Below are 57,671 nucleotides of genomic sequence, written 5' to 3'. Positions count from 1 at the left end.
AAGTGGCGGTGACGGGACGCGCCATTTCCGACGCCAGCGGCCGGTTCGAGTTTCAGGGGGTCGTCCCTGGACGCTACCGGGTCGTGGCGTTCGAGACCACGGGGGATGTTCCGCGCTCCTGGTCGTTTTCATTCCAGGTCGAGGGGAACGGACCGCGCGTCCTCGACCCGAGCGCCGACCGGTCGCCCGTCCCCGCCGACTGGGGCCTGCGCTAGGGGGCCGCGCCTCGACGGTGTTCTAGAGTCGCAGGGTGACGATCGTGACGCCGACGCCCCCCTGGTCTGAAGGCGCGCTCGTGAATCCGTCGACGTGCGGATGACGCTCCAGGAGACTCGCGATCGCCTTTTTCAGGCGACCGGAACCCACGCCGTGCACGATGCGGACGGGACTCGTCCCCGCCAGGTAGACGTCGTCCAGATACTTGTCCACGAGCTCCAGCGCTTCTTCGACCGTCCGGCCGAGGAGGTGGATCTCGTCCGCCGCGGCGGCACCCGGCTTGCGCGACAGCGTCACTCCCTCGGGCAGCGTGGACTCGACGACCCCGGGCGCGCCGGGCTTCGATTCGGCACGCAGCTCGCGAAGGGCGATCGTCATTCTCTTGCCGCGTACGAGAACGACCACGCGGTCGCCGCGGACGGATTCCACCGAACCGTGAACGCCGAGACTGTCCACCACGACCCGCGTACCCGGTCCAAGGCCCTTCCATTCTTGATTCGGGGCCGCGGGCTCCGGCCCCGCTGTCTTCAGCAGTGAGCGCGCCCGGGCCCGCAGCGCCGCCGCCGCTTTCGTCTCCTGGCGTCGCATGGCGACCAGGAGCGTCCTGTCCTTGACGGTCTCGAGGTAACGCTCTCCCTCCTCGCGCATCGCCTTGAGGGCGTGCTCGATCTCGGCCACCACCGCCCGCTGTCGTCGCGCCTCGCGCTCCTGAAACTCCGCCTCGAGGGCGGCGCGCCGGTCCGCGAGCCCCTGTCGATCAGCGTGGATGTCGCGGAGCCGGGCGTCCATGTCGGCGGTCATCGCCTGAAGGCGGGCCAGGTAGGACGCGACTCTCTGGCCGGACTGCCCGCGCCCCGCGCGGGCCGCTTCGAGGATCGCGACGGGCAGACCGAGACGCTCGGCGATCTCCAGCCCACCACTCCTCCCGGGGATCCCCGCGATCAGCTTGAAGACCGGACTGAATGTCTCTTCCTCGAACTGCATGGCGGAATTGGCGCACCCCTCGGTCGTGGCCGCATAGGCCTTCAGCGCCTCGAGGTGAGTGGTGGCGATGACCAGGGCGCCGCGCTCGCGCAGGAAATCCAGGATTGCGATGGCCAGCGCCACACCATCCTCCGGATCGGTGCCGGTGCCGATTTCGTCCATCAGGACCAGGGCCGGCGCTTCCAACGCCCCCGCGATCTCGGAGATGTTCCTCATTCTGGCCGAGAACGTGCTGAGGCCGTCGGGGATCGACTGGTGGTCGCCGATATCGATGAAGATGCCCCGGAACACGGGGAGCACAGCCTCCGTGGCGGGGACCGGCAGTCCGGACTGGAACATGAGCGACAGGAGACCGGCTGTCTTCAGGGCGACCGTCTTGCCGCCGGTGTTCGGACCGCTGATCATCAGGACGCGTGTCCCCGTCGACAGCTCCAGGTCGAGGGGCACGATCGCGCGCCCCTCGGTTTTCAGGGCCTGCTCCAGGAGCGGGTGGCGGGCCGCGCGCAGCCGCAGCTCACCGCTCGAGGAGATCTGGCCGGGGCGGGCCCCGAACCTTCGCCCGAGACGCGCGCGGGCCGAGAGAAGGTCGAGCCGTCCGATGCCGACGACGAGGACGCGCAGCTCCGCGAGTCGCCCCCGCAGCAGATCGCTGTATTCCTGCAGGAGACGCTGGATCTCCGCCGCCTCGCGATCGCGCAGCGTGACGATCTGGTTGTTCAGATCGACCGTCTCGATCGGTTCGACGTAGACGGTGGCGCCGCTGCCGGAGACACCGTGAACGATTCCCACCAATGACCCCTGCGCCTCGGAGCGGATCGGAATCACGTGCCGGTCGCTCCTGATGGAGATGAACGTATCTTGAAGCGCCCGCGCGACCTCCGGCCGCGCGACGATGGCGTCGAGGGCCTCCTGGAGCCGCTCATTGCGTCGGCGAATCTCCTGGCGCACGGTGTGCAGCTCGTCGCTGGCGGAGTCCTCCATCTCTCCCGTGGTCGCGATCTTCCCGTCGAGGAACCGGATGAGATTGCCGAGCTCAGGGAAATCGCGCGCGGACGCCCAAAGACCCGGGAACAGCCCGCGCGTCTCGGTCAGGGAGGCTTTCAGGGTCCTCCCCGACTTCATCGCCGAGACCAGATCCAGCACCTCGAGCGGGGCCAGGACGGCCCCCTCGACCCCCAGGCGCGTCAGCAGAGGCTCCGCGTCCGGGACGATCCCGAATGGAAGTGCCCCCCGGACCTCGAGGTAGTGGAGCATTTCCGCCACGAGACGATTGACGGCCTCGACTTCGGGCGGATGGAACGAGGGGCGCAGCGTCAGAGCCGAGGTGGCCCCCGCCGGGGTGGCGGTCTCGGCGGCGAGCAGGTTCAGGACGCCGTCGAATTCCAGGGAGGAGAGTACGCTCTCGACCACGCTCCTTACCAGAGGTAGTATTTTCCTGTTGACAGGGCCCTATATCTTGGGTAGAGTCGGGCTACACGGGTTGGAGCAACCAGGGAAATTCGCGACTCATTTGAGGGTGATTGTGAGATTCCCGGAACTGCCCGCCTTCCAGAAGTTGACCACGTACTGGAGACCTTTCCACGAAGTTCCCCACACCTTCGCCGGGGCCTTGAACCTCGGCTCTGCGTACGTCAACCTCGGTAGCTGAAGCACGGGCAGTTCCGGGAAATAAATAGCTCTCACGACCCGGGCCGGTTCGTGGCCCGGGGGTCCCGCGCGAAGTATAATTGCCGCCCGTGACGACGCACATGGTTCGGAGAAATCTAGCACACAAGAGGCGGACGGGGCGATCTCGATTCACCCGCCGCGGCACACGTCGTTCGACGAGGACTCCCGGTCCCATGACGGTGATCGCCATCGTCCTCGTCGGGTCGGGTATGGTCTCGCTCGCGTCCCCGACCAAGGCGGAATCCGCGACCCCCGAGACGCCACCCGCCTCGGAGGCGCCGGCGCCGCAGCCGCCCGCCATCCTCGCTCCGCCGCTGCCAGCCTCTCCCGCGGCCGACAAGGGGCGCGTGGCGTTGATGATCGGCGGGAACAGGCGCTGGTGCACGTTCCCGGACGACCGGCCCATCCGCCCGCCTCAGAAGCCCGGAGTGCCGGAGAAGAGGAACGAGGTCTTCACGTTCGGCTACAGGTTCAGCGTATCGGCCGTGAAGCGAGGACAGGCGGACACCCCGTTGATGCTCTTCGAATCGCCCGTGTTCCGCACCGCGACCTGGCTTCCCGCTTACAAGGCGGGCCAGGTCAAGAAGAGCGGCCCAAGGGGGCCGGTCGTCGTCCCGCAAGATGATCGGCGGTCGCTGAAGCCGCCCGAGCCTCCCATGGCGCCGGATACGCTGGTTCCCCGCTGGCAGGAGGAGTACCGCTGCGTGACCCTCCCGGAGCGGATGGACTTCGATCTCGACCCAGGAACGTACGACATCTACCTGGCGTTCGATGTTCTGGGCCGCCAGAACAGCTGGGCGCACCGGAGCTCCGGCTACCTGACGGATGTCCCGGTCGAAAAGGCTCGCAGGACCAGGCTCGATGGCCTGGTCAACCTGGGGGCGGGCTCCGAGCGGCAGGTCGAGATCGAGAGCTCGACGATCGAGCCTGACACGGCAGCGACCCCCGGCGCCTCCGGCCCTTGACGGGCCGGCGACTCCTCCTGCTCGTCTGCCCTCTCCTCGCACTCGCTCTCTACCTTCCCGCGCTGCGATCCGATTTCGTCTTCGACGATCGCGGCGTCATCCTCATGAACCCGCTGATGACCGATCTGCGGGAGCTGCCTCGTCTCCTGGTCACCCCCTACTGGAACGCGCCGGGGCACGCGCACGACCTCTACCGCCCGCTGACCAGCGCGTCGTTCGCCGTGGACGCCGCCATCTCCGGGATGCGGCCCGCGTGGTTCCATCTGGTGAATGCCATCCTGCACGCGCTCGCCACGCTCCTGGTGACGCTCCTCGCGCTCGATCTCGCCGGTGGACGGACGCCCGCCGCGGCCGTCGCAGGAATCCTTTTCGCCGTACACCCGGTCCATGTCGAGGCGGTGGCCGGGATCGTCGGCCGCTCCGAGATTCTCGCCGCCGCCGGCGTCCTGACTGCGATCCTGTTCCACAGGCGGGCGCTTCTCGACCCGCGGCGCGGTGTCTCACCGCTGACCGGCGCCGCGTGGCTGGCCTGCCTGCTCGGCATGTTCGCGAAAGAATCCGCGATCGTCGGCCCCGCTCTCTGCCTGCTGTCGGAAGCGGGGCTTCCGCCCGCAGCGCCGGCCTCGCGGCGGCGGGCGGCCCTGTACGTCGGCTACGCCGCCTGCGTGGCCATCTACTTGACGACCCGCATGGCGGTCCTGGGAGGCCTCGGTCCTGGCGGACCGATTCCATTCGTCGACAACCCGGCTGCCGCCGCCGGCCCGTTCGACGGTCGGCTGACCGGCCTCGGCACCCTGGTCCGCTACGCGGCGCTTCTCGTGTGGCCGTTGCACCTGTCGGCGGACTATTCCTATGACCAGATCCCGATCATCCGCTCGCTCCGCGATCCGCTCGCGGCCGGCGGCCTTGTCCTGGCGCTCGCCGTGCTCGCGGCGGGGCTGTGGCTCCTGCGACGCGCTCCCATGGCCGGCTTCGCCCTGCTGTTCATGGCGGTGAGCGCGTGCCTCACGACGAACATCACGCTGTTCATCGGCACGCTCCTCGCGGAAAGGCTCATGTACCTGCCGAGCGCGGGTCTGTGCCTTCTCGCGGGCTGGGCCGCCGGTCGGCCCGATCGAGGCGGGGCGCGCGCATTCGCGTGGGTCGTCGCGGCCGTCGCGGCCGCTCTCCTGCTCGGTCGGTCCTACACGCGCATCCCCGATTGGAAGGACGACTTCTCCCTGTACAGCAGCGCCGCCCGCGTCTCGCCGCGCAGCGCCCGGATCCAGTACAACCTGGGAAATGCGTACCTGAGAGAGGCGCGCTACGGCGACGCGTCACAGAGCTACCGGGCGGCGCTGGCGATCTACCCGGATTTCCAGGACGCACGCGTCAATCTCGGGATGGCGCTCGTTCAGCAGGGTCAGGCCGCGGAAGCCCTCGGTCTGCTCGAGACGGCGGCGGAGAAAAACCCGAAGGACGCGGACCTTGCGATCAATCTCGGAACGGCCTACCGGAAAATGGGGGATCAGTCCCGCGCCGAGCAGGCGTTCCGGAGAGCGCTGGAGCTGGATGCGAATTCGTCGCGCGCCTGGAACAACCTGGGCTCGATCGAGCTCCTGCGGGGCAACGTGGGCGCGGCGGTGGCGGATCTGCGGACCGCTGTGCGCCTCGAATCCGCGGTCGCCATCTACAGGATCAACCTGGGAGACGCCCTCACCGCCGCCTCGCGCCGGGACGAGGCCGCCGAGCAGTTCGAGGCCGGATTCCGCCTTGAACCGGCACTGGCCGAGGCGCACCGCGGACTCGGGGAGGTCGCCCTCTGGAAGGGGGATGTCGGGACGGCCGAGCGCGAGTTCCGGATCGCGGTCTCTTCGACGCCCCCTTCGGCCCGCGCCGCCAACTTCCTGGGTTACCTCCTCACACGCCAGGGGAAGTACACGGAGGCCGCCGACCAGTACGAGACGGCGCTCCGCCTCGATCCCGGGCTGTCCGATGCGCACCGCAGCCTCGGGCTCCTCTACGCGGAGCGGATTCGGAACCGCGAGAGGGCCGTCGCGCACCTCAAGGCGGCGTTGCGGATGGATCCGGAGCAGCCCCAGGCGCCAGAGCTTCAGAAACTCCTTCTTCGACTGGAGAGCGGCGGCGGAGGTTAGGAGAGGAACCGGACGGGCTGCTAGTTCTTGACGGACGACCTGGCGGCGGCCGGCGTTTTCGCGGGAACCGGCTTCGGCGCCGTCCGGGCGGCGGCGAGCTCCTCCAGGATCGTCTTCTTGAACCCCTCGAACGAACGATCCTGCACCCGCTTGCCGTTGATGAAAAGGGTGGGCGTGCCCAGGACGCGCGCGCCGGCACCGTCGGCGAGATCCTTCTGGACCATGGTCTCCAGGGCGCCGGACTGCATCGACTTCTCGAAGTCTCCCATGTTCAGCCCGACCTCCTTGGCCCACTTCTTGATGTTCTCTTCGCTGATGGCCGTGGAGTTCTGGAACATCTTATCGTGCAGCTGCCAGAACTTCCCCTGCTGGTGCGCGGCCATGGACGCCACCGCCGCCTGGCGCGCGTACTGGTGGATGTTGAGCGGGAACTGCTTGTAGATCAGATTGACTTCCTTCGGAAACGCCTTGAGGACCTGATCCAGGGTGGACTCCAGCCCGGCGCAATACGGACATTGGAAGTCGGAGAACTCGATGATCGACACGGGCGCTTCCTTGGGTCCGCGCATCGGGCTCTTCCCTGAGTCGATCCGGTAGACGACACCCGCGTCGTCCGGAAGCTTGGCCTCGACGAACGTGTCGGACTTGGCCTTCAGCACGCGGACGGCCTCGTTCTCCGGCTTGCCCTCGTGGAGGGCGTCGAGGATCGTCCGGGCGAAAATGAGACTCCGGCGGCAGGACGAGTCGCGCTCCCGGCACACCGCGATCGTCATCTTGCAGCCGCAGTTGCAGCCGTTCTCGTTCATGACCTTGAGGCCGACCTTCTTCTGCGATTCCGACAGGCCCGACCAATCGACTTCTTTGACCCTGGAGAAATCGGTCACGGGTCCCTGGCCCTCGCCCAGGGAGATCCCGGGGAGGATCAGGATGGCCGCGATCGCGGTCGGAAGGAATGCCTGTCGCAGGGGCCTCATGGCGGATTGATTCTACGCGGCGATCCTCAAAAGTCAAGGAGCGTAAGGGTTTGAGGGGTCGGATCCTTGCACCCGGCCCGCGGGGCACTATATTTCCGACCTGTCGAAGACCGCCGGATGGGGGGGAGGATTTGGCCCGCAGAGTCTGGATTCAGCCGATGGAGCGCACCAGCGCCAGGACACTGAGGCTCGCCCTGCGCTGGATGCTCATCCTGGCCACCGCGTTGATCCTGGCCCCGCCCGGCGGGGTGTCACCTGGCCTCTTCGAGGTCGGTCTCATCCTGGCGTTCGCGGCGAGCAACATCGCCTTGACCTACCTGCCCGACCGCCTGTTCGCTTCGCGCCAGGTGGAGTACCTGATCGTGGTCGCGGACACGTTCCTGGTCTCCCTCGGATTGTTCCGCGCCGGCCTGGAGGGGACCGATCTGCAGCTGGCGTTCTTCCTGAATCTGATGCTCGCGGCGCTGGGGACGGACCTGCTGCGCACCATGGCGGGGGCCACGCTGGTCTCGGGATTCTACCTGTACCTGACGCGCGCCCATGGCGGCATGGCCGTCGATCTGACGCCCCTCCTGCTGCGCGTGCCGTTCCTGTACACGGCGGCGCTCTACTACGGCCACCTCGTGCATCTGGGACGAGCCGAGCAGGTGCGCGCCGGTGAGTTCGAGCGCGAGCGTCTCGAACTCAAGACGTTCCACGAGATCACCTCGGCCACGACCTCGACCCTGGACATCAAGGAAGTCCTGTACATGATCGCGCAGCGCATCGCCGTGCTGGTGGATGCGCGCCGCTGCTCCATCCTGACGGTGGACGCGCTCGACGGGCGCTGCTCGGTGCTGGCCAGCAGCGACGATCCGAAGATCTCGGGTCTGGTCCTGGACATGGACAAGTATCCGGAAGTGCGTCGCGCCATCGAGACGCACGAGACGGTCGTGATCAACGACATCTCCCGCGAACCGCTGATGCAGCCGATCAAGGACACGCTCGAGAAGCTCGGGTTCCATTCCATCATGGTCCTTCCCATCCTCTACAAGGATGCTCTCCTGGGCATGCTGTTCCTGCGCGCCGCCCGCGCCGAGCGCCGGTTCACGGCCCACGAGATCATGGCCTGCAAGGTAGTGGCGAACGCCTCCGCGACCGCCATCAAGAACGCCCTGATGTACGAACAGATGCGCGGGGACGCCCGCTCCCGCAAGGAGGCCGCGGAGAAGCTGCAGAAGATCCTCGACCAGTTCCCGGACCTGATCTACACGACCGACATGGAAGGACGCTTCACGGAATTCAGCCGCGGCGGTGAGAGCATGCTGAGGCTGAAGAGAGAGGAGGTCCTCGGCACCAACTGCCTCGATCTCTATCCCGAGGCGGAGGCACGCGGGCGCATCGAGAGACTCCTCGGGGAGGCCTTGCCGCTGCAGGGAGTGGAGACGACCGTGCGCACGCGGGACGGCAGCGCGCGGGACGTCCTGGTGGCCGCGTCGCCCCTGCGGAACGAGTCCGGAGATCCGTACGGGACCGTGGGCATCATCAAGGACATCACGGATCTGAAAGGTGCCCGTCGATCCCTTCAGGTCACCGAGAAACTGTCGGCGATGGGCGAGCTGGTCAGCGGCGTGGCCCACGAGCTCAACAACCCCCTCACCGGTGTGCTCGGGTACGCGCAACTCCTGATGGGCGGCCAGATGGACGCACGACAGCGCAAGAGCGTGGAGCGCATCTTCGAATCGGCTCTGCGCTGCCAGAAAATCGTCCAGAACCTCCTGGCCTTCGCCCGGCGCTACCCCTCCGAGAAGCGCTATCTGGGACTCAACGGGATCATCGAGAAAACGCTCGACCTGAAGGCCTATCAGCTGCGTGTCAACAACCTCAAGGTGGCGAAGAAGCTCGACCCCCTCATCCCGAAAACGATGCTGGACTTCAATCAGATGCAGCAGGTCCTCCTGAACCTGATCAATAACGCGCAGCACGCCGTGGCGTCGCACAGAGGCCACGGGACTCTGACCATCGGGACGTCCGCCAGGGACGGCGTGATCCGCCTGGAGGTCGCCGACGACGGCCCCGGCATGCCTCCCGAGGTCCTGGGCAAGATCTTCGATCCGTTCTTCACCACCAAGGCCGTTGGGGAGGGCACGGGTCTGGGTCTCTCCGTGTCGTACGGGATCGTCAAGGACCACGGCGGTCGCATCTGGGCCGACAGCCGGGTCGGCGAGGGGACGCGCATCAACATCGAACTCCCGGTGGTCACGGACGCGCGTCCCGCCGAGGCGGGGGCGGAATCCGCCTCCGCCACGGTGGCGGGCGAGCCCGCCACGCTCCGGATCCTCGCGGTCGACGACGAGGCGGTGATCCTGGACCTGATCGTCGACGCCTTCGGCCGCGACGGCCGGCACACGATCGACACGGCCGGCAGCGCCCGCGAAGCGCTGCAGAAGCTGGAGCGCCGCAACTACGACATCATTCTCCTGGACCTCAAGATGCCGGAGATGGACGGGCAGCAGCTGTTCCACGAAATCCGGCGGCGCTGGCCCGATCTGGCGCGCCGGGTCATCTTCGCCTCCGGGGACACCCTGCACCCCGACACGCGGCACTTCCTCGACACCTCGGGCTGTCCCTGCGTGGACAAGCCGTTCAAGCTGGAGCATCTGGCGGGTGCCATGAAAGCGATCGTCGGCGGCGCCGATCCTCTCGCCGCCCGGGCGGCCCGCGGCTGACGTCTCTGCTATACTTTCCGCTCCATGCCCGCGTGCGTACCGACGAGATTTCACCGGCGTGCGCCGACCGCCCGGGAGATGTCCGCCCTCGTCCTGGGGGCGATTCTGTGTGTCCTGTCAGGCGCCTGGTCGGCTGACGCCGCCCCACGCGCGCAGGACGGGAGCAGCCCCTCCCCCGCGGTGACCCCCCCGGCGGACGCCCCCGGGGAAGGGCAGTCGACCGGCGAGGACAGCCCGGCGCCTGTGCCGCCCGAGGCGGAGTCCTCCTACCTGGTTCGCGTCTACAAGATCCGGCCGGCCAGGCTCTTCAAGGGTCTTCTCGAGGCCCTGGCCGCCGAGGGTTACCCGCCGGAGGAGGTCGACGAGAAGAGTCAAACCGTCAAGAGCTCCTTCGTCGATTTCAAACAGGCCGATTTCGAGCTCCAGGTGGCCGAGGCCCCGCCGCGTCTGAGCGGGAGCTATCACGTCATGCAGCTGCTCAAGATGAAGGCAGGGAAGGTATCGCTCGAGGGCGTGGTGGCGCAGGGCAAGGAGGGGAGCGTGCTCAGGATGCGCGCGCGCATCCTCGTTACGGGGTTCGACCGGGTCAAGAATGTGTGGGTTCTCGCCGACCGACGATCGACCGGCTCAATCGAAGCCGACTTCATTCACAAATTCGAGGTTCGCATGAGCCTCGAGCACCTCTGATCCGGTCCTCGATGCCCGCCGTCCTCCCGTTCCGCGCCCTCACCTACGCGCCGCGTCTGCGCCCGATCCTGGACCGGCTGGTGGCGCCGCCCTACGACGTACTCACCGAGGAGCAGCGCGCCCGCCTCCTGGCCCGTCACGACGAAAACGTCGTGCACGTCGATCTGCCCCGGCCGTCGGCCGGGGACGAACCCTACGCCGGCGCGGCGCGGCTCCTCTATCAGTGGATCCACGACGAAGTCCTGGTGCGCGACACGCAGGCCGCGTTGTATGTCTGCGAGCAGAGTTACAGCCCTCCGTCGGGCGGCGTGGCCACGCGCCGCGGGTTCTTCGCCCGTCTGACCCTGGAACCGTTCGGATCCGGATCGATCCTGCCCCACGAGCGCACTCTGGAAGGGCCGCGCGTCGACCGCGGACGACTGCTCGCCGCCAGCCGGACGCACCTGAGCGCGGTCTTCCTCCTGCATTCGGATCCAGGGGGAGACGTGTCGGGCACGGTCGCGAAGGCGATGGGCGGCGAGACGTTCCTGCAGGCCCGCGACGACGACGGCACGCTCAGTCGCGTGGTCCGGGTCGGCGACCGGGAGCGCGTCGAGTTCATCACCCGCCGCCTGCGCGATCAGTGGGCCCTCATCGCGGATGGTCACCATCGGTACGAATCGGCCCTGGCCTACCGCGACGAGCGGCGCGCCCGCGGACTCCGGGACGCCGAGCACGTCCTGGCGTTCCTCTGCAGCCTCGAGGACAGCGGTCTCGCGATCTACCCGATCCACCGCCTGGTGCATTCCCTGCCGGGATTCGATGAGGCGGGATTCCGTGCGCGCCTGGCGCCTCTGTTCCGGCTCGAGCGCGTGCGGACGGCCAACGAGCTCCGGGTGAAGGTGTCGTCGAGGTCGGCCCACCCGGGTGTGTTCGGGCTCGTCCTCCCGGACGACTCGTATTGGCTCCTGGAATGGAGCGAGGGGGAGGGGCTCGGGCGAAAGGAGCTCGCGCCGATCCCGGAACCGTTGCGCCGGCTCGACGTCGTCCTCCTTCACCACCTGCTGCTGGAGGGGATCCTCGGGATCACGCCCGAGGCCCAGGCGCGCCAGGCCCATCTGGAGTACGTGAAAGACCAGGGTGCGGTGTTCGAGAGTGTGGCGATGGGCCGCGCCCAGATCGGCGTCCTGATGAATTCGACGCGCATCCAGCAGGTCATCGAGGTGACCCGAGCCGGGCTCAGGTTGCCGCAGAAGTCGACGTATTTCTTCCCGAAGGTCCTGACAGGCCTGGTTTTCGACCCCCTCGACTGACCCTCAAGATTTCCCAGGCAACGGGCTCAGCGCCCGGAGTCGTTCGGCCACCCGGACAAGAGCCGCCGCAACGCGGTCGGGGTCGGTCTCGCGGTTCGTTTCGCCGAATGAAAACGTCAGGGCGCCGCGTGCCGTCACGGGATCCATTCCGATCGCTTCCAGGACATGGGAAGGCTTGTGGACCGCAGTCGTGCAGGCGGAGCCGCTGCCCGCCTCGATCCCCTCCGAATCGAGGGCCTGCACCATCGCCTCCGCCTCGACCCCCCGGACACACAGGCTGACGTGCCCGGGAATCCGGCGCTCCGGATGTCCCGTCGCCTCGAGTCCATCGAGCCTGCCGGCCAGGGCGCGTCGCAGGCGCGTCGCGAGGGAAGCGGCCCGGCGGCTGCGACCGTCCATCTCCGACAGGGCCAGGCGGGCGGCGGCGCCGAACCCCGCCACCGCGGCGAGCGCCTCCGTGCCGGCCCGCATTCCTCCCTCCTGCGTTCCTCCCTCGACGAGCGGCGCCAGCCGGATACCCTCGCGGACGCGCAGGGCGGCTATCCCCTGCGGCCCGTACAGCAGGTGCGCCGATACCGTGACCAGGTCCGGAGCGTCGGGTGCCTCCGGCCAGGGCAGGGCCCCGGCGGTCAAGGTCGCGTCGCAGTGCAGGGGCACCCCGCCGGCGTGCGCCACGCGGCAGAGGTCGGAGAGCGGCTGAAGCGTGCCGATCTCGGCGCTCGCGTGCGCCACGCTGACGATCAGCGTCTCGTCATCCAGGGCACGTCGCAGGTCGTCGGGGTCCAGAAGCCCGTGGTGGTCCACCGGGAGCAGCCGTACGCGAAAGCCCTGGCGTTCCAGGGTGCGCAGTGGGTGCAGGACGGAGATGTGCTCGGTGGCGGCCGCCAGAATCGTTTTCCCCCCGCGCCCCGCCGACTGGGCGATCCCCTTCAAGGCGAGGTTGTTCGACTCGCTGGCCGAGGAGGTGAACAGCACTTCGTCCGAGGCGACCTTCAGGAGGAGGGCGACCGATGCGCGCGCCCGCTCGACCGCCTCGCGGGCCCGCTGGCCGCGCGCGTAGAGACTGGAGGCGTTCCCGAATCGCTCACCCAGGTAGGGCAACATCGCCTCGAGCACTTCGGCGGACACGGGCGTCGTCGAGGCATGATCCGCATAGATCGGTCCGGCCATCGAGGTCGCGCTCAGACGGGGGGGGACTTCGGCGCGATTCGGGGACGGCAGGCGCGCAGCCGGCCGGCGGAGCGCTTCAGGGTCTCGCTGTCCCGCACCATGTTCCGCGCCAGGACCGCAAGCCTTTCGAGTGATTGTCTCAGGCGTCGTCCATCCTCGTGAAAACGAGACTGGCGGCTCCTGCATTCCGACAGCAGGATCTCGAGCGAGGCGATCCGACCGGGGATGTCCCGCACCGCAGACTGCCGGACGGGAAAGCGCAGGATTTTCATCGGCTTCACCAGGCTCCTGGAGCACCCAGAGTTTACGGTGAACGCGGTCCGAGTCAAGGGCCTCATGGCCGGAACGTCACCTGAAACCTCATTTGTTCTTGACTTTGTGCAGCAGCCACCGTACTTAGGGTGAGGCGTCGCACACCGCCCGTTCATCATCGCCCATCATTCAAGGCCCGCGCGGAGGGGGGGCTGTTTGGTGCGCAGGACACCGCGATTTCTGGTCGTGGCGCTTCCTGTGGTCCTCGTGGTGGCAGCCTTCTGGCTCCGCCCGGCGTCCTCCCGCCCGTATTCCGCCACGCACTCCACCATCGAGCCGACCCTCCCGCTGACGCTCGACCTGCAGGCGATCCCCGGGGATCCGGGTCGCGGCCTTCCGCCGCGGCTGGAGGCGACTCTGGGGGCTTCGGGGGATCTCCAGGACGTCAACCTGTCGCTGGTCGTGCCGGAGGCGCTCAGCGCCGATTCCGGGGCAATCGAGAGCGGCCCGCCGGGCTCGTTGCGCGCCGGGGAGAACCGGACATACAGCATCCCCATCCAGTCGAAGCGCGCCGGCGCTTTCCCGATCAGGCTCGAGGCCTCCTTCCGGCTCCCCGACGGGAGGCTGTTCCACACCGAGCAGGGAATCATCTGGAGGAGCGGCGCTTCCGCCCCCCAGGGCAGGCACCATGCCGGGGCCTATGAATGGATGGGTGTCCCGGTCGGCGAGCCGCAACCGTGAAGCGCGCTCTCCTGGGACTGGCACTCCTCGCCTGGTCGTGCGTCCCCGCCCTGGCCGACTACAACGTCAGCGGCCGCTTCGTCTACGTCGACAGGGAGTTCGACATCAACGGCTTCACAGGCGTGGAGCCGCAGCAGCCGATCCGTTTCGCGAGCGTCGAAGTCGTGGAGGGGACCAAGATCGTCGGGAGCGGAGTGACCGACAGCACGGGGAACTTCGTGTTCCACGTGATTGACAACCGGACGCGGGACATCTACGTGCGCTGCCTCGCCCGACGCCAGTCCACGACCGCCGTGCCGATCGATATCCGCTCCGGCAACCAGTCCGGGGACATCTGGTCCATCCGTTCGCAGACTTTCACCGGTCATACACCGAATCAGGACCTCTTCATCGGGACGCTGGCCGCGGTGCAAGGGGCCGGCGGCGAGCCGTTCAATCTCCTCGCCGCGACCGAGCTCGGGAGCGATTACCTCCTGTCGTTGCGCGGCACCGGCACCTATCCGCTCCTGATCGTGGTGTTCAACGCCTTCAATCCGAACCTCTCGAGCTTCAACCCGAACAACAACACCATCACGCAGGCGCGGAACGCGGGCTACGACGACACGGTCGTGATGCATGAAATGGGGCACTACGTCTCCTACAACTTCGCCAAGAGCGACAACCCCGGCGGCGAGCACCATCTCAGCGACTGCAACCAGAACATCATGCTGGCGTGGGACGAGGGGCACGCGTCCTTCTTCGGACTCTCGGCCCGCCGCTTCGCCGGCCTGCCGCACGCGAGCCTGTACGTGCGCACGACCGGGCTCCCCGGCCCCGGAAATCTCCAGTTCTACTTCGATGCCGAGACCCAGCTTCCCTTCGTCTGCCGCGGGTCCACGAGCGAAACGACCGTGTACACGGGACTCTGGGACATCGTGGACGGCGCCACGACCCAGGATGAATCCCCCGGCACGGAGGAGTCGTGGGACCTCCTGTCGGGACAGGACGCGCTGTACTGGAAGGCGATGAGCATCTACCTTCCGACCGCCACCAACGTCAGCCTGGAGGATTTCTGGGACGGCTGGTTCCATCCCAGCGTGAACAACGGGCACTTCGCCGAAATGAAGAGCATCTTCCGCGAGCTGGGCGTGGAGTATTTCACGGACGGGTTCGAGTCGAACGACACGATCGCCGAGGCGCGGACGGTATCGCCCGGAAATACGCTCCTGCACAACACCTTCTTCGCCGATCGCAACAACGACCTCCTCGGCGAGCCCGACACGGATCTGTTTGCATTCCCGGCCGTGGCCGGCACTCCGTACGTCGTCGAGACGCTGAATCTTCTGAGCGATGCGAACACGTCGCTGACTCTTCTCGCCTCGAACGGCACGACGGTCCTGGCGAGCAACGATGACAGAAGCGCCAGCGACGCATCCTCGCTGATCCTCTACACGCCGGCCGCGACCGGGACGCTGTACGTGAAGTCGGTCCACGCGAGCGACTTCGGGATCTACGGGTCGTACGACCTGCGCATCGCGGCCGACACGGGCGGCGTGGACGCCGACGGCGACGGCTACACGACCGACACGGACTGCAACGACAACAACGCGGCGGTCCATCCGGGGGCGACGGAGATCTGCAACGGCATCGACGACAACTGCAACCAGGCGATCGACGAGGGGTTCGATCGGGATGGCGACGGCTTCACGACGTGCAACGGCGACTGCAACGACGGCAACGCGCAGATCCACCCGGGGGTGCCGGAGATCTGCAACAGCGCCGATGACAACTGCAACGGGGTCGTGGACGAGGGGTTCGACGCGGACGGCGACGGCTACTCGTCCTGCGGCGGCGACTGCAACGACGCCAACCCGCAGATCCGCCCCGGGGCGACGGAGATCTGCAACGGCATCGACGACAACTGCAACATGGTGATCGACGAAGGATTCGACAACGACGGGGACGGCTACACGTCCTGCGGCGGAGACTGCAACGACTCGAACCCCCTGATCGGCCCGGGCCAGCCGGAGGTCTGCAACGGGATCGACGACAATTGCAACCTGTCCGTCGACGAGGGCTTCCCGGACACCGACGGGGACGGTTTGAAGGACTGCGTCGATACGGATGACGACAATGACGGCGTGCTCGACCCCGCGGATTGTGCTCCGCTCCTGTACTCGGTGGCGCACACCCCGGGCGAGGCGCTCAATCTGAGCGTGGTGGGCTCCCCGAGTCTCACGCAGCTGGCCTGGGAGCAGGTGCCCGAGGCGAACGTCTACAACGTCTACCGCGGTCTCGTCCAGATCCAGGGCTGGGCGTTCCAGAGCGTCTGCCTGTACTCGGAGGCGGCGAACGTGCGCCTGAACGAGACCCAGTCCCCACCCCTCGGGCAGTTCTACTACTATCTGCAGGCCGCAAGGAACGTCTGCGGCGAGGGGACTCTCGGCACCGGCACCGGCGGAAGCACGCGCCCGACGGCCACGCCCTGCCTGCCCCAGAACCGTGACTTCGATCTCGACCTGATCCCCGACATCAACGACAACTGCCCGCTCATCGCCAACCCGGCGCAGGCGGACCAGGACCGCGACGGCCGGGGCGACGGGTGCGACAACTGTCCCGTGCTCGCCAACCCGAACCAGCACGACTCCGACAACAACGGGGTGGGGGACGTCTGCCAGGACGGCGACGGAGACGGCTTCAAGGCGGACGTCGACTGCGATGACCAGAATGCGGCGATCCATCCCGGGGCGCCCGAAATCTGCAACGCCAAGGACGACGACTGCGACGGGCTGACGGACGAGGGGTTCGGCACGAACGTCAGCTGCAGCGCCGGAGTCGGCGCGTGCCTGCGCACCGGCACCGTCGTCTGCACCTCGCCCACGTCATCGGCCTGCAACGCCGTGGCGGGACAGCCCACCACGGAAGTCTGCAACGCGCGGGACGACGATTGCGATGGGACGGTGGACGAAGGGTTCGACCAGGACGGGGACGGCTACACGTCGTGCGGCGGCGACTGCAACGACGCGGTCGCGTCCATCCATCCCGGGGCTGTCGAGATCTTCAACGGCGTCGATGACGACTGCAACAACGTCATCGACGACGTCGTCGAGACGGTCATCATCCGGCTGGCGACGTACCGCGTTTCCACCAGCACGCTCACGGTCGAGGCGACGTCCAACTACCCGGTCGGGTCGGTGACCCTCTCGGTCGTGGGTTACGGCGCCATGACGTACGTCCCCGCGGCCTCGGTGTACCGTCTCGTCTCCGGCCCGACCGCCAATCCCGGCAGTGTCACGGTGGTCTCAACGGCCGGCGGCAGCGCCAGCTCGCCCGTCACCGTCCAGTAGCCTGGACCCGTTCCCGCGAACTCGGGGCCACCCGCGAGAGACTGCGGCGCAGCCGTCCGAGGAGCCGGTTCACAGGATGGCTGCGGTCGAAGAGCGGGAGGACCGGCTTGCGCCTGATCCCCAGCCTGCGGAGCACCCCGACGAGCCCGGAGTGGCGAGGATTGAGCTGGAGCCCCCGCACGATGGTGTCGAAGGCGAGAGACCGGTCCCCGGTCTTCAGATAGACGCGGCCCAGGTTCCAGTACGCATCGGGGTTGTAGAACTCGCTGCGCACCGCCGCTTCGCAGAACTCGCGCGCCTCGTCCAGACGGTCCGAGCAGATCGCCAGGCACCAGCCGTAATACGAGAGGTACTTCATGGGGACGGCTTCCGCGCCCAGGCGGCGCGCGAGCTGCACCGCCGCCTCGAAATAGGCCAGGGCCTCCAGATGGGCGCCCCGGTCCACGGCGCGCAATCCCCGGCGGAACGAGTTCTCCGACGTCGATGCGTCCATTCGACCCTCCCCTGGTTCACGGATAGGGGCAATATAGGGCCTGGCCGGAGCCGTTCAAGCCGGAGCGTGCGGCGGCGCGGGGGAAATGTGGCGGATGACGAACTTGTCAGGCGCGATCGAGCGAGTCGACGAGAGAACCGTTGACCTCGACGCGGCCGGCCTCGCGCAGTCTCTTGACCAGCGCGCGGTACATCCGATCCTGGCGTTGGCGCAGCAGCCCGTCGCCGATCGAATCCTTCTGGGAGGCGAATTCTTCGCGGTGATCGCTGCGTTCCTTGATTCGGAGGACCACGATCCCGGCCGAGGTCGTCACGGGGTCGCCGAGGGTTCCGGGGGCCAGCGTGCCGATCTGCTTCTCGATCGCAGGGTCGGGGGGCAGGCCGGGGAGGCCGGCGCCACGAGCCAGGTCCGCTTGTGTCTTCACCTCGACCTTGAGGACGCGGGACACGCTCTTGAGGTCGCCGGACCGGCCGACAGACCGGATGGCCTCGGCCACGGCCTGACGGGCGTGTTCGTCCTGGAGGTCCTTGAGCACACGGGCGCGCACTTCCTGGAAGGGCATGGCCGCTGGCGGCGCCGTGCCGGTGACCTGGACGACCACCTGTCCGGCGGGGATCGGGATCGGGTCGCTGACGCCGCCTGGCGGGAGCGCCAGCATGCCTGCGACGACGGCCTGGGACGCGACCACGCCGGGCAGGGCATCGCCGTCGTGCACCTGGCCGGTCTGCTGGACCGCGAGTCCTTGCGACTTCGCCACCACCTCGAGCTTTCCGCCGGCCGCGGCGCGGGCGAAATCGGCGGTGCGCTTGAGGACTTCGCCGCGCGCCCGCTCGAGCTTCAGCTCCTGGCGGAGGGGCTCGCGCGCCTCCTGCAGCGACGTGGTGCGCGGCGGCCGGATCTCCTTGAGTTTGATGATGTGGAACCCGAAACGCGACCGGACGAGATCGCTCACACCGCCGACCGGGAGGGAGAAGGCGCTGTCCTCGAACTCCTTCACCATCTGACCGCGCGGGAAACACCCCAGGTCACCGCCATTCGAAGCCGATGAATCCTCGGACTCCTTGCGCGCCAGGGCCGCGAAATCCTCGCCCTTCTTCAGCCGTCTCTGGACATCACGGGCTTTCGTCTCGGCCTTCTTGACCGCGTCGGGAGCGGCCTGTTCGGCCGCCTTGACGAGGATGTGGGCGGCGCAGCGCTGCTCGCCGACTTCGTAGCGGGTGTTCTTGTAGCGCTCGTACGCCGCGGCGACGTCCTCGTCCGACACGGTCTCCTTGGCGGCGGTGTCCGAGGGACTGAACAGGACGAACAGGCCGGTGCGACCCTCGCCCTGCTTGTAACGGTCCTTGTGCTCCTCGTAGTAGGTCTTCAGATCTGATTCCGGCGGCGCCGTCCCGGCGACCGTCTTCGCGGGATCGGCGACGACGTACTCCACGGTCGCCTTCGCGTTGCGCCGCAGGAACTCCTGCTCGATATCCGCGTCGCTCACGTTCACCGCATCCACGATCAGATGGCGGAACTTATCGATCACGAGCCCGCGTCGGAGCTGGTTCTCGTAGTCCTCGACGCTCATGCGGTTGCCGCGGAACAGACTGCGATAGCGGTCGAGGCCGATGAACCGGCCGCTCTCCTGGAAGTTCGGATCGCGCGTGATCGCCTCGACGAGCTCCTGCGGAGTCACGGAGATCCCCTGGCGCAGGGCCTCCTGGTAGATCAGCTCCTCATCCACCAGCCCGTCGATGGCCGGTCTGCCGATGCGGAACATGGAGCGCTGCTGCGCGTACTGCTCGCCGAGGAGGGACTGGTATCTCTCCTCCAGCTGGCGGGCGGCGAGCTGGAACGTCTCGATCGGGATGGCGACACCGTTGACCCTGGCGGCCCACGTAACGTCCTGGCGTCCCCGCGTCGCTCCTCCGCCCCAGGTGGCGAACGCCCACCAGATGAACATGAAAATGATGACGACAAGAAGCCACTTCAGGTATCGGAACTGCTCACGCATCTGCTGCAGCATCGAGACTGCTCCCTGAGGAAACGGCCGGCATCGTCCGCGGAAGAACACAGTCTACCGGGGGAAGGGTGCCTCCGCAAGTCGCTTTTCTTGCGCAACGCGTCTCCAATCCTATATTTAAGTCGGCATCCGGGACCCGGTCGCCCCGGGAATGGCCGTTCGACCATCTAAGTCGAGCGTCCGCAAAGAGTTGCCAGCGAGGCATTGCGGCGAGCTGAGGACAAACGCATGGGGCAGGGACGCCCGAATACCCCGATCCTCCTCGATTGGGCCACGATTTCCTACCGCAGCATCATGCGCGGGGTCGTGTATCTGGTGCTGCTCCTGGCCATGGGCGGCGTGTTCTACTACCTGCGCGCTGCGCGCCGCACGACGCCGGAAGAGCTGGCGCTCCAGGAGATCAATCGCGCCGAGCGGATGTACCGGGAGGCGCAGGCGTCGGCCGACGCATCCTTCGCGCGGGTCATCGAGAGCGCCGGAAAGATCCTCGACTCGGCCCGCCTGTCCTACGAACGCAAGGACTTCGCCGAGGCGCGCGCGGCCGCGCAGCAATCCCAGTCATTTTCGCAGAAGATCCTCGAGGGGTCCTCGGGGGAATCGTTCACCGCCAAGATCTACAAGTACGAGGGGGACGTCAAGATCAAGCGCTCCCGTCAATTCGTCTGGGACGACGTCAACGCGAGCACGGCATTGCGCGTCGGCGATCAGATCAAGACGGCCGGCAACGGCTCCGCACAGATCATCTATTTCGACGGGACGATCACCACGATCAACCCCGGCTCTCTCCTGGAGATACGCGAGCTGTTCGAGGACCCCACGACCCGGGTCCGCAAGGTCCGCGAAAAGCTCAACTGGGGCGGCGTGTCCGCGACCATGCCCGGCGCCAACGTGGCGGGATCGTTCCACGAGGTGGCGACCGAGTCGACCACGGCACGCGCCGTCGATCGATCGGAGTTCCAGGTGGCCTATGACGCCGACACCCGCAAGACGCGCACGGAAGTGCAGAGCGGCTCGGCGGAGGTCCAGACCGCCGGCAAGACCCTCATCCTGAAGCCCCTGGAACGGATGGAGGTCACCCGCGAGCAGGTCGTCAGCAGGGTCAAGCTGCTGCCGGCGCCGTCTCTGCTCGATCCCACCGACCAGCGCGTGTTCCTGCACGACGACCCCTCGACCGAGACGACCACGCTGCGCTGGGCCAAGGTGGCGGGTGGCGAGCGCTACCGCCTGCAGATCGCGCGCACGGCGTTGTTCGGCGAGCTCCTCCTCGACAAGTCGGACATTCGATCGGCGAGCGTCGAGATCCCCGGATTGCAGGAGAGCAATTACTACTGGCGGGTTTCCGCGATCGACGCGGGGAGCGTCGAGAGCCCCTTCTCGGAGACACGCAAGTTCAAGGTGGCGAGCTCGCGTGAGCACCATACGGACGACACGACTCCGCCGCCTCTCGAGGTCGTCGACTTCCTGCCCTCGGGTCACCTGGTCATCATCAACGGACGGACCGAGCCCGGCGCGGTCCTGTCGATCGACGGTCAGAAGATCGACGTGTACGACGACGGAGCCTTCACCGCGGTGGTGCGCATGAAGAAGGATGGGCAGAACCAGGTGGACCTCGTTGCGCAGGACACCGCCGGCAACACCACGCGGATGCGGCGCAGCGTCTACGTCGAGAGCTACTAGGAGCCTGTCCGATGCCCCGCGGCTCGAAGATCCTCGTGGTCCTGGCCGACGGATCCGGGGGCCTGCCCCCCGCCTGGCGCCGCGCCAGGGACCGCTTCACCGTGGTGCGCTCCTCGGGCCTCGCGGCGGGGCGGCCGGTCGCCGGCCGGATCGATGTCATCCTCTACCAGGTGGACGACGCCGGCAGGCCGCAGGCGGCGATGCGCCTGCTCAAGCGGCTGGACCGGAACGCGCTGCTCCTGCCTTTCCGTCTGGAACGTTCCGGCCGCGGAGCCAGCCAGCGCCGTGGTGCCGGCCCGGCGCGCAACACGGATCCCGGACTCCTGAAGATCGGCCCGACGTTGGACGTGCGCCTGCTAGAAACCCTGCTCGACCGGGAGAAGCAGCTGGCCGACCAGCGGCAGCGCGGCCGCCGCGCGACGCTGGAGGCGCGCGACGCATCCTCCAGGATGAGGGGTCTCACCACCATCGTCCGGCTGACAGGCAGCGAGCTCGATCCCCACCGCATCATCGACGTGGCCATGGAGAGGGTGGGGGAATTCCTCAAGCTGCGGGCCTGGCTGTTCCTTCTGGCCGACCCTGAGCAGGGGCTGCTCACGGTCGAGCGGACCGGCGGCGAAGGGATGGGCGCCATGCGGGGCAAGCGGCTCGGAATCGGTGAAGGGGCGGCCGGCCGCGCGGCGCAGCGACGTCAGCCCGTGATACTGGACGATGCCGGCCCCGGAGACGCCTCGATGCCCGACCTGCCGAAATCGAACCCGGCCCGATCCGTCCTGGCGGTGCCGCTCCTGAGCCGCGGACGGCTCATCGGCGTGCTGGTCGGGCTGGACCGCCAGAGGGCGGCGCACTTCACCGGCCAGGACGCGCGTCTGCTGTCGCTCCTGCTCGAACCCGCGGCCGTCGCGATCGATAACGCGCTCCTCCTGAAGAGATCGGAGGAGCTCTCGATCACCGATGATCTGACGAAGCTCTTCAATTCCAGGTACCTCAACGCCACGCTGCGACGCGAGGTGGAACGCAGCAAGCGGTACCGCACGCCCGTGTCGCTGATTTTTCTGGACCTCGACGGGTTCAAGAACGTGAACGACCAGCACGGCCATCTCTGGGGCAGCCGGACGCTGGTGGAAGTCGGTCGCGTGATCGGCTCGACGGTGCGCGAGATCGATGTCGTGTCGCGCTTCGGCGGCGATGAGTTCACGGTGATCCTGCCTCAGACAGGTCCGGAGGGGGCCGCGATCATCGCCGAGCGCATTCGTCAGAAGATCGAGGAGACCACGTTCCTCGCGTCGTACGGCCTCGAGGTGCGCATCACCGCCAGCCTCGGCATTGCATCGTTCCCCGACCACGGACGCACCAAGGACGACCTGCTGGCGCGTGCCGATCAGGCGATGTATCTCGTGAAGGGCCGCGGCAAGAACGGTGTGGCCCTGGCGGAGGTCGAAAGTCCCCGGCCGGCCGCCGTGCGGACAGTCCGTTGAATCGCGCCCCGTGCAGAGTGTGCGCTTCTGTGTGTAAGCATCTGTGTTGGAAGGGGTTGTGGTCCAAAGTCAATGATTTGACTTTGGGCAGGCAGGGCCCTAATATTAGCCCCGTTCGTAAGATGTTGTCGCGCGGAATCTTGCACGAACCCGCGGTCCTTGACAGGGACTGAGACGAAAAGGAGGCGCAGGTGGGGGCGACGATGGCCTGGAGTCCAAGGTCGGTGCTCAGTCTGTTCTCGAACGATCTGGCTATCGACCTCGGGACCGCCACCACGCTGGTGTACGCCAAAGGCAAGGGCATCGTGCTGTGCGAGCCGTCGATCATCGCGGTCAACCAGAGAACCGGGCGAGTCGAAGCCGTCGGCAAGGAGGCGAAGGAGATGCTTGGCCGTACCCCGGCCAACATCATCGCCATCCGGCCGATGAAGGACGGCGTCATTGCGGATTTCGAGCACACGGAGAAGATGCTCGATTATTTCATCAAGAAGGCGCACAACCGCTCCCTGGGGGTGCGGCCGCGCATCGTGATCTGCGTTCCCTCGGACATCACCCAGGTGGAAAAGCGCGCGGTCAAGGACAGCGCCTACCGCGCCAAGGCCTCCGAGGTGTACCTCGTCGAGGAGGCCATGGCGGCGGCGATCGGGGCGGGCCTGCCCGTCACGGAGCCGACCGGCAACATGATCGTCGATATCGGCGGCGGCACCACCGACGTGGCCGTGATCTCGATGGCCGGGATCGTCTACTCGCGGTCGGTGCGCATCGCAGGAAACCGCATGGACGAGGACATCATCCAGTACATCAAGCGCAAGTACAACCTTCTCGTGGGCGAGCGCACGGCGGAGGAGATCAAAATCAATATCGGCTCGGCCTTCCCGCTGGACGAGGAGCTGACGATGGAGATCAAGGGCCGCGATCTGGTCGAGGGGATCCCCAAGACCCTGGTGATCTCCGACGAGGAGATCCGCGAGGCTCTTTCCGAGACGGTTTCCAACATCATCGAGGCGGTGCGCGTCGCCCTCGAGCAGACCCCGCCCGAGCTGTCCGCGGACATCGTCGACAAGGGAATCGTCCTGACCGGTGGCGGCTCGCAGCTCAAGAACCTCGACAAGCGCCTCCGCGAGGAAACCGGCCTCCCCGTCTCGATGGCCGACGACCCCCAGGCCTCGGTCGTCCTGGGGACGGGGAAGATGCTGGATGACTTCAACCTTCTGCGCAAGATCGCGATCGACTGACAGGGCGGCGCTCCTCCCGGTCCTCATGAGCACGCGGCAGGGAGGCTGAGTCGATGGCCCATCTCCTCACCGAGCGCAAGCCGTACCTCCTGCTTCTGGTCCTGCTGACCCTCAATCTCGGCCTCATGTCGACCCGTATCAAGAGCGCCGGCCAGCGCTCCCTGCTCGAGGAGGCGGTGATGAGCCTGATGTCGCCGTTTCTCAAGGGGGCGCACTGGGCCGGTCAGGGCCTTTCGGGGACGTGGGGCGCCTATGTCAACCTGCGCGGCGTCGAGCGCGAGAACCGCCACCTGCGCGAACAGATCGACGGGCTGGCGCTGAAGGCGCAGGAGGCGGAGGAATCGCGCCAGGAGGTCGTGCGTCTGCGCGAGCTCCTCGACCTGCGTGACAGCGTGCCCTGGACCACGGTCGCGGCGAGGGTGATCGCGCGCGGGGCCGACGGCAGCGCGCGCATCGTCACGCTCGACCGGGGCAGCCACGACGGAGTGCGCGTGAACATGCCGGTCCTCACCCCGCGCGGCATCGTCGGCCGCGTCATCGAAGCCGCCCCGGGAACGAGCAAGATCCAGACCATCCTCGATCCCAACTCCGGGGTTGCCGGTCTCATCCAGAGGACGCGCGTGCAGGGGATGATCGTCGGATCGGGGGAACACGGCTGCCGCATGGAGTACGTGAACGAACTCTCGAATATCGAGGTCGGGGACGTGATCATCACCTCCGGTCTCGACCAGATCTATCCGAAGGGGTATACCATCGGAATCGTGGCGTCGATCGGCGAGGGCGAGGGTCTGACCAAGCTCGTGGAGCTCCGGCCCGAGGTCGACTTCCGCCGTCTCGAGGAGGTCCTGGTGATGCTGAAGCCGGAAGGGCCGCCCGAGCGGAGCGCCTCGCGATGAGGATCGTGCGCGGTGTCGTGGCGCTCGCCGCCGCCGCCCTGGCGCAGGCCTTCCTGTCCCGTTACGCGCCGTCGCTGGCGCGCTACTGCGATCTGTTCCTCATCATCGTGGTGTACTTCGGTCTGACGAGCCCGCCGGCGGGGGCGATGCTCATGGGAATCGGCGCCGGGCTCGTGGAGGACTCCCTCCTCGGATCCGTCCTGGGCATGAACGGCTTCAAGAAGACCCTCATCGGATACCTGGTGGGTTCCTTCGGCTCGTTGTTCATGCTGAATCAGCCGATCCCGAGGTTCGGCATATTGTTCGCCGCGACCGTGTTCGATCCCGTCGCCGAGCTGGGGTTGTCGCTGGCGATGGGGCGGAGCTTCGTCTTCCCCCCGACGCTCGAACTCCTTCAGCGGGGCCTGGGAAACGGCGTCCTCGGCCTCCTGTTCTTCTGGTCCGCCGCGCGGCTCCCCTGACGCCATGGCCTTCGAGCAGGACTACAAAGGGTTCCAGGACTACTACGAGGCGCGGCGCCTGAACACGCGGATCCAGGTGATCCAGGTCCTGTTCGGCGCTGTCCTCGTCCTGTACCTGTTCGCGTTCTGGTATCTCCAGGTCGTCAAGGTCGACTATTACAAGCGGCTTTCCGACAACAACCGGCTCCGCCGCGTGACCCTCATGCCGCTGCGCGGGGTGATCTCGGACGACGAGCACCGGGTTCTCGCCAACAGTCGCATCGCCTTCAACATCCGTCTCGACCGGGAGAAGGTCGCCGACATGAAGGCGTTCTTCCCGCGCCTGGCCGAGATCCTCGGCGTCCCCGAGAAGACCCTCAACGAGCGCCTGGCGCGATATCGCGGGCGCCCGGCGTTCGAGCCGGTCATCCTGAAGGAGGACGTCGATCTCGCGGAGGCGGCGTACATCGAGTCGCGCCGCCTCGAGCTGCCGATGCTGTCGGTCGAGGTCGAGTCGCGCCGCAATTATCTCTACGGCGCGCTCGCGGCCCACGCGCTCGGCTACGTCGGCGAGGTGAGCGAGGATCAGATCCGGAGCGATCCTTCCGGCGAATTCGATCTGGGCGAGATCGTCGGGAAGGCGGGCGTTGAAAAACAGTACGACGGCGATCTGAAGGGCGTGAAGGGCTGGAAGCAGGTCGTCGTGAACAGCCTGGGTCGCGAAATCCAGGAGATCGAGGAGGGACGCAAGCCGAACCCGGGCCGGGCGATGCGTCTGTCGATCGATCTCGACCTGCAGCGCGCGCTCGAGGATGCCTACGGCGACGACGCCGGATCGGCGGTGTTCCTCGATCCCAACTCGGGTGCGATTATGGCCATGATCTCGCGCCCGGCCTACGATCCGAACGTGTTCGCGCACCGGTTCTCGCAGGATACCTGGGGAGGGCTGGTGAACGACCCGCGTCACCCGCTGCAGGACCGCGTGTCGCTCTCCAAGTTCGCGCCCGGGTCGGTGTTCAAGGTGGTCATGTCGATAGCCGCTCTCGAGGAGAACGTCGCGACGCCCGCGCGGGGCGATCACTGCACGGGGTCCTGGCGCTTCGGCGAGAAGGTCTATCAATGCTGGGCCGTGCGCAAGGGGGGACACGGGTACCTGACGATGCGCGAGGCAATCATCCAGTCCTGCAACATCTATTTTTATCACCTCGGCAACGACATGGGAATCGACCGCATCTCGAAGTGGGCCCACCTCCTGGGATTCGGGGAGCCGACCGGTCTCGACCTGCCGCACGAGGAGGCGGGCACGGTGCCCGACCCGGAGTGGAAGAAGCGGGCGGTCCCGCGCGATCCGGTCTGGCACCCCGGGGAGACCATCTCGGTGTCGATCGGACAGGGGGCCATCGAGGTGACGCCGATCCAGATGGCCAGGTTCGCGGCCGCCATCGGGAACGGCGGCACGCTGTACCGCCCGCACCTGCTGCTGTCGCGCGAGGTCCGCGAGGGCGTCGAGGAGGAGGAGAGGCAGGACTACGTCGAAAGACGCGTGCCAATGCGCCCGCGCACCCTCGAGGTGATCAAGGACGCGATGTGGGGCGTGGTCAACGAGGACGGCACGGGGGGGCGGGCCAAGATCGCGGGCCGCGACATCTGCGCGAAGACCGGCACGGCCCAGGTGTTCAAGGCGTCGCGCGACGTCGACGCGGACAAGCTGCCGAAGGAGAAGCGGGACCACGCCTGGTTCGTCGGGTTCGCGCCCAAGGACGACCCCAAGATCGCCTGGGCGGTGTTCGTGCAGAACGGCGGGCACGGCGGGACGACGGCGGCGCCGATCGCCCGCCTCGTGCTGGAGCGTTTCTTCCAGAAGCTCGACGCGCGCCAGGGAGGGCAGCAGCTTGCCAGCGTGGCGGTCCCTCAGTAATTTCGACTGGATCCTGTTCCTGGCGATCCTGGCGGCCTGCTCGATCGGGCTCGTGGTGATCTATTCCGCGACCACAGGAACACCGAGCGCCGGGGCGTTCCACCGCCAGCTGATCTGGCTGCTCCTGGGCATCGTCCTCATGCTTCTGGCAGTCCTCATCGACTACCACACCCTGGCGGAGTTCGCGTCCGCCTTCTACGGCCTGAGTCTGACGCTTCTCCTGCTGACTCTCGTCTACGGCCGCGTGGTCAACTCCAGCAAGTCGTGGCTCGGGATCGGAGGGGTGCAGTTCCAGCCCTCGGAGATCGCCAAAGTCTCCACCATTCTGATGCTGGCGGCCTACCTGGGCCGCGAGCGCGTGCGCGGACTGGGGGTTCTCCACTTCGCGGCCATCTGCGCCATCATCGGACTGCCGGTCCTCCTGATCCTGCGGCAGCCGGATCTCGGGACGGCGGTCACCTTCATGCCGCTTTACGCCGGCGCCGTGTTCATCGGCGGGATCCGCGTGCGCACGCTCGTGATCCTGGCCCTGATCGCCACGCTGGCCCTCCCCATGGTCTGGGGTCACCTCAAGCCGTATCAGAAGGAGCGCGTCAAGACCTTTCTCGAACCGACCCGGGACCCGAAGGGTTCGGGCTACCAGCTCATCCAGTCGCTCATCGCCGTGGGCTCGGGCGGAATTTTCGGCAAGGGGTTCCTGTCCGGGACCCAGGGTTCGCTGCAGTTCCTGCCGGAACAGCACACCGACTTCGTGTTCGCGGTCCTGGCGGAGGAGCGGGGCTTCATTGGAGCGATGCTGGCGCTCGGGCTCTACTTCGTCATCATCTACCGGTGTTTGGCGACGGCCCGTGCGGCCCGCGACCGCCTCGGGGTCTTCCTCGCCATCGGGGTGGTCTGCACGTTCGCCGGCCAGGCCCTGCTCAACATCGGCGTCGTAGTGGGCATGCTGCCGACGACGGGCGTGCCGTTGCCGCTGATGAGCTATGGCGGCTCGTCGCTTGCGAGCACTCTGCTCGGAATGGGACTCGTGCTGAACGTCTGGATGCGCCGTCTCGTCAATTGAACAGCCCGGAATGCGTCGCGAAATCCTGATCGACTGTGCCACGCCCGAGACCCGCATCGCGCTGCTCGAGGACGATGTTCTGACCGAGGTGTTCGTCGAGAGGCCGTCCGGTCGCGGCATCACGGGAAACATCTACAAGGGTCGCGTCGGCAACGTGCTGCCGGGAATGCAGGCGGCCTTCGTGGACATCGGCACCGGCCGCGACGCATTCCTGCACATGCAGGACCTCGAGTCGCCGGCAGGAGACGTGGAGCTCCTCGAAACCGGCCCCGCCGGGAATCCGATGCCCGACGGGGTCGGGGCCCCGCCGGCCCCCGGACGGATCGAAGATCGCCTGAAGGCGGGCCAGGAGCTCCTGGTGCAGGTGTCCAAGGATCCCGTGCCCGAGAAGGGGGCGCGTCTCACGTCGCTCGTGTCGTTCCCCGGCCGTCTCCTCGTGTACCTGCCGAACCATCCTCAGAATGGAATCTCACGCAGGATCGAAGATCCGACCGAGCGCGAGCGGCTTCAGGGGCTGATTCAGGGCGTGGCCCGCGATCTGGGCCTGCCGGGCGGATTCATCGTGCGGACGGCCGGGGAAGGGCGCGCGACCAGGGAGTTTGTCCCTGAAGCCCTGACACTCGCCGCGACCTGGGACGACGTGCGCCGCCGCGCGGAGGGGGCGCAGTCCCCGTCCCTGCTGCACCAGGAGTCCTCGGCCGTGACCAAGGTCCTGCGCGATGTCCTGGGAGAGGACGTGCAGCGGATCGTGGTCGAGGGGGATGCGGCCCTCAGGGAAGTGCAGGAGCTGGTCTCACGGATCGAGCCCGCGCTGGGTTCCAGGATCCATGGCCACGCGGGTCCGGAGCCCCTGTTCGAGGCGCGCGGCGTGCAGCATCATCTCGAGCGCGCCCTGCGATCCCGCGTCTGGCTGAAATCGGGCGGGTCGATCGTGATCCAGTCGACCGAGGCCCTGGTGGCCGTCGACGTGAACACCGGGAAATACACCGGCACGCGGCGCCTGGAGGAGACGATCCTCCGGACCAACCTCGAGGCGGCCGTGGAGATCGTCCGACAGATCCGGTTGCGCGACCTGGGCGGGATCATCGTGATCGATTTCATCGACATGGAGACGCAGGCCAGCAAGGACGAGGTCCTGCTCGCCCTGCAGTCGGAGATGCGCAGGGACCGTGCGAAGTCCCGCGTCCTGCAGATCAGTGAGTTCGGTCTGGTCGAGATCACGCGCCAGCGTACGAAGCGCAGCCTGGAACGGCTTCTCTGCCTGCCCTGTCCCACCTGCTCCGGATCCGGCCGGCTCAAATCGCCCGAGACGATCGTCTACGAAATCCTGCGCGAGGTCCGCCGGCTGGGGCGGCTCGAGGCCGCGACGCGCGTCGTGGCGCGCGTCCACCCGGAGGTCGCCTCGTTTCTCGAGGAGAAGCGTCCCGGTCTCATCGATCCCGAAGCCTTCCCGGCGAGGACGCGCCTCGAGTTCGAGGCCGACGCGGCGCTTCGCCACGGGCAGTTCACCCTGACGCTGAAGGAAGAGGACTGAGCTAGGAGGTGCCCCCGGGGGATGCAGCGCGCTCCACGGCGGCGTTCGCGGCCGCGGGCAGACCCACGGTGACCGTCGTGCCCTTTCCGGGAGCGCTGTCCACCTGGATCGTGCCGCCGTGCTCCGCGATGATCTTCTGCACGATGGCCATTCCGAGCCCCGTGCCCTGCGCCTTGCCGTGAGTGAAGAAGGGCTCGAACACCCGGCGGCGCACCTCCTCGCTCATGCCGCAGCCGCTGTCGCGCACGCTGAGCTCCGAGGTGCCGTTGACGCGCCGGCAGCGGATGTCCAGCAGACCGCCGCCGCGCATGGAGTCGAGCGAGTTGGCGATGAGATTGTGCAGGACGCGCAGCATGCGCGGTCCGTCGAGGGAGGCGCGCGCCTCCTCGTCGAGACCGAGCGACAGGCTCACGTTGGCGCGCTGCAGGCGGGGCTGCAGCGGCTTGAGTGTCTGCCGCACGAGGTCCGCAAGACGCGCCGGCGACCGGAGGAGGGGCGGGGCCTCACGCGAGAACTGCAGCAGATCGCCGGTGAGCCCCGTCAGACGATCCGCCTCGGCCATGATTGTGGCCAGGTGGGGACGTGAGGGATCCTCCTGCGGGGCACGCTCGTGCAGCAGCTCCGCCAGGCCGCGGATGGACGAGAGCGGGCTGCGCAGGTCGTGCACCACCGCGCGCGCGACCTGCCCGATCACCTGGGTCCGCTCGGCGCGCAGCCGCTCCTCGACCAGGCGGCTGTTCTGGATGGAGACGGCCGCGAGACCGGCCAGGGCCTCGAGGAGCGGCAGGTCGGGCTTGTGGTGCGGCAGGCGCCTGCGGCTGTCGAGATAGACGACTCCGATGACATCCTGCCGGACCGACAGGGGAAGGCACAGGATCGCCTGCAGGCGCAGCCGCACGATGCTGTCGGTGGTGAGCTGTCCGGGCTCCCCGGACGCCACGTCGCGGTAGACCGGCTTGCCCGTGGCCGCGACCTCTTCGAGGACCGACAGGCTGACCTGGACGTCGTCAACCCCGGAGGGTCCGCGGTGCCAGCGGTCGAGGCGTCCTCCTTCCTTGAGGAAGAGGTAGCCGCGCTCCGCCCCGGAGAAGCGCAAAGCACCTTCCAGGACACGATCGAGCACGTCCTCGAGAGCGAGAGACGAGGTGATCGTGCGGGCGACCTCCATCAGGGTCACCAGCCGGTCTTCGCGGTCCGAGACGGGAGACCCCTCGACCAGGAATCGGACGGTGCAGGGGTTCGCGCTCCCCAGGACGACGCGCGCGCCGTGGGCCAGCGTGACACCGTCCGCGGGCACCGGCAGGCCGTCGACGGAAAGGGGAGCGCCCGACGCGCCGGGGACCAGGTGGTACGCCCCTCCGAGAACGACGATCTGGGCGTGATGTTCCGCGACGCCGGGCAGGGCGAGGGCCAGCCGCGACGACGGCGCGGAGCCGATGCTGAACGGTGTGTGATCGAGGGGCACGGTCCTGGAGGAGCCGTCGGGGAGAGCGATCTCGAGGCGCACCGTCTGGCGAGGCAAGTTCCCCCCTCCGCTTTGCCGCTCCACCGAATATGGGTCGCGGACAGGCGGGAAGCAAACAAGCCGGGCAGGGAGAGGGCCGGGCCTGGAACGCGGAGCGACGGGGCGGAAAGGACGCCCGTCAGGACTTGACGCGCGCCTCCTGGCGGACCTTGAAGGGACCGTCGAGATCCTTCAGGGTGTTGACGATGCCGCCGTACTCGAGCTCCTCGTGCCCGACCATGGCCGGGCCGAAGAAGCCCTGCTCGCGGATCTCGATCGCCCGGGCCAGACTCGGACACGCCCCTAACGCGCGCGGGAGGGGCGGCGCTCCTTGCGCGCGCGAATCCGGAGACGGGCCCGGCGCCGTTGCAGGGCCTCGCGCTGCCGCCGTCGATCCTCCGGTGTTTTGGGCAGGAGGGCCGGAACCAAGGCGGGTCGCCCGGTGGCGTCGAGCGCCACCATCGTGACATAGGCGCTGCAGCAGTGCGCCTGCAGCCCCGACAACGGATCCTCGGAAACGACCTTCACGCCGACCTCCATCGAGGTGCGAAAGGCGGCATTGGCCGAGGCGAACAGTTTGAGGATGTGGCCGAGCTTCACCGGGATGCGGAACACCAGCGAGTCGACGGACGCCGTGACGACGTTGGTGCGGCAGTGCCGCGTGGCTGCGATGGCCGCCGCCTTGTCGATCAGAGTCATGACGCGTCCCCCCCAGGCGTGACCGTACTGGTTCGTGTCCTCCGGGAGAATGATCTCGGTCATCTCGACGCGGGATTCGCTGGCGGGCTTGGGAGCGGTTCGGGCTTTCATGCCGGCCCTCTCCTCCCGGGACGGGGCGTCCCGGGGGCGCGCAGCGTACCACAGTGGGGGCCACGGCCGTCTTGACAGCCCGTCGCGCCCCGCGGTAGAGTACGCGACCTAATTGAGACTGAGTCGCAATCACAACGAGCCCGGGGACCGGACATGCGGATCGGACAGTCGTCTGGCGTGCGGTGCCGCGCAGCCCATCGCGCCGCGGCGGCCGGCGTGCTCATCTGTCTCATCGCCGCAGGTCCCAGCCGCCTCTCCGCGCAGGACGATGCCGCGAGCGGGCAGGGCGGGACGGCCCGGGCCCGTTTCCTCATGGGCACCCGTCTGGCGATCGAGACGGACGGCCCGGCGCCCGCCGGAGCCCTCGAAGCCGCGTTCGACGAGGTGGCCCGTCTCGAGGGGATCTTCAGCAACTGGCGGCGCGAGAGCGAGGTCTCGCGCCTCAACGACAAGGCGGCGCGGGCTCCGGTGCTCTGCTCGCGTGAGCTCTTCCGCGCGGTGCGCGTCGCCCTGGGCTGGGCGGAAGAGACCGGCGGTGCCTTCGATCCCACGGTGGAGCCCCTGGTCCGTGCCCTCGGTCTGCGCGGTGACGACGGCCGCATGCCGGACCCGGAGAGTCCAGCCGTGGCGGCGGAGGGCGAGACGGCTTCCTCCGTGAGGCCGCCGATCGGCTGGCGCCACGTGCATCTCCATCGCAGGACGCGCTCGGTGCGCTTCGACACCGAAGGCGTGGGACTCGATCTCGGGGGAATCGGCAAGGGCATTGCTTTGGATGCGGCGGCCGGCGTCCTGAGGCGCCATGGAGTGCGGCGCGCCCTCCTCGATTTCGGCGGACAGGTCCTGGCGATCGGGCATCCCGTGCGTTTTCCGGCGTGGAGCATCGGCATCGCGGACCCGGGGGACCGGGACAGCGTGATCGCAGTCGTCGGCATCGACGGCCTGTCCCTGGCGACCTCGAGCAACTCGGAGCGCTTCGTGGAGACACCACGGGGCCGGATCGGCCACATCCTCGACCCCGCGGAAAGGCGGCCGGCCCGCTTCCAGGGATCCCTGACCGTCGCAGCCCGCGACGCGACCTCGGCCGACGCCCTGTCGACCGCCCTCTTCGTCATGGGGCCGGAGAGGGGATCGGCGTGGGCGGAGGCGCGCGACCTCCCGGCGCTGTACGTGTGGCGCGACGATACGGGCGCGCTCCGGTCGAAGTCGTCCCGCGCCTTCGAAGAGCGGTTCGAAGGCGGGGGTTCACGACGGGAACGGGCGGGTCGAGCCGCCGAATGGCGCAAGGAGGCCAGGTGAACCGCACCCAAGGACAGGCACGGGCCGGGCGGCGCCGCGGCGGTCCGAGGCGGGCTGCGATCGCCTGGGCCCTGCTGACCGTCGCGTGGACCGCGGGGAGGCCCGGCCCGACGGCCCAGGGCGCGACGGATGAACGGACCGCATCGAGCGCCGAGGAGACGAGGAGCCTGGCGGATCGGATCGCCGAGCTCGAGGCGCTGGTCGCGAAGCTGCGGGCGGAAATCGATTCGATGCGGGCGGCGCGCGAAGAGGGGGCGGGGGCGCCCACGCTGGAGGAGCTGCAGAAGCGGATCGACGCCCTGGCGCTGGAAATCGAAAGGCTGCGCATCGGCGAAGCGGCCGCGACGCCGCCGGCCGCGCAGGGGCCGGTTCCCGGCTTCGGCCCGGCGGCGTCGAAGGTCTATGCCGTCAAGCGCGGCGTGACGATCGGCGGATACGGGCAGATGCTGTACCAGGACTTCGCGGCGCGCCGGGACGATGGCGCGCCCGCGGGTGTCCCGGACACCCTCGACCTCGAGCGTGCCGTCTTCTATTTCGGGTACAAGTGGACCGACCACCTGCTGTTCAACTCGGAGGTCGAGTACGAGCACGCGGTCTCGGGGGAGGGGGAGCCGGGGGAGACGGCTGTCGAGTTCGCCTACGTAGACTACCGCCCCTGGCGGCGCTTCGGCATGCGCGGGGGGCTGCTCCTGGTGCCGCTGGGATTCCTGACCGAGCTGCACGAGCCGCCCATCTTCCACGGCGCCCTTCGTCCGGAGGTGGAGACGCTGATCATCCCCTCGACCTGGAGGGAGAACGGGCTCGGCGTCTACGGTGATCTCGGTCCGATCTCGTACCGCGCCTACGTGGTGGCCTCCCTGGACGCCTCGGGATTCTCCGCCGACGAGGGGATCCGGGAGGGGAGACAGGAGGGGGCGGCCTCTCGCGCCGAGGACCTGGCCGTGACGGCCCGCGTCGACTGGACTCCGGCGCCGGGGTTTCTGCTGGGAACAGCGGCCTTCACGGGACGGACCGGCCAGGGGGACTCGGCCCTCGGACATCCGCGTCTGACGCTGTGGGACGCTCACGCCGAGTGGAATGCGCGCGGGGTCCACCTGCGCGGTCTTTATGCCCGCGGCATCCTGAGCGACGCGGAGGCGGTCAGCCTGGCGCACGACCCGCTGCTCGCGACCGACCCCACGCGCGGGACGGCGATCGGCGCGCGCACCGCGGGATGGTACGGCGAGGCAGCCTTCAACATCCTGACCCTCCTGAGCCACTCCGAACGCGAGCTGAGTCCCTTCGTGCGTTACGAGGTCCTGGACACGCAGGCGGAGGTGTCACCTGGGTACTCCCGTGACCCCGGAAACGACCGCACCGTGAAGACGTACGGCTTGACCTTCCGGCCGATCCCGAACATCGTCCTCAAGGCGGACGTGCAGGACTCTGGAAACCGTGCCGGCACCGGTGTCGACCAGTTCAATTTCGCGCTCGGATACCTCTTCTGATGATGACCGCTCGCCACCTGATCCTGGTCCTGCTCCTGGCGCTGTTCCTCCCCGCGGGGGGGGCCGCCGCGCGGGTCTATATGACCGTGCAACAGGCCCTCGACGCCGCATTCCCGCCGCCGGCCGAGGTCGAGCGCAAGACTCTCTACCTGGACGAGGAGCAGGTCCGTCGCGCCGCGGAGTCGGCGGGAGCGCCTGTGGAGGCGCGGGTCGTCCCCTACACCGTCGGCACGAGCGCCGGCCGGGTGCTGGGCTATGGCTACTTCGACACCCATCTGGTGCGCACACTTCCCGAAACCGTCCTGATCCTCGTCGGCCCGGACGCGACGATCAAGCGCATCGACATCCTGTCGTTCGACGAGCCTGAGGACTACCTGCCGCCCCGGCGCTGGCTGGACCAGTTTCCGGGCCGCGGGGCCGCGGACCTCGGGACGCGCCAGGGGATCCGCGCCCTCACGGGGGCCACCCTGTCCTCCCGCGCCGTCACCCAGGCGGCGAGGCGAATCCTGGCGCTGCACCGGCTGTTCGTTGCGCCGCCACGGCCCGCAGGCCAGGAGCGCCTCCAGGAGCCGCGCCCGTGAGCGGTATCGAGCGGACGATCGTGGGCCTGGCGACCTGGTGGATGTCGTTGACCGGGGCGGCGTTCTTCTTCATGAAGTACCTGATGAGCTCGGCCGACCCGTATTCTGTCATCCATCACCCCTGGCAGCCCCACGCCCTGTCGCTGCACGTGATCGGGGGCCCGATCGCGGTGTTCGCACTGGGCCTGATCGCGCGAGACCACATCGTGGATCGGCTGCTCGACCCGCGCCAGCGCCACGGTCGCGCCACCGGTCTTGTGCTTCTCCTCCTGGCCCCGTCGATGATCGCCTCGGGCTATCTCCTGCAAGTCGTCACCGACCCGGCCGTGAAGCGCGTTCTGGTCGGAGCGCACCTGGTCTCGGGGGGTCTCTACGCGCTTCTGTTCGCCGGGCACCTCCTGGTCGGCCGGTCCCGGGCGGGCACATCGCGTGCCCGTCGTTCGATCCGCGATCTTGATCGTCCCGGACGACGGGGTATAAGATCTTGGGTCCGGCGCCGGGCGGTGCGCAGGCCCGCCGGACGGGAGGAGATAACGCCATGACACGGACGCAACGAAGGTTCCTGGCGGCCGCGGCGGCGGTGGCCCTGACCGTGGCCGTCGTATCGCTGAAGCCGGCCTACGCGGACGCCATCACGAAGGTGTGGGGTGTCGTGACCGACCCCCAGGGCAAGCCCGTGCCCAAGGTGAAGATCAATTTCGAGGGCGTCGACGTCAAGAAAAAGATCGCTCCCCTCACGACGAACAAGGACGGCAAGTTCTTCATCGCGGCCCTGGATATCTCGGTCGCCAAGAAGTGGCGGGTCGTCGCCGAACTGCCGGGCTACAAGACGGTCAAGGTCCATTACGAGATCGTCGATTCCGAAAAGGCGGACCGCGGCAGCGGCGATGTGATCATGGGCTCCAAGCAGGAGTACCCCGAGCTGCAGTTCGCCCTGCCGGGTGACGCGGGCCGCAACCTCGTGAACTTCGTGATCGCCAAGGACGCTGACTTCATGGCGGCGGTCCAGGCGGAGCGCAAGAAGAAGGAGGGCGGCGAATCCAACGCATCGACCGTGGCGCCGGCCGGGACGCAACCTGCCACCCCCGAGGGCGCCCCTGGCGCGGTCCCTGGCTCCGGAGAGGCTCCCAAGGCGAACGTGGAGGGGCTGAAGAAAGCCAAGGAGCTGGCGGACGCCGGCCGTCACCCGGAGGCGATCGAAGGGTACAAGGCCTACCTCGCGAAGGACCCCACCGGCAACCCGGCGGTCTATTTCTATCTGGGCAAGAGCCTGTTCGAGACGGGCGACGATCCGGGCGCCGCACAGGCGTTCGCGAAGGCGGTCGAGCTGAAGCCGGACATGAAATGGGCCCACTACTTCCTCGGAAACGTCGACATCAGGGGGGAACGCTACAAGGAGGCGGCCGGGGAGCTCGAGAAGGAGACGGAGCTCCAGCCGGACATCGACAAGGTCTGGTTCCAGCTCGGGAAGGCGTACGTCCTCGGTGGCGAGGAGGACAAGGCGATCGCGGCGTTCGAAAAGGCGAGCGCCATCGATCCCACGAAGTCGGACTCCTACATGGAGCTGGCCGCCATCTACGAAAAACGGAAGGATAAGGCGAAGTCCGAGGAGATGTACCAGAAGGTCATCGCGGTGGACCCGGGCAACGCCGCCACCGTGTTCTTCAACCTCGGCGTGCACGCCTGGAACGAGAACAAGGACAAGGAGGCGGCCCAGGCCTTCAAGAAATCGATCGAGATCGATCCCAAGTACGCCCCCGCACACAAGGAGCTGGCGCGCGTTCTCACGCGCCTGCAGGACTTCCCGGGCGCCGTGCAGCACTACCAGGAATACCTGAAGCTCAGCCCGCAGGCCCCCGACGCCAAGGAAATCCGCGACACGATCGCCCTGCTCAAGGGTTGACGGGAAGGCTGGGGCGGGGCGTCGCGGACGTTCACTTCGGGGGGTACAGGGTCTCCTCCACGATCTGGCAGAGGATGTGACCGACCAGGATGTGGACCTCCTGGATGCGCGCCGTGGTCTTCGAGGGGACGCTGATCAGGTGGTCGCAGAGACCGCGCATCGCCCCCCCCTCCTCCCCGCAGAACCCGATCGTGACAAGACGCCGCGCGCGGGCGGTCCGCAGTCCCTCGATCACGTTCGCCGAACCGCCTGAGGTGCTGATCCCGACGGCCACGTCGCCCGGCCGGCCGATCGCCTCGACCTGACGCGCGAACACGCTCTTGAACTCGGAGTCGTTGGCGATGCTCGTGAGAACGGAGGTGTCGGTGGTCAGCGCCAGTGCGGGAAGGGCCGGGCGGTCGCGGACGTAGCGGTTGACGAACTCCGCGGCAAGGTGCTGGGCGTCGGCCGCGCTGCCGCCATTGCCGAAGAAGAGGAGCGTGCGCCCGCCCCGAAGCGCCGTGACGAGGGCTTCGGCCGCGGACTCGACCACGGCCGCCCCCTCCAGGAAAAATCGCTCCGCGGCGTCGGCGTGTTCGCGGTGGAGCCTGCGGACCCTCTCCGAAGCGACGGATCCACGAAGCGCGACGCGGCTCTTCAAGTCAGTCCCTCCAGGCGATGATCGCAGCCATGCGGCCGGCCCCGGTGCTATCGCGCCGGTACGATTCGAGAAGATCGGGCCTGCACAGGGTGCACAGGCCGGAGGCCTGGATGCGATCCCCGGGCACGCCGGCGGCGAGCACCTGGCTCCGGTTCGCTTCGACGAGGTCGATCCGCTTCTTCGGCCCGGGCCGGACGGCGGCGCCGGCGTCCGGGAAGGCGGACAGGAGCGCCGTGACCACCTCGTCCCCGACCTCGAAGCAGCAGGGACCGATCGCGGGACCCATCGCGACCCTCAGATCGGACGCCCTGGCGCCGCGGGCGCGGCGCAGCGTCTCGATCGCCCGGCCCACGACGCCGGCCACGGTGCCGCGCCAGCCGGCGTGCACGGCGGCGGCCGTGCGTGTCACCGGGTCGCCGATCAGGATCGGCAGACAATCGGCGACCCACACGCCCGCGGCGACACCGGGTCCATCGACGACCAGGGCGTCCCCCTCCTCGCGTCCGCTCGAGCCGTCGTCCTCCGATGGCCGGGCCGGACCGATCGTGCGCACGAGCGCACCGTGCACCTGCCGCAGAGTCCGCAGCGACAGGTCGCGTCCGGCGGCTTCGACGATCGCCGCGCGGGGATCCGATCCCCTGGCCGTGAACATGTGAACGAGCCCCGGAACCGCCGCGAGCACCGGCACCTCGATCCTGCGCGTCGAGCCGGAGCCGCGAAGAACGGCCGCGTCCTTCGGGCCCGCGGAGATCCCCCGATCCATGCCGCGCAGTCTAGGCGAGCGGAAGCTGCCTTGACAAGCCCGGGCGGTTCGGGCAATCTTTCGGGCCGCAACGAGGGTCGGACGCGCCGGGTCCCGCCGCGCCCGTCCGGCCGGGACGCTCGCGAGGGGGGTGACCGGCCCCTCTTTTTTTGTTGAATGAACGGAGGAACGCCGACGTGTGGTCCATCGCTCTGATGTCGCCGCCCGGTCAGGGGCAGGCCAGTCCGTGGTGGTTCCAGCTGCCGCCGATGATCGCGATCTTCGCGATCATCTACTTCCTCCTCATCCGGCCGATGCGCACGCGTCAGAAGCTCGTCCAGAAGATGCTGGACGCGCTCAAGAGCGGAGACAAGGTCATCACCTCGGGCGGTCTTCTCGGCACGGTGGTGGGCATCGACAAGGGAATCGTGCAGCTGCGAATCGCCGACAAGGTCCGGGTGGACGTGACACGAAGCTCGATCGTCGGCCTCCAGGACCAGGAGACCTCCGCGCGGCCGGAGGCGTGACCTCTCGATGAGACTCGAGCTTCGCTGGCGATTGCTTTTGATCCTGGGGCTGACGGTGCTCTGCGTCCTCGCGATCTACCCGCCCTCGGAGAAGATCCACCTCGGTCTGGACCTCAAGGGCGGCATCCACATGGTGATGCGCGTCAGGACCGACGACGCCGTCAAGGCCGAGATCGATCTGTCCCAGGAGCGCATCCGCGCCGCGCTCGGCGAGAAGGGGCTCGCTCCCGCGAAGATCTCCCCCGACGGTCTCAAGGGGATCGTCCTGGAGGGGGTCGACGCGGCGCGGGTCGGGGAGGTCCGTGATCTTCTCGCCCTGCAGTTCCCGCAATACTCCGCTTCCTCGACGGGTGGCGGCCGCCTGCGCCTGGAGCTCAAGGCCAAGGACGAGTCGACGATCCGCGACTCCGCGGTCCGGCAGGCTCTCGAGACGATCCGGACGCGCGTCGACAAGTTCGGCGTGGCCGAACCGACCATCCAGAGGCAGGGGACCGGGACGGGGGCCGACCGCATCCTGATCCAGCTCCCGGGCGTCGAAAACCCCGAGAGAGTCAAGGACCTGATCGGCTCGCCGGCCTTCCTGGAATGGAAGCTGGTCAAGGTCCCGCCCGGTGTCGTGGCCGAGCAGTTCCGGGCTCCCGACAACCCTGAGGCGGTCGTCCAGATGTTCGGCGGCAAACTGCCCGAGGACGTCGAGGTGCTCCCCCAGGACGCGACGGGTGCCGACGGCCGGACGGTACGGGTCTACTGGCCGGTGACGAAGAGCTCGCCGATCACCGGGAACGATCTCAAGAACGCCCGCCGCGACCAGGATCGGTTCGGCAACCCGGCCGTGAATTTTCTGCTGACCGCCGACGCGGGGCGGCGCTTCCAGGAGCTGACGAGGAAGTATCAGGGACAGCTCCTGGCGATCGTGCTGGACAAGAAGATCATCTCGGCGCCGCGGATCAACGCCGTGATCTCCGAGCAGGGGATCATCGAAGGGAGGGACTTCACGCTCGAGAGCTCGGAGGACCTGGCCCTCAAGCTGCGCTCGGGGGCGCTGCCCGCCGGCATGGACATCCTGGAGGAGCGCAGTGTCGGGCCTTCCCTCGGCGCCGATTCGATCCGCAAGGGGATCGTCGCGTCCTTGATCGGCTCGGTCATCATCGTCCTGTTCATGCTGATCTACTACCGCTTCGCCGGCGTCAACGCCTCCGTGGCGCTGGTTCTCAATCTGCTGATCCTGCTGGCGGCGATGGCCTATTTCCACTCGACCCTCACGCTTCCCGGAATCGCCGGATTCGCCCTGACCGTGGGGATGGCGGTGGACGCGAACGTCCTGGTGTTCGAGAGGATCCGGGAGGAGCTCCGGCATGGACGGCTGGTGAAGGCGGCGATCCAGGCGGGGTTCGATCGGGCGTTCAACACCATCATCGACAGCCACTGCACGACGCTGATCGCGGGGTTCTTCCTGTACGCGTACGGGACGGGCGCCGTGAAGGGCTTCGCCGTCACGCTGAACGTCGGCATCCTGGCCAATCTGTTCACGGCGCTCATCGTCTCGCGGGCGATCTTCGACGCGGAGCTCGCCCTCAATCCGAGGGCCGAGAGGCTGAGTATCTGAGGATCCGATGATCCAGGTCTTCTCCAACGCCAACTTTCCGCTGATGGGCCGTGTGAAATGGGTCTTCATCGCCTTCTCGACGCTTGCGGTGGTCGTGGCGGTCGGGACGATCCTGACCAAAGGGTTCAACTACGGGATCGACTTCGCGGGCGGCACGGCGGTCCGGCTCAAGTTCCGGGATCGGCCGCACGTCGAGGAGATGCGCCTGGCGCTCGAGCGCTCCGGTCTCGGGGACATCAGCATCCAGAACATCGGCCAGGCCGACGACAACGAGGTGCTGGTGCGCGTCGAGCTGTCGCAGACCGGCTCGTCGGCCACCGGAAGCGAGGGGGGGGAGGTCAGCCGCAAGGTCATCGATTCCCTGCAGTCGCCCGAGTGGCGGCAGTCCCAGCAGTCGGGCAAGATCGATTTGAACATGATCACCGAGGGGGAGCTGAAGGAGTGGCTGGCCGCGCACCTGCCCGCGCAGGCCGCCGGGGCGTCGGCGGGCGACGAGGCGGCGACGATCGCCGCGGCTGTGGTGCGCTACCGCACCGAGCACGCCGGACTCCTGAGGACGGAGTCGGAGATCGACTCGATCCCCGGCCTCAAGCCCGAGGTGACGCGGCTGCTCCGGGAGCAGTCGATCCTGGGCTCCTTCACCCTGCGAAGCGTCGATTTCATCGGCCCGACCGCCGGAAAGGAGCTCCTGCGGAGCACGCTCCTTGCGGTGTTCGGCTCCACGCTGTTCATCCTCGCGTACGTCTGGTTCCGCTTCAAGAAATGGATGTGGGGGCTCACCAGCGTCATCGCCCTGTTCCACGACGTCGTGATCGCCGCAGGCGCGGTCTCCCTGATGCGGAAGGAGTTTTCGGTCGACATCGTGGCGGCGCTCCTGACCATCCTGGGGTACTCCATCAACGACACGATCGTCGTGTTCGACCGTATCCGCGAGAACCTCCGGCTGTACCGTGACGTGGACTTCGAGCAGCTGGTGAACGCCTCCATCAACCAGACCCTGAGCCGGACGATCCTGACGTCGTTCACCGTGTTCATCGCCATCACGGCGCTGTTCATGTACGGAGGCGACAAGCTCAACCCGATGTCCTTCTGTCTCATGGTCGGTGTGGTCTTCGGGACCTATTCCTCGGTGTTCGTGGCGGCCGCGCTCCTGGTCATCGTCTACCGGCATCTCGGCTCGAAATACGTGAAGGGCTGAAATCCCCGGCCGCCGGCGCTCGTCCCACTCCCTGGAGCATCGCGGGCCGCCACCCCTCTTTTTGCTATACTGGCCTATCCGCGGTGCCTTCGACAGCCGCGTGCCCGTTGTGCTCCCCCGAGCGACAGGTCGAGAAGCCCCTCGCCGGGGCGCCGGGCCGTCGAGTGAGACGCCATGATCCGGTTCGAGGACATTCAGGAGAAGGTGGAGGCCTACATGAAGGGGGCCGACCTCGACCTCCTGCGCAAGGCCTATGTCTTCTCCGCCAAGGAGCATAAGGGGCAGACACGCTCCTCCGGCGAGCCGTACCTGACGCATCCGCTGTCCGTCGCCTTCATCCTGGCCGACCTCAAGCTCGACCTCACCTGCATCGTCGCGGGGCTCCTGCACGACGTTCTCGAGGACACGCTGACGACGCGCGAGGTCGTGGAGGAACACTTCGGCAAGGACATCGCGCACGTGGTCGAGGGTCTCACCAAGATCTCGCGCATGACCTTCAACTCGAAGGAGCAGCAGCAGGCGGAGAGTTTCCGCAAGATGATGCTGGCGATGGTGGACGACATCCGCGTCGTGCTCGTCAAGCTGGCCGATCGCCTGCACAACATGCGCACCCTCGAGCACCTGTCGCCCCGCCAGCAGGAGCGCATCGCCCGCGAGACCCTCGACATCTACGCGCCGATCGCGAACCGGCTCGGAATGGCCAAGATCAAGAACGAGCTCGAAGACCTGGCCCTCAAGTTTCTCGATGCCGCGGGCTACCAGAGCCTGATGCAGGCGATGGACGAGAAGCGCAAGGTCACCGACGAATTCATCAAGGAGATCCAGGGCACCCTGCGGGCCGAGCTGGAGAAGGCGGGAATCGTGTGCGACATCTCGGGACGCCGCAAGCACCTCTACAGCATCTATCGCAAGATCAAGCGGCAGAGGATCGAAGTGGGGGAGGTCTACGACTACATCGCCTTCCGCATCCTGACCCAGAGCGTGAAAGACTGCTACGGTGCTCTGGGGATCATCCACGGCCAGTGGCGCCCGGTGCCGGGCCGCATCAAGGATTTCATCGCGATGCCGAAGCCGAACATGTACCAGTCTCTGCACACCTCGGTCATCAGCGACAAGGGGGTTCCGTTCGAGGTTCAGATCCGCACGCACGAGATGCACCGCATCGCCGAGGAAGGGATCGCCGCCCACTGGAAGTACAAGGAGGGGAAAGGGTCGAAGGACAACGACGCCAACATCCAGTGGCTCAGACAGATCATGGAGTGGCAGCAGGAGCTCAAGGATCCGCGCGAGTTCCTGAACATGGTCAAGGTCGATCTCTATCCCGACGAGGTGTACTGCTTCACGCCCCAGGGGCAGGTGAAATCGTTTCCGCGCGGTGCCACCCCCATCGATTTCGCCTACTCGGTGCACACCGAGGTCGGGCACCGCTGCGTCGGGGCGCGTATCAACGGCAAGCTGCAGCCGCTCCGGACCGAGATCGGGAACGGCGACATCGTCGAGATCCTCACCTCGCCCAACCACCATCCGAGCCAGGACTGGCTCACGATCGCGAAGACATCCAGGGCGAGGGCCAAGATCCGCCAGTGGCTGAACGTCGACCAGCGCAATCGCAGCGTGGAGCTCGGGAAGACGGTCAGCGACCGCGAGTTTAAGAAGTTCCGGTTCAATCTGCGCAAGCACCAGGGGGACGCCGCCAGCCTGCAGACGGTGCTGCACGAGCTGGGATGCGCGAGTATCGAGGACTTCTACGCCGCGGTCGGGTACGGCAAGGTCGCCCCCCGGGCGCTCATCGAGAAGCTCGACCCCCAGGCGAAGCCGCACGAGACCGCCGAGGGACCGATCGCGCACGCCGTCAGGAAGGCGCTCGGCATGTCCGGGAAGAAGGTGACGGTGCGCGGACTGGACGACGCGCTGATCTCGCTGGCGCGCTGCTGCAACCCGATCCGGGGCGAGCCGATCGTCGGCTACATCACGCGAGGCCGCGGCGTCACGGTCCACAGCGAGCGCTGCCCCAACCTCGAAAAGCTCCTGTACGACCCGGAGAGGCGGATCGAGGTCACCTGGCAGAGCGACGACGCGTCCCGCTTCGAGGTGCGAATCACCGTGTTCTCGGAGGACCGGCCCGGCATGCTGGCGAAGATCACGTCCGTCATCGCCGACGCCAAATCGAACATCAAGAACGTGGAGGCGCGCACCTTCGAGGACCGGCGCGGCGAGATCAGCCTGATCCTGGACATCGCCGACGTCGCGCACCTCGAAAAGATCGTCGAGAAGGTCAAGGGGATCGAAGGGGTGTATCACGTGGAGCGACAGGTGGCCTGACCGGGCGGGGACCGAGCCGCCCCATCTCGAGAACCTACCAGGAGGCACGATGAGCGCCAGGACGATCAGCACCGACAGGGCCCCCAGGGCCATCGGTCCGTACTCGCAGGGGATCGCGGCTGCGGGCCTTCTCTTCCTCTCCGGCCAGGTGCCGCTCGACCCGAAGACCGGCACCCTGGTTCAGGGGACGATCCAGGAGGAAGTGGCGCGCGTCCTGGACAATCTGAAAGGGGTCCTCGAAGCCGCCGGATCGGGGCTCGAGCGCGTGGTGAAGACGACCGTCTACCTCACCAGCCTGAACGACTTCGAGGGGATGAACGAAGCCTACGCCCGCGCGTTCGGGGACGGCCGGCCGGCCCGCTCGACGGTCCAGGTGTCCGCGCTGCCGAGGGGAGCGCGCGTCGAGATCGACGCGATCGCGACGCTCGGCTGACCGCTGGCGCAGGGGACCGGACAGGGATGGGGGACGACCGGGAGTTTCAGGCGGTCGTTCTTGGGGCGCGGTGCGCGGCCTTCACGACTCGGCCGGACCGCAGGCAGCGCGTGCACACTTTCATCCGTCGTCGGGTCTTCCCGACGATCACCTTGAGTCGCTGGATGTTCGGATACCAGAGGCGCGACGACACGTTGTGCGCGTGGCTGATCTGGCGTCCAAACGTCGGAGCCTTGCCGCAGACCTCGCAGGATCGGGCCACCTCGTCTCCCTCCTGAACAGCGAGCGCGCACTCTACCACATCAAGGACCCACCGATCAAACGACCGGCGAACGCGCTCTGAGGGCCGGTTACCCCGGATCTGTGTGTAAATGCATATGTTACTGGCGATAAAGAATATATTTATCGACCAAGATCCGGATTTCCAAAACAGGAGCGGCAACTTGCAAAAATGGAGTCGTGGAATATATTGGACTTTCGTGACCAAGGAGTGTCCGGCACAGTTGGCCGCAACCTCCCGAAACGCCATAGGTTAAAGGAGATCGAGGGTGTTCTTTTCAAAGGGAAAGAATCTGGTGGGTCTCGACATCGGCTCGAGCGCCGTCAAGGTCGTCGAGCTGAAGGAGCTCGGCAAGAACCGCGGCTACCAGCTTCTGAACGTGGCGCTGGAGCGGCTCTCTCCCGAGGCGATCGTGGACGGCGCGATCATGGACGCCGGCCTGGTCGTGGACACCGTGCAGCGCGCCTTCTCCGCCCGCAAGATCAAGGGGGGGGACGTGGCGATAGCGCTCTCCGGGCACAGCGTCATCATCAAGAAGATCTCGATCCCCGCGACCTCGGAGGAAGAGCTGGCGGAAGTCATCCCCTGGGAGGCGGAGCAGTACATCCCGTTCGACGTGCAGGACGTCAACCTTGCCTACCAGGTCCTGAAGGGGGCCAGCGGGGGCGAGGGGAACATGGACGTTCTCCTGGTCGCCGCCAAGAAAGACAAGATCAACGATTACACCTCCGTCGTCAGCCAGGCCGGGCGGAACCCGCTCGTCGTGGATGTCGACGTGTTCGCCCTGCAGAACTGCTACGAGATGAACTACGACACCGACCCGGGCGTGGCCAGGGCTCTCGTGAACATCGGCGCCTCCACGACCAACGTGGCCATCCTCAAGGGGACCACCTCGATCTTCTGGCGCGACATCTCGGTGGGCGGCAATCACTACAACGACGCCATCCGCAAGGAGCTGAACCTGAGCTTCGAGCAGGCGGAGTCGCTGAAGCGGGGTGAGGAGGTCGACGGCATCCCGGTCGAGAACGTGAACCCGATCATCGCCTCGGTGAACGATTTCATCGGCGCGGAGATCCAGAAGACCATCGACTTCTTCAAGAACACGACTCCCGGGGAAAACATCGAGACCCTGGTGATCGCAGGCGGGTCGGCGCGCATCCCGCACCTGCGCGAAGCGCTGGCGGAGCGCTTCGGCATCCCGGTGGAGCCGCTGAACCCCTTCAACCGGGTGCAGATCGGCAAGGGCATCTCGCAGGACATGGTGGAGGAGATCGGCTCCAGCGTCTCGATCGCCGTCGGGCTGGCCGCCCGCCGCCAGGGGGACAACCGATGATCAAGATCAACCTTCTCGCCGGGACGCAGCAGGCGAAGACGCGCGCCGTCAAGGCCCCCCGGTTCGAGGGTGTCGGGACGCTCGGCCAGAACGTGCTCATGACGGGCGTGGTCATCCTGGCCCTCCTGTTCATCGGCTGGCGCTGGTACAGCCTGGAGAGCGAGAGCCGCAGGTTGCGCACCGAAATCGCCAAGGCGCAGGTGGAGAAGGAGCGGCTGCAGGCCATCATCAAGAAGGGCGAGGAGTACAAGGCCAAGAAAGAGCTCCTGGAGCGCAAGATCGCCCTGATCACGCAGCTGAAGCGGAACCAGAGCGGCCCGGTCCATCTTCTCGACGAGGTCAGCAAGCAGCTCCCCGATTTCCTGTGGCTGGACAGCATGACCGAGTCGGGCGCGAGCGTCATGATCCAGGGGAAGGCCACCACGTACAACGCGGTATCGAACTTCTACAACAACCTGACCGGGTCCCGGTACTTCAACAACGTGGTCCTCGGCACGATCACCGCGATCCCGGTGGGGGTCACGTTTTCGCTGAACTGCCTGTTCACGGCGCATCCCGAGGTGCAGGACCAGGCGAACGCCGCGACCCCGCCGTCGGGCGGGTAGGGGGCGATCATGGACTTCAAGAAGCTGCCCTTCTGGGGTCAGTTCGCGGTGGTCGCCGTGATGGCGATCGCCCTGGTCGCCGTCGCCTGGATGGCGTATCCGAACTTCTCGGAAATGGAGAAGCGCAACGCCAGCTCCCGATCGGACCTGGAGGGGTTGCAGACCGAGATCCGCAAGGGGCAGGCGATCGAGGCGAAGCTGCCGGAGTTCGAGAAGGAGATCGAGAACCTGCAGCTGAAGCTGAGCGACCTGCTGGCGATCCTGCCCACCGAGCCCGAGACCGGCGAGCTCCTGAAGTGGGTCAAGAACCTGGCGGACCAGTCGAACCTGGACCTGAAGCAGTTCAACCCCGGGGCGCTGAAGCAGGTCGAGTTCTACAAGGAGTTCCCGATCGCCATGGACGTCGAGGGGGACTACCACGACCTCGGGGTCTTCTTCGACCGCATCAGCAAGTACTCGCGCATCATCAACGTGAGCGGGGTGACCATCTCCGCGCTGAGCGGCCAGCACTCGATCAAATCGAGTTTCACCGCCACGACCTTCGTCTACGACGACAAGGGAGGTGCGTCCAAGTGACGAGACGCCTTCTCCTTCCGGCAAGTCTGGTTCTGGGAGCGGTCCTCTGCGGTGGTCCCCGGGCCCTGGCCGACGACCCGCCGGCGAACCCGCCGGCCGCGAGCGCCACACCCGCGGGGCAGGACGCCGAGACCATCAACAAGATCATGCAGGACAACGAGGCGATGCTGTCCGGCCGCGGCTTCACCTACGACCCCGCCGGCCGGCGCGATCCGTTCCGTTCGCTGGTCGACGCGGCGAACACGGTGGGGAAGGGTCCCCGGCCGCGCGGCATCGCGGGGATGCTCATCTCCGAGGTCGACCTGGTCGGCATCGTCCAGAAGGGAAAGGGCGCGCTGGCGTTCTTCAACGGCAGCGACAACAAGGGATATTTCCTCAGGGTGGGCGACGCGCTCTACGACGGCAAGATCACCCGGATCGACCGCAGGACCGGCATCGTGGTGTTCCGGCAGGACATCAATGACCCCAGAAGCATCAAGCCGTACAGGGACGTGACGAAGAGGCTGACGACAGCGGAGGAGGGTAGCTTATGAGGTACGGGAAGGTCGCGATCCTGATCATGATCGCCGCGGCCGCCCTGCGATGCTCGGGCAATCCGCCCGTCAGCGAGCCGGGTCAGGCGGTGCTCAACGCGCCGTCCGCGGTGGTCATCAACGCCATCGACCACCAGGAGACCCCGGCGGGCACCGAGGTCGTCCTGCATGGGAACTACCCGTTCAGCTACACCTCCTACCAGCCGGACCCGAGAACGCTCGTGCTGGAGCTTCTCGACGTGCATGTCGAGGGACTGTCCCAGGAAGTCCAGATCGGAACGCCGCAGGTCGAGGGTGTGCGTGTCACGTCCGTCGAAAGCGTGGACGGCGGCAAGATCGCGAAATTCGAATTCAAGAACGTCCTCGCGGCGCAGCACTCCATCCGCCTGGAGGGCCACGACCTGATCGTCGATTTCCCGTCTCTCGGCGAGGGGGGCAACGCCCCCGAATCGCCGATCGTCGCGGAATCGTCCCCCGCGGCAGCGTCATCGACCGCGGAGGGCGCCCCGGAAAGCGGCGCGCCGACGGGGACGAGTCCCCAGGGCTCCACGGTCCCGGCCGAAGGGGCGCCGATCGAGACCGTGCAATCGACCCCGCCCCCGGCCGAAGGAACGAATGGTGGGGCCGCAGCCGGCACGGCCGAGCCGACGCCGCTTGCCGAGGCTTCGTCCGGGACGAGCTCGGCGCAGACCGCCTCCAAGACAACAGCGGCCCAGGCCGGATCGCCGGGCGTCAAGGTGGTTCGCGGCGCCGCGCCGTCGGGCTCCCGGGCCCACGCCCTGCTGTCGGTCGAAGCGCGCGGCGAGGACAAAGAGAAGACCGTGGTCCTGACCGCGGACGGGGGGCTCCAGCAGGAGCATTTCGAGCTGAAGAACCCGCCGCGCCTGGTGATCGACCTGATGGGCGTGGTGGACAAGACGCCGGCCAAGACGCTGTCGATCGGAAGCGGCGGCCTGTCGCGGGTGCGCGTGGCCCAGTTCGCCACACGGCCGAAGCCGGTCGTGCGGGTCGTCCTGGACATGTCGAGCCCGCGCCCGTATGCCATCGTGCCGACGGAGAATGGGCTGGTCGTGGACTTCACCGAGGAGGGCGTGCGGCACGCTCTCGAGACCGAGCCGCAGCAGGTCCAGCCGGTCGCCTCGTCGCTGGCGGCGGAGACCCCGGCCGAGAAGACCTCCAGTGCGGAGCCGACCGCCGCGGAACCGTCGACCTCCACACCTCCTTCCGACGCAGCCGCGAACGAGGAGTCGCCCGTGACCCCGTCCGCCGAGAAGGCTCCGCTCAACCCTCTGGTCGCGGAGGGTGGCGTCAAGATCGAGGGGCAGACTCCCCGGCAGGAGGTGGCGTTCGTTCCTTCGGGCAGGGACAGCGGGAACGTGGTCATCTCGCAGGGCAGCAGCAGGTTCAGCTCTCGGGCGATCTCCGACACGGGGCCGAAATACACCGGCAAGCGGATCTCGCTCAACTTCAAGGATGCCGATCTCAAGGATGTGTTCCGCCTGTTCCACGAGATCACCGGCTACAACATCGTCCTCGATCCGGCGGTTGCGGGGACGCTGACGATCGTCCTCGAGAACGTGCCCGAGGACCAGGCGCTGGACATCATCCTGAAGAACAACGGGCTGGACAAGGTCTTCGAGAACAACGTCATCCGGATCGCGTCGTCGCAGAAGCTGGCGGCGGAGGCGTCGGCGCGCAAGGCGCTGATCGAGGCGCAGCAGCTCGAGGAGGAGCCGATCACCTTCACGCGCAGCCTGTCGTACGCCAAGGCGAACGACGTGATGCCGATCGTCAAGAAGATCATGTCCAAGCGCGGCGACGCCATCATGGACAACCGGACCAACACGCTCATCATCACCGACCTGCGCGACCGCCAGGATCCGATCAATCGACTGATCGACACGCTGGACGAGCAGACGCCGCAGGTCGTCATCGAGGCGCGCATCGTCGAGACGGACCGCCTTTTCGAGCGTGACTTGGGCATCATCTGGGGGGCTGCGAAGCAGACGACGATTCGGGGCAAGCAGACCGATCTGACTTACGACGTCGACCTTGGGGTCACATCGGTGGGCACGTTCGGAATCGCCTACGGGAGTGTTCTCGATACGTTCCAGCTCCACGCGACCCTCGATGCCTTCGAGCTGAACGGCGACGTCAAGGTCCTGTCCTCTCCGCGGATCGCCGCGCAGAACAACCAGAAGGCGGTCATCGAGCAGGGCACGCAGATCCCGGTCGTCAGCACCACGGCGACCCAGATCAACGTCGAATTCATCTCGGCGTCGTTGAAGCTGGAGGTGCTGCCTCAGATCACGAAGGAGGGGACGGTCATCATGGACGTCAAGGTCGACAACTCGTCTCCGGACTTCAACAACCGCGTCGGGGACGTGCCGCCCATCATCACCGAGCGCGCCGCCACCCAGATCCTGGTGTCCGACGGCGGCACCGCCGTGATCGGCGGCATTTTCAAGCTGAACAATTCCGTGAGCCAGACGGCTGTCCCGGGCCTGTCCAAGATTCCCGGGCTTGGCTGGCTGTTCAAGAACAAGTCGCTCAACCGACACAACACCGAGCTCCTGATCTTCATCACCCCGAGGATCACGAAACGGATGGAGCCCCCGCCGGAGGCCCGGGCCGCCAAGGATTGACGAAGATCGTTCCAGCCCGCGCCACGCCTCCTTCCGGGGGCCGCGCCGCGCACCGGCGGGAACGAGAACCCATGGGATGGAGGCGCCCCCGCTCAGCCGGGGGCGCTTCTGTTTTGACAAGGCTTTCGGTCATTCTCTATAATCCTGGCGTCGAGCTCCTGGTCGGGAGCTTACCTCAAGGGACACAATCGTTTAGGCGATGACGAAACCGGCCACCCAGCGCAATCCGGCAATCGAGTCCCTGAAGGATCGCATCGCCCGCGATCCCCTGTCGCGGGCCTTTCTTCAGCTGGCGGAGGAATATCGCAAGGAGGGGCGCTACCAGGAGGCGATCGACGTCTGCCTGGATGGACTGCAGCGGCACCCGGCCTATCACACGGCGCGCATTTCGCTGGGCCGGACCTACCTGGAAGCCGGCGACCTGGAGAACGCCCGGCGCACATTCGTGGAGGTCCTCGAACTGCAGCCTGAGAACCATCTCGCCGCCAAGCTCCTGGCTGAAATCCAGAAGAAGATGGGGGATCCGGCGGGCGCGGCCGCCACCTATCGCGCCATCCTGGGCTACTACCCGACCGACCGGGAGGTCGCCACTCTCCTGGATGAGACTCTGCGGCAGGGGGCGGTGTCCATGCCGCCGACCCGATCCGCGGCGATCGGAGCCCCCGCGACTCCGACGAGCCGCCCCGCCCCTTCAACACCGGCGGTCCCCGCGTCGAGCCGTCAGCCGCCCGCTATCCCCGTCCCTCAGGCGGGCCGCGCTCCCGCCCCGGAGCGCGGCCACGTGGATCGACCGGCCGATCCATCCCCCGAATTCCGGCCCGAGGACTTCGGCGGCGCCGCCACGTCATCGCCGCGAGACGCCTGGAGCCCCCCCGCGCCAGGCGCTCCTCCATCCTGGCCCGGGCCCTCGTCCGATGCGGCCGGGGGGCCCCTGGATGACGACGCTCTGCAGACCAATACGCTGGCCGAGCTGTATCTGCGCCAGGGGCTGGTCGACAGGGCCATCGAGGTCTACAGGGGCATGCTGCGCGTCGATCCCGGAAATCAGAAGGCCGCGCGGCGGCTGAACGAGCTCGCGCCGGCCGGCGCTCCGTCGCCGGTGCCGGATGTCGCGGCGTCCGACGGTCCGCTGCCCGCCGCGGTGATCGCGGCCGTTCCGGGGGCCCCCGCACGGACGCCCCCGGGCGCGTCGGCGGTGCCGGTCGCGGCCCACGCGGACGCCCGACGGGACACCATCAGCCGCCTGGAACGGTGGCTGGCGAACTTCAGCGGGCCCGCCGCGAAGGGGGCGCCGCTCCGATGAAGGCCGTGCTGCAGGAGATCCTCGATCGAATTCCCGAGGCGCTCGGAGCGGCCGTGGTCGGTCTGGACGGAATCCCGGTCGAGAAACTGGCGGCCCGGCCGTCGTTCAACATCGACCTGGCCTCCGCGGAGTGGGTCAGCCTGGTCAAGAGGGCCTCCGCCGCCCTGCGTGGGGCGACGCCGGCCGGCGGGCCGGAGGAGATTTCCGTCACGAGTCGCTCCGGTCTGGCGATCCTGCGATCGATCGGCGGGGATTACTTCCTGTGCGTCGTGGTCGGCCCGGAGTGCCTGCAGGGGCGCGTCCGCTACGAAGTCTGGAGGGCGGGGCTGCAGCTCGAGGAGGCCCTCGCCTGAAGGGCGGGTCCCCCGATCCCGCGTTGCGGCCGGCGGCGGCCCCCGCCGGTGGCTTTGTCGTCGCCTTGGGTTATGATGCGGACGGTCGAATGCGTCCATCGGGGCGGGGGTCTCGTGGGCCGCCCCGGAATTCCGGAGAGCGCGCGTGGACGGAGGACGTTTGGACAGTGAAATCAAGGAGTTGATGGAGTACATCGAAGCCTCGAGCTTCGTCGAGTTCGAGCTGGAGCGCGACGGCTTCAAGATCAAGCTGGTGAAGCGGGGCGCCGTCTCGAACGGTCCGGCGGGCGTCACGGCACCCGCTACGGTGGCGGCGCAGCAGGCCGCGGAGGCGCCCGCGGCCCGCCCCGCGGTGGTCGAATCCCCCGATCTCCACCTGGTGAAGTCGCCGATCGTCGGCACCTTCTACCGCGCCGGCGCGCCCGGGTCGCGCTCGTTCGTGGAGGTCGGCGACAAGGTCAAGAAGGGACAGATCCTGTGCATCGTCGAGGCGATGAAACTGATGAACGAGATCGAGTCGGACTGCGACGGCGAGATCCTCGAGGCGCTCGTGGCGAACGGGCAGCCGGTGGAATACGGGGAGCCGCTGTTCAAGATCCGCAAAGCCGCGCCGGCATGAGCGCGCTCCCGTCCGTCCGATGTTCAAGAAAATCCTGATCGCCAACCGCGGGGAAATCGCCCTGCGGATCATCTGGGCCTGCCGCGAGCTCGGCATCCAGACCGTGGCGGTGTATTCGACGGCCGACGCCGATTCCCTGCACGTCAAGTTCGCGGACGAGGACATCTGCATCGGGCCGCCGCGCAACGCCGACTCCTACCTCAACATCGGCGCGGTGATCGCGGCCGCCGAGATCACGGATGCCGACGCCATCCACCCGGGCTACGGATTCCTGGCGGAGTCGGCCCATTTCGCAGAAGTGTGCGAGGCCTGCCACATCCGCTTCATCGGTCCGAGCCCCAACGTCATCCGACTGATGGGGGACAAGGCGAAGGCGCGCGAGACCATGCTCGCCGCCGGCGTGCCGATCATCCCCGGCAGCCGCGGCACAGTGAGCGACGAGAAGGAGGCGCTGCCTCTTTCCGCGCGCATCGGCTACCCGGTGATCGTGAAGGCGGCCGCCGGCGGCGGCGGGCGCGGCATGCGCGTCGTGAACTCGGCCGAGGAGCTGACCTCGGCGATGAGCGCCGCGCGCACGGAGGCCAAGGCGGCATTCGGAGTGCCGGACGTGTACCTCGAGAAGTACATCAAGACGCCGCGGCACATCGAGTTCCAGATCCTGGGGGACTCCTTCGGCAACATCGTGACCCTCGGGGAGCGCGAGTGCTCCATCCAAAGGCGCCACCAGAAGATCGTGGAGGAGTCCCCCTCCCCCGGCCTCCAGCCGAAGCTCCGGCGCCGCATGGCGGAATCGGCCCTGAAGGTGGCGCGCTCGGTCGGCTACCAGAACGCCGGCACCGTGGAGTTCCTGCTCGACGAGGAGGGCCGCTTCTACTTCATCGAGATGAACACGCGCATCCAGGTCGAGCACCCCGTGACCGAGATGGTGACCGGGATCGACATGATCAAGGAGCAGATCAAGATCGCGGCCGGCGAGTCGCTGGCGTTCCGCCAGGAGGACATCCAGAGCGTCGGGCACTCGATCGAGTGCCGCATCAACGCCGAGGACCCGGAGACCTTCGCGCCGTCCCCGGGGAAGATCACGACGTTCCACCTCCCCGGGGGACCGGGCGTGCGGGTCGACACGGCGGCGCATCCCGAGTGCACGATCTCGCCCTACTACGATTCGATGATCGCCAAGCTGATCACGCGCGGCAACAACCGCATGGAGGCGATCTCCCGCATGCGCCGCTCGCTCGAGGTGACGGTCGTCGAGGGGATCCGGACGAACGTGCCCCTGCACCGGCGCATCATGAACGATCCCGAGTTCATCCGGGGCAACCTGAACACCGGGTTTCTCGACCGGCTCCTCGAGCGCAAGGTGGAGGCCGCCGTCGCCTCCTGACCCGCCGGGGAGCGGAATGCGACCATGGGCGAGCCGGACGTGGTGTTCCTCATCGGTTTCATGGGGGCGGGAAAGACCACCGTCGGCAGGCACCTGGCGCGCCTCCTGGGCTGGGACTTCCTGGACCTGGACGAGCGGATCGTGGCGGACGAACGGCTCGGCATCGCGCAGATCTTCGCCGTGAAAGGAGAAGCGTATTTCCGGCGCCTCGAGACGGAGATCCTGGCCTCGTTGCGGGGCGGCTCGCGGCTGGTCGTGGCCTGTGGCGGAGGAACCTACGCCCAGGACGAGAACCGCCGGCTCATCGATCAGCTCGGGCGGGCCGTCTGGATCCGCCTGCCTCTGGAGGTGGCGCTCCGGCGCTGCGCGGGCGACGCCGGCCGGCCGCTCCTGAAGACCGCGGCGCAGGCCGACGAGCTGTATCGCCGTCGTCTGCCGTCCTATCGGGCCGCCTCCCTGCATATCGACGCCCACGGCCTGTCGGCCGAAGAGGTCGCCGAGCGCATCGCCGGGCTCCTCTGATGCGATACCTCGTCCTCTCCGACCTGCACAGCAACCTGGAGGCTCTCGAGGCCGTTCTGGCCGTGGCGCGCACACCGGGCTACGAGAGAACGCTGGTCCTGGGGGACATCGTCGGTTACGGAGCCGACCCGAACCCTGTCGTCGAGATTCTGCGCGGACTCCCCGGCCTCGTCGCGATTCGCGGCAACCATGACAGGGTGGCCGCCTCCCTGGAGGAGGCGGACGGATTCAACGAGGCGGCGCGACAGTCCGCGCTCTGGACAAGGCGGTCCCTGACTGCCGACAACCGCGACTTCCTCAGGAGGCTGCCGCGGGGTCCCCTCGAGTTCGCCCCGGGGAAGCTCCTGTCCCACGGCACGCCGCTCGACGAGGACCAGTACCTGATGGATGAAGGGGAAGCGAGGCGCTGTTTCGAAGGAGCGCGCTTCGATCTCTGCTTCTTCGGGCACAGCCACTATCCCGGCGCGTTCGTCCTGGAAGAGTCGCGCGTGTCCCGCCGGCCGGCGACAGGGGACGGCCCGGTCACCGACCTCCTCCCCGGCCGCCGCTACCTGATCAACCCCGGTTCGGTCGGGCAGCCGCGCGATCATAATCCGCGCGGCGGGTTCGCGATCTATGACGACGCGCCGGACACCGTGGTGATTCACCGGGTCGAGTATCGCGCCGCCGAGGCGCGCGACAAGATCCTGCGGGCCGGACTGCCGCGCTGGCTCGGCGACCGCCTCCTTCTGGGCGCCTAGGAGCATGTCATGACCCTTCTGACGGCGCACCGGATCCTCATCGGGGCGGCGATCGCGTTCTTCGCGTTCTACGCGGTCTGGGAATTCGCCGGAGCGCGCGGGACGGGGGGCGGACCCCTGGGCATGGCGCGCGGGGCGGTCTCCCTGCTTGCCGCGGGCGGTCTCGGGGCTTACTTTCTGACTCTGGGAGGCCGGGGCGGTCCCGATGCATGAAGGGTCCGCGATCCCGGACCACCCGGGAGAGACGCGATGATCAAGCTCTACGACAACGAGAACGAGAAGGAGATCGGCCTGATCACGGAGCCCCAGCTCGAGTTCCTCATCGAGGAGCTCGCCGACGAAAGCCTGGATGAGTACACCTACAACATCAATTCATCGGTGATCTCCTACCTGGAGGGGAGCGGCGCCGAGGCCCAGCTCGTCAAGCTCCTGCGCGGGGCGCTCGGATCGCGCACCTCGATGGAGCTGCGCTACGAGCCGGACTGAGCCCGCAATCCCTGCCGCTAATCTATCGCTCTGTTTTACAACAACTTAATGGCATCAATCCATACGCGTCCATTTTCATGGGCGTGGCGTCAAATCTTTGTATGCATATTTCCTCGAATCACTTGACATAAATTGTTCACGTACATAATTTGTCACACCGTACTCGAGTATTTGCGACTGTGACAGCGGAGCGCCGTCCGCGAATTCCCGGTGAGGTCCTGAATGGCGGTCAAGCTGGGCGAGATGTTGATCAAGGCGGGGCTTCTCACTCCTCAGAAGCTCCAGGAGGCCCTGGAATATCAGAAGACCAACGGCGGCAAGCTCGGCCTGAACCTCGTCAAGCTCGGGTTCGTCAAAGAAGAGGACATCACCCGCGTCCTCTCCCAGCAGTACGGCGTGCCCGCCATCAACCTCACGAAGGTCGAGGTCGATGACACGGTCGTGAAGCTCATCCCGAGCGAAGTGGCGCAGAAATATCTGATCATGCCGGTCAGCCGCACCGGCGCCACCCTGACCATCGCCATGGTGGACCCGACCAACGTGTTCGCCATGGACGACATCAAGTTCATGACCGGCTACAACGTGGAGCCGGTGGTCGCCAGCGAAGTCGCCATCAAGGAGGCGATCGACCGGTACTACGGCTCGATCCATGCCCTCGAGCTCAAGAAGGTCATGGACGACCTCGCGCAGGAGGAGAACGAGCAGAACCTCGAGCTCCTGGAGGACGAGCAGGAGGTCGACCTCGCCAAGCTGGAGGCCGCCACCGAAGAGGCGCCGGTCGTCAGGCTGGTGAACCTGATCCTGACCGACTCGATCAAGCGCGGCGCATCCGACATCCACATCGAGCCGTACGAGAAGGATTTCCGCGTGCGCTTCCGGATCGACGGCGTCCTCTACGAAATCATGCAGCCGCCGATGAAGCTGCGCGACGCCATCACGTCGCGACTCAAGATCATGGCGAAGCTGGACATCTCCGAGAAGAGGCTGCCGCAGGACGGGCGCATCAAGATCAAGATGAAGCTGCAGGGAAAGAACCGCGAGATGGACTATCGCGTCTCGGTCCTGCCGACGCTGTTCGGCGAGAAGATCGTCCTCCGGCTCCTCGACAAAGAGAACCTGATGCTCGACATGACCAGGCTCGGGTTCGAGCAGGAATCGCTCACCCGGTTCGAGAAGGCGATCTTCAAGCCGTACGGCATGGTGCTGGTCACCGGCCCCACGGGCTCGGGAAAGACCAACACCCTGTACTCGTCGATCAGCCGGGTCAACACGCCCGAGACCAACATCATGACCGCCGAGGATCCGGTCGAGTTCAACCTGCACGGCATCAACCAGGTGCAGGTGAAGGAGTCGATCGGGCTGAACTTCGCCGCGGCGCTGCGCTCC

51 protein-coding genes (1 of these 51 running past the window's edge) are annotated in these 57,671 nt (G+C 67.3%); 40 read left to right on the top strand and 11 right to left on the bottom strand.

Going from position 1 to position 57,671, the window contains the following annotated elements; genetic code table 11:
• Positions 1-215 carry the end of a carboxypeptidase-like regulatory domain-containing protein gene (locus VEW47_02965; GenBank protein ID HYS04131.1) on the top strand. 625 nt of this gene lie to the left of the window's left edge, so the window shows 215 of its 840 coding nt (coding positions 626-840); the start codon falls outside the window, past its left edge; its stop codon occupies positions 213-215.
• A gap of 22 nt (positions 216-237) precedes the next feature.
• Here the strand turns inward: VEW47_02965 and VEW47_02960 are convergent, their stop codons facing one another.
• The gene (locus tag VEW47_02960; GenBank protein HYS04130.1) at positions 238-2,610 is read right to left on the bottom strand and encodes an endonuclease MutS2; all 2,373 of its coding nucleotides are present in this window, start codon (positions 2,608-2,610) and stop codon (positions 238-240) included.
• 431 nt (positions 2,611-3,041) lie between these two features.
• On the opposite strand from VEW47_02960, the gene VEW47_02955 reads away from it, so the two are divergent.
• Both VEW47_02955 and VEW47_02950 read left to right on the top strand, forming a co-directional pair.
• The gene (locus VEW47_02955; protein ID HYS04129.1) at positions 3,042-3,833 is read left to right on the top strand and encodes a hypothetical protein; all 792 of its coding nucleotides are present in this window, start codon (positions 3,042-3,044) and stop codon (positions 3,831-3,833) included.
• Positions 3,830-5,968 (top strand): tetratricopeptide repeat protein, encoded by a 2,139-nt coding sequence (locus tag VEW47_02950; GenBank protein ID HYS04128.1) that lies wholly within the window; start codon positions 3,830-3,832, stop codon positions 5,966-5,968. The genes VEW47_02955 and VEW47_02950 overlap by 4 nt, the downstream gene beginning before the upstream one ends.
• Before the next feature lie 20 nt (positions 5,969-5,988).
• Here VEW47_02950 and VEW47_02945 read toward each other — a convergent pair whose 3' ends face one another.
• The gene (locus tag VEW47_02945) at positions 5,989-6,942 is read right to left on the bottom strand and encodes a thioredoxin domain-containing protein (protein ID HYS04127.1); all 954 of its coding nucleotides are present in this window, start codon (positions 6,940-6,942) and stop codon (positions 5,989-5,991) included.
• 158 nt (positions 6,943-7,100) lie between these two features.
• On the opposite strand from VEW47_02945, the gene VEW47_02940 reads away from it, so the two are divergent.
• From VEW47_02940 to VEW47_02930, 3 genes are all read left to right on the top strand, one after another.
• The gene (locus VEW47_02940) at positions 7,101-9,650 is read left to right on the top strand and encodes an ATP-binding protein (protein ID HYS04126.1); all 2,550 of its coding nucleotides are present in this window, start codon (positions 7,101-7,103) and stop codon (positions 9,648-9,650) included.
• A gap of 78 nt (positions 9,651-9,728) precedes the next feature.
• The gene (locus tag VEW47_02935; protein HYS04125.1) at positions 9,729-10,337 is read left to right on the top strand and encodes a hypothetical protein; all 609 of its coding nucleotides are present in this window, start codon (positions 9,729-9,731) and stop codon (positions 10,335-10,337) included.
• A gap of 11 nt (positions 10,338-10,348) precedes the next feature.
• Positions 10,349-11,629, top strand: a complete 1,281-nt coding sequence (locus tag VEW47_02930) for a DUF1015 domain-containing protein (GenBank protein HYS04124.1) — start codon at positions 10,349-10,351, stop codon at positions 11,627-11,629.
• Between the two features lie 3 nt (positions 11,630-11,632).
• On the opposite strand, the gene VEW47_02925 is transcribed toward VEW47_02930, so the two are convergent.
• Together VEW47_02925 and VEW47_02920 are read right to left on the bottom strand one after the other, a co-directional pair.
• On the bottom strand, positions 11,633-12,799 hold the full coding sequence (locus VEW47_02925) for a cysteine desulfurase family protein (GenBank protein HYS04123.1): 1,167 nt from the start codon (positions 12,797-12,799) through the stop codon (positions 11,633-11,635).
• Positions 12,800-12,810: 11 nt separating this feature from the next.
• Complete coding sequence (locus VEW47_02920) at positions 12,811-13,080, bottom strand: hypothetical protein (GenBank protein HYS04122.1); 270 nt, start codon at positions 13,078-13,080, stop codon at positions 12,811-12,813.
• A gap of 190 nt (positions 13,081-13,270) precedes the next feature.
• Between VEW47_02920 and VEW47_02915 the strand changes: the two genes are divergently transcribed.
• Together VEW47_02915 and VEW47_02910 are read left to right on the top strand one after the other, a co-directional pair.
• Positions 13,271-13,792, top strand: a complete 522-nt coding sequence (locus VEW47_02915) for a hypothetical protein (protein ID HYS04121.1) — start codon at positions 13,271-13,273, stop codon at positions 13,790-13,792.
• Positions 13,789-17,118 (top strand): MopE-related protein, encoded by a 3,330-nt coding sequence (locus VEW47_02910; GenBank protein HYS04120.1) that lies wholly within the window; start codon positions 13,789-13,791, stop codon positions 17,116-17,118. Before VEW47_02915 ends, VEW47_02910 begins: the two co-directional genes overlap by 4 nt.
• On the opposite strand, the gene VEW47_02905 is transcribed toward VEW47_02910, so the two are convergent.
• Together VEW47_02905 and VEW47_02900 are read right to left on the bottom strand one after the other, a co-directional pair.
• Positions 17,105-17,611 (bottom strand): tetratricopeptide repeat protein, encoded by a 507-nt coding sequence (locus VEW47_02905; protein ID HYS04119.1) that lies wholly within the window; start codon positions 17,609-17,611, stop codon positions 17,105-17,107. The two genes, VEW47_02910 and VEW47_02905, sit on opposite strands and share 14 nt — an antisense overlap.
• 106 nt (positions 17,612-17,717) lie before the next feature.
• The gene (locus VEW47_02900) at positions 17,718-19,619 is read right to left on the bottom strand and encodes a peptidyl-prolyl cis-trans isomerase (GenBank protein HYS04118.1); all 1,902 of its coding nucleotides are present in this window, start codon (positions 19,617-19,619) and stop codon (positions 17,718-17,720) included.
• Between the two features lie 225 nt (positions 19,620-19,844).
• Between VEW47_02900 and VEW47_02895 the strand changes: the two genes are divergently transcribed.
• The 8 genes from VEW47_02895 to VEW47_02860 all read left to right on the top strand — a co-directional run bounded on the left by VEW47_02895 (position 19,845) and on the right by VEW47_02860 (position 29,857).
• A complete protein-coding gene (locus tag VEW47_02895) occupies positions 19,845-21,293 on the top strand; it encodes a FecR domain-containing protein (GenBank protein HYS04117.1) in 1,449 nt (482 codons plus the stop codon).
• 11 nt (positions 21,294-21,304) lie between these two features.
• The gene (locus VEW47_02890; protein HYS04116.1) at positions 21,305-22,771 is read left to right on the top strand and encodes a sensor domain-containing diguanylate cyclase; all 1,467 of its coding nucleotides are present in this window, start codon (positions 21,305-21,307) and stop codon (positions 22,769-22,771) included.
• A gap of 203 nt (positions 22,772-22,974) precedes the next feature.
• Positions 22,975-24,006, top strand: a complete 1,032-nt coding sequence (locus tag VEW47_02885; protein HYS04115.1) for a rod shape-determining protein — start codon at positions 22,975-22,977, stop codon at positions 24,004-24,006.
• A gap of 53 nt (positions 24,007-24,059) precedes the next feature.
• Positions 24,060-24,902: a rod shape-determining protein MreC gene (gene mreC, locus VEW47_02880; GenBank protein HYS04114.1), complete on the top strand. Its 843-nt coding sequence runs from the start codon at positions 24,060-24,062 to the stop codon at positions 24,900-24,902.
• The gene (mreD, locus tag VEW47_02875; GenBank protein ID HYS04113.1) at positions 24,899-25,363 is read left to right on the top strand and encodes a rod shape-determining protein MreD; all 465 of its coding nucleotides are present in this window, start codon (positions 24,899-24,901) and stop codon (positions 25,361-25,363) included. Before mreC ends, mreD begins: the two co-directional genes overlap by 4 nt.
• Before the next feature lie 4 nt (positions 25,364-25,367).
• Positions 25,368-27,260 carry a penicillin-binding protein 2 gene (mrdA, locus tag VEW47_02870; GenBank protein ID HYS04112.1) on the top strand — a complete coding sequence of 631 codons (1,893 nt, stop codon included), beginning with the start codon at positions 25,368-25,370 and terminating at the stop codon, positions 27,258-27,260.
• The gene (gene rodA, locus VEW47_02865; protein HYS04111.1) at positions 27,235-28,323 is read left to right on the top strand and encodes a rod shape-determining protein RodA; all 1,089 of its coding nucleotides are present in this window, start codon (positions 27,235-27,237) and stop codon (positions 28,321-28,323) included. Before mrdA ends, rodA begins: the two co-directional genes overlap by 26 nt.
• A 10-nt stretch (positions 28,324-28,333) precedes the next feature.
• Entirely contained in the window at positions 28,334-29,857 is a 1,524-nt protein-coding gene (locus VEW47_02860) for an Rne/Rng family ribonuclease (GenBank protein ID HYS04110.1), read from the top strand.
• Position 29,858: 1 nt separating this feature from the next.
• Here VEW47_02860 and VEW47_02855 read toward each other — a convergent pair whose 3' ends face one another.
• Both VEW47_02855 and VEW47_02850 read right to left on the bottom strand, forming a co-directional pair.
• Positions 29,859-31,379 carry an ATP-binding protein gene (locus VEW47_02855; GenBank protein HYS04109.1) on the bottom strand — a complete coding sequence of 507 codons (1,521 nt, stop codon included), beginning with the start codon at positions 31,377-31,379 and terminating at the stop codon, positions 29,859-29,861.
• A gap of 285 nt (positions 31,380-31,664) precedes the next feature.
• Positions 31,665-32,171, bottom strand: coding sequence for an acyl-CoA thioesterase (locus VEW47_02850; protein ID HYS04108.1), 507 nt, complete (start codon positions 32,169-32,171; stop codon positions 31,665-31,667).
• Positions 32,172-32,387: 216 nt separating this feature from the next.
• On the opposite strand from VEW47_02850, the gene VEW47_02845 reads away from it, so the two are divergent.
• From VEW47_02845 to VEW47_02825, 5 genes are read left to right on the top strand one after another with little or no spacing between them, the layout of a single operon-like run.
• Complete coding sequence (locus VEW47_02845; GenBank protein HYS04107.1) at positions 32,388-33,467, top strand: FAD:protein FMN transferase; 1,080 nt, start codon at positions 32,388-32,390, stop codon at positions 33,465-33,467.
• The gene (locus tag VEW47_02840; protein ID HYS04106.1) at positions 33,464-34,954 is read left to right on the top strand and encodes a hypothetical protein; all 1,491 of its coding nucleotides are present in this window, start codon (positions 33,464-33,466) and stop codon (positions 34,952-34,954) included. The genes VEW47_02845 and VEW47_02840 overlap by 4 nt, the downstream gene beginning before the upstream one ends.
• Entirely contained in the window at positions 34,954-35,535 is a 582-nt protein-coding gene (locus tag VEW47_02835; protein HYS04105.1) for an FMN-binding protein, read from the top strand. Before VEW47_02840 ends, VEW47_02835 begins: the two co-directional genes overlap by 1 nt.
• Positions 35,532-36,077 carry a hypothetical protein gene (locus VEW47_02830; protein HYS04104.1) on the top strand — a complete coding sequence of 182 codons (546 nt, stop codon included), beginning with the start codon at positions 35,532-35,534 and terminating at the stop codon, positions 36,075-36,077. The genes VEW47_02835 and VEW47_02830 overlap by 4 nt, the downstream gene beginning before the upstream one ends.
• Positions 36,074-37,438: a tetratricopeptide repeat protein gene (locus tag VEW47_02825; protein HYS04103.1), complete on the top strand. Its 1,365-nt coding sequence runs from the start codon at positions 36,074-36,076 to the stop codon at positions 37,436-37,438. Before VEW47_02830 ends, VEW47_02825 begins: the two co-directional genes overlap by 4 nt.
• Positions 37,439-37,469: 31 nt before the next feature.
• On the opposite strand, the gene VEW47_02820 is transcribed toward VEW47_02825, so the two are convergent.
• On the bottom strand, positions 37,470-38,078 hold the full coding sequence (locus VEW47_02820; GenBank protein HYS04102.1) for a D-sedoheptulose 7-phosphate isomerase: 609 nt from the start codon (positions 38,076-38,078) through the stop codon (positions 37,470-37,472).
• Between the two features lies 1 nt (position 38,079).
• Positions 38,080-38,841: a peptidoglycan editing factor PgeF gene (gene pgeF / locus VEW47_02815; GenBank protein HYS04101.1), complete on the bottom strand. Its 762-nt coding sequence runs from the start codon at positions 38,839-38,841 to the stop codon at positions 38,080-38,082.
• Between the two features lie 176 nt (positions 38,842-39,017).
• Between pgeF and yajC the strand changes: the two genes are divergently transcribed.
• The 5 genes from yajC (at position 39,018) to VEW47_02790 (ending at position 44,906) form a co-directional block, all read left to right on the top strand.
• Positions 39,018-39,347, top strand: a complete 330-nt coding sequence (yajC, locus tag VEW47_02810) for a preprotein translocase subunit YajC (protein HYS04100.1) — start codon at positions 39,018-39,020, stop codon at positions 39,345-39,347.
• A gap of 7 nt (positions 39,348-39,354) precedes the next feature.
• Positions 39,355-40,953: a protein translocase subunit SecD gene (secD, locus tag VEW47_02805; protein ID HYS04099.1), complete on the top strand. Its 1,599-nt coding sequence runs from the start codon at positions 39,355-39,357 to the stop codon at positions 40,951-40,953.
• Between the two features lie 7 nt (positions 40,954-40,960).
• Entirely contained in the window at positions 40,961-42,151 is a 1,191-nt protein-coding gene (gene secF, locus VEW47_02800; GenBank protein HYS04098.1) for a protein translocase subunit SecF, read from the top strand.
• A 174-nt stretch (positions 42,152-42,325) separates the two neighbouring features.
• Positions 42,326-44,473 (top strand): bifunctional (p)ppGpp synthetase/guanosine-3',5'-bis(diphosphate) 3'-pyrophosphohydrolase, encoded by a 2,148-nt coding sequence (locus tag VEW47_02795; GenBank protein HYS04097.1) that lies wholly within the window; start codon positions 42,326-42,328, stop codon positions 44,471-44,473.
• 49 nt (positions 44,474-44,522) lie between these two features.
• On the top strand, positions 44,523-44,906 hold the full coding sequence (locus VEW47_02790) for a RidA family protein (protein HYS04096.1): 384 nt from the start codon (positions 44,523-44,525) through the stop codon (positions 44,904-44,906).
• Between the two features lie 46 nt (positions 44,907-44,952).
• Here the strand turns inward: VEW47_02790 and rpmB are convergent, their stop codons facing one another.
• Positions 44,953-45,168: a 50S ribosomal protein L28 gene (gene rpmB / locus VEW47_02785; protein ID HYS04095.1), complete on the bottom strand. Its 216-nt coding sequence runs from the start codon at positions 45,166-45,168 to the stop codon at positions 44,953-44,955.
• 286 nt (positions 45,169-45,454) lie between these two features.
• Between rpmB and pilM the strand changes: the two genes are divergently transcribed.
• The 14 genes from pilM to VEW47_02715 all read left to right on the top strand — a co-directional run.
• On the top strand, positions 45,455-46,519 hold the full coding sequence (pilM, locus tag VEW47_02780) for a type IV pilus assembly protein PilM (protein ID HYS04094.1): 1,065 nt from the start codon (positions 45,455-45,457) through the stop codon (positions 46,517-46,519).
• Positions 46,516-47,124, top strand: a complete 609-nt coding sequence (locus VEW47_02775) for a PilN domain-containing protein (GenBank protein ID HYS04093.1) — start codon at positions 46,516-46,518, stop codon at positions 47,122-47,124. Before pilM ends, VEW47_02775 begins: the two co-directional genes overlap by 4 nt.
• A 9-nt stretch (positions 47,125-47,133) precedes the next feature.
• Entirely contained in the window at positions 47,134-47,700 is a 567-nt protein-coding gene (gene pilO, locus VEW47_02770) for a type 4a pilus biogenesis protein PilO (protein HYS04092.1), read from the top strand.
• Positions 47,697-48,233 carry a hypothetical protein gene (locus VEW47_02765; GenBank protein HYS04091.1) on the top strand — a complete coding sequence of 179 codons (537 nt, stop codon included), beginning with the start codon at positions 47,697-47,699 and terminating at the stop codon, positions 48,231-48,233. Before pilO ends, VEW47_02765 begins: the two co-directional genes overlap by 4 nt.
• Complete coding sequence (gene pilQ / locus VEW47_02760) at positions 48,230-50,878, top strand: type IV pilus secretin PilQ (GenBank protein ID HYS04090.1); 2,649 nt, start codon at positions 48,230-48,232, stop codon at positions 50,876-50,878. Before VEW47_02765 ends, pilQ begins: the two co-directional genes overlap by 4 nt.
• A gap of 199 nt (positions 50,879-51,077) precedes the next feature.
• Positions 51,078-52,181: a tetratricopeptide repeat protein gene (locus VEW47_02755; protein HYS04089.1), complete on the top strand. Its 1,104-nt coding sequence runs from the start codon at positions 51,078-51,080 to the stop codon at positions 52,179-52,181.
• Positions 52,178-52,534 (top strand): hypothetical protein, encoded by a 357-nt coding sequence (locus VEW47_02750; protein HYS04088.1) that lies wholly within the window; start codon positions 52,178-52,180, stop codon positions 52,532-52,534. The genes VEW47_02755 and VEW47_02750 overlap by 4 nt, the downstream gene beginning before the upstream one ends.
• Before the next feature lie 160 nt (positions 52,535-52,694).
• Positions 52,695-53,153, top strand: coding sequence for an acetyl-CoA carboxylase biotin carboxyl carrier protein (gene accB / locus VEW47_02745; GenBank protein ID HYS04087.1), 459 nt, complete (start codon positions 52,695-52,697; stop codon positions 53,151-53,153).
• A 19-nt stretch (positions 53,154-53,172) separates the two neighbouring features.
• Complete coding sequence (gene accC, locus VEW47_02740; protein ID HYS04086.1) at positions 53,173-54,537, top strand: acetyl-CoA carboxylase biotin carboxylase subunit; 1,365 nt, start codon at positions 53,173-53,175, stop codon at positions 54,535-54,537.
• A 24-nt stretch (positions 54,538-54,561) separates the two neighbouring features.
• Positions 54,562-55,059, top strand: a complete 498-nt coding sequence (locus VEW47_02735) for a shikimate kinase (GenBank protein ID HYS04085.1) — start codon at positions 54,562-54,564, stop codon at positions 55,057-55,059.
• Positions 55,059-55,799, top strand: a complete 741-nt coding sequence (locus VEW47_02730) for a metallophosphoesterase family protein (GenBank protein HYS04084.1) — start codon at positions 55,059-55,061, stop codon at positions 55,797-55,799. Before VEW47_02735 ends, VEW47_02730 begins: the two co-directional genes overlap by 1 nt.
• A 9-nt stretch (positions 55,800-55,808) precedes the next feature.
• The gene (locus VEW47_02725) at positions 55,809-56,012 is read left to right on the top strand and encodes a hypothetical protein (GenBank protein HYS04083.1); all 204 of its coding nucleotides are present in this window, start codon (positions 55,809-55,811) and stop codon (positions 56,010-56,012) included.
• Positions 56,013-56,048: 36 nt separating this feature from the next.
• On the top strand, positions 56,049-56,285 hold the full coding sequence (locus VEW47_02720) for a hypothetical protein (GenBank protein ID HYS04082.1): 237 nt from the start codon (positions 56,049-56,051) through the stop codon (positions 56,283-56,285).
• A 222-nt stretch (positions 56,286-56,507) separates the two neighbouring features.
• Positions 56,508-57,671, top strand: a 1,164-nt coding sequence (locus tag VEW47_02715; GenBank protein ID HYS04081.1) for an ATPase, T2SS/T4P/T4SS family, incomplete at its 3' end; no start/stop codon positions are given.

This window comes from Candidatus Dormiibacterota bacterium, from assembly GCA_035635555.1.
GTDB lineage: Bacteria > Acidobacteriota > Polarisedimenticolia > Gp22-AA2 > Gp22-AA2 > Gp22-AA3.
This window is presented reverse-complemented; position numbering and strand designations above follow the sequence as displayed.

Coding starts and splice junctions, on each gene's coding strand:
- VEW47_02725 (HYS04083.1), top strand. CDS start 55,809: ATGACCCTTCTGACGGCGCACCGGATCCTCATCGGGGCGGCGATCGCG.
- VEW47_02890 (HYS04116.1), top strand. CDS start 21,305: ATGCCCCGCGGCTCGAAGATCCTCGTGGTCCTGGCCGACGGATCCGGG.
- VEW47_02750 (HYS04088.1), top strand. CDS start 52,178: ATGAAGGCCGTGCTGCAGGAGATCCTCGATCGAATTCCCGAGGCGCTC.
- VEW47_02930 (HYS04124.1), top strand. CDS start 10,349: ATGCCCGCCGTCCTCCCGTTCCGCGCCCTCACCTACGCGCCGCGTCTG.
- VEW47_02885 (HYS04115.1), top strand. CDS start 22,975: ATGGCCTGGAGTCCAAGGTCGGTGCTCAGTCTGTTCTCGAACGATCTG.
- VEW47_02790 (HYS04096.1), top strand. CDS start 44,523: ATGAGCGCCAGGACGATCAGCACCGACAGGGCCCCCAGGGCCATCGGT.
- VEW47_02850 (HYS04108.1), bottom strand. CDS start 32,171: ATGAAAGCCCGAACCGCTCCCAAGCCCGCCAGCGAATCCCGCGTCGAG.
- VEW47_02945 (HYS04127.1), bottom strand. CDS start 6,942: ATGAGGCCCCTGCGACAGGCATTCCTTCCGACCGCGATCGCGGCCATC.
- VEW47_02935 (HYS04125.1), top strand. CDS start 9,729: ATGTCCGCCCTCGTCCTGGGGGCGATTCTGTGTGTCCTGTCAGGCGCC.
- secD (HYS04099.1), top strand. CDS start 39,355: ATGAGACTCGAGCTTCGCTGGCGATTGCTTTTGATCCTGGGGCTGACG.
- mreC (HYS04114.1), top strand. CDS start 24,060: ATGGCCCATCTCCTCACCGAGCGCAAGCCGTACCTCCTGCTTCTGGTC.
- VEW47_02905 (HYS04119.1), bottom strand. CDS start 17,611: ATGGACGCATCGACGTCGGAGAACTCGTTCCGCCGGGGATTGCGCGCC.
- mrdA (HYS04112.1), top strand. CDS start 25,368: ATGGCCTTCGAGCAGGACTACAAAGGGTTCCAGGACTACTACGAGGCG.
- VEW47_02925 (HYS04123.1), bottom strand. CDS start 12,799: ATGGCCGGACCGATCTATGCGGATCATGCCTCGACGACGCCCGTGTCC.
- mreD (HYS04113.1), top strand. CDS start 24,899: ATGAGGATCGTGCGCGGTGTCGTGGCGCTCGCCGCCGCCGCCCTGGCG.
- VEW47_02735 (HYS04085.1), top strand. CDS start 54,562: ATGGGCGAGCCGGACGTGGTGTTCCTCATCGGTTTCATGGGGGCGGGA.
- VEW47_02825 (HYS04103.1), top strand. CDS start 36,074: ATGACACGGACGCAACGAAGGTTCCTGGCGGCCGCGGCGGCGGTGGCC.
- VEW47_02775 (HYS04093.1), top strand. CDS start 46,516: ATGATCAAGATCAACCTTCTCGCCGGGACGCAGCAGGCGAAGACGCGC.
- secF (HYS04098.1), top strand. CDS start 40,961: ATGATCCAGGTCTTCTCCAACGCCAACTTTCCGCTGATGGGCCGTGTG.
- VEW47_02955 (HYS04129.1), top strand. CDS start 3,042: ATGACGGTGATCGCCATCGTCCTCGTCGGGTCGGGTATGGTCTCGCTC.
- VEW47_02895 (HYS04117.1), top strand. CDS start 19,845: ATGGGGCAGGGACGCCCGAATACCCCGATCCTCCTCGATTGGGCCACG.
- pilQ (HYS04090.1), top strand. CDS start 48,230: ATGAGGTACGGGAAGGTCGCGATCCTGATCATGATCGCCGCGGCCGCC.
- accC (HYS04086.1), top strand. CDS start 53,173: ATGTTCAAGAAAATCCTGATCGCCAACCGCGGGGAAATCGCCCTGCGG.
- VEW47_02835 (HYS04105.1), top strand. CDS start 34,954: ATGATGACCGCTCGCCACCTGATCCTGGTCCTGCTCCTGGCGCTGTTC.
- VEW47_02755 (HYS04089.1), top strand. CDS start 51,078: ATGACGAAACCGGCCACCCAGCGCAATCCGGCAATCGAGTCCCTGAAG.
- VEW47_02940 (HYS04126.1), top strand. CDS start 7,101: ATGGAGCGCACCAGCGCCAGGACACTGAGGCTCGCCCTGCGCTGGATG.
- VEW47_02860 (HYS04110.1), top strand. CDS start 28,334: ATGCGTCGCGAAATCCTGATCGACTGTGCCACGCCCGAGACCCGCATC.
- VEW47_02900 (HYS04118.1), bottom strand. CDS start 19,619: ATGCTGCAGCAGATGCGTGAGCAGTTCCGATACCTGAAGTGGCTTCTT.
- pgeF (HYS04101.1), bottom strand. CDS start 38,841: ATGGATCGGGGGATCTCCGCGGGCCCGAAGGACGCGGCCGTTCTTCGC.
- pilO (HYS04092.1), top strand. CDS start 47,134: ATGGACTTCAAGAAGCTGCCCTTCTGGGGTCAGTTCGCGGTGGTCGCC.
- VEW47_02730 (HYS04084.1), top strand. CDS start 55,059: ATGCGATACCTCGTCCTCTCCGACCTGCACAGCAACCTGGAGGCTCTC.
- VEW47_02720 (HYS04082.1), top strand. CDS start 56,049: ATGATCAAGCTCTACGACAACGAGAACGAGAAGGAGATCGGCCTGATC.
- VEW47_02795 (HYS04097.1), top strand. CDS start 42,326: ATGATCCGGTTCGAGGACATTCAGGAGAAGGTGGAGGCCTACATGAAG.